General features: G+C 65.0%; 53 protein-coding genes, 2 tRNA genes and 1 pseudogene (1 of these 56 only partly in view). 29 read left to right on the forward strand and 27 right to left on the reverse strand.

The features are described 5' to 3' along the window. Positions 1 to 187: 187 nt before the first annotated feature. Positions 188 to 634, reverse strand: coding sequence for a hypothetical protein (locus tag AC54T3_RS10305; protein ID WP_496624461.1), 447 nt, complete (start codon positions 632 to 634; stop codon positions 188 to 190). Positions 635 to 654: 20 nt separating this feature from the next. Then, positions 655 to 1,071 carry a hypothetical protein gene (locus tag AC54T3_RS10310; RefSeq protein ID WP_496624463.1) on the reverse strand — a complete coding sequence of 139 codons (417 nt, stop codon included), beginning with the start codon at positions 1,069 to 1,071 and terminating at the stop codon, positions 655 to 657. A gap of 203 nt (positions 1,072 to 1,274) precedes the next feature. Here AC54T3_RS10310 and AC54T3_RS10315 point away from each other — a divergent pair. The 14 genes and pseudogenes from AC54T3_RS10315 to AC54T3_RS10380 all read left to right on the forward strand — a co-directional run bounded on the left by AC54T3_RS10315 (position 1,275) and on the right by AC54T3_RS10380 (position 12,732). Then, positions 1,275 to 2,300, forward strand: a pseudogene (locus AC54T3_RS10315) (IS5 family transposase). A 613-nt stretch (positions 2,301 to 2,913) separates the two neighbouring features. Next, complete coding sequence (locus tag AC54T3_RS10320; protein WP_496624465.1) at positions 2,914 to 3,168, forward strand: hypothetical protein; 255 nt, start codon at positions 2,914 to 2,916, stop codon at positions 3,166 to 3,168. Between the two features lie 95 nt (positions 3,169 to 3,263). Continuing rightward, complete coding sequence (locus tag AC54T3_RS10325; RefSeq protein WP_496624466.1) at positions 3,264 to 4,601, forward strand: tyrosine-type recombinase/integrase; 1,338 nt, start codon at positions 3,264 to 3,266, stop codon at positions 4,599 to 4,601. Further along, complete coding sequence (locus AC54T3_RS10330) at positions 4,601 to 5,434, forward strand: hypothetical protein (RefSeq protein ID WP_496624468.1); 834 nt, start codon at positions 4,601 to 4,603, stop codon at positions 5,432 to 5,434. Before AC54T3_RS10325 ends, AC54T3_RS10330 begins: the two co-directional genes overlap by 1 nt. Before the next feature lie 161 nt (positions 5,435 to 5,595). Then, the gene (locus AC54T3_RS10335; RefSeq protein ID WP_496624470.1) at positions 5,596 to 5,832 is read left to right on the forward strand and encodes a helix-turn-helix transcriptional regulator; all 237 of its coding nucleotides are present in this window, start codon (positions 5,596 to 5,598) and stop codon (positions 5,830 to 5,832) included. Continuing rightward, positions 5,829 to 6,173, forward strand: a complete 345-nt coding sequence (locus tag AC54T3_RS10340) for a hypothetical protein (RefSeq protein ID WP_496624472.1) — start codon at positions 5,829 to 5,831, stop codon at positions 6,171 to 6,173. The genes AC54T3_RS10335 and AC54T3_RS10340 overlap by 4 nt, the downstream gene beginning before the upstream one ends. Continuing rightward, positions 6,170 to 7,000: a PD-(D/E)XK nuclease-like domain-containing protein gene (locus tag AC54T3_RS10345; protein WP_496624474.1), complete on the forward strand. Its 831-nt coding sequence runs from the start codon at positions 6,170 to 6,172 to the stop codon at positions 6,998 to 7,000. The genes AC54T3_RS10340 and AC54T3_RS10345 overlap by 4 nt, the downstream gene beginning before the upstream one ends. A gap of 3 nt (positions 7,001 to 7,003) precedes the next feature. Continuing rightward, positions 7,004 to 7,714 (forward strand): phage replication initiation protein, NGO0469 family, encoded by a 711-nt coding sequence (locus tag AC54T3_RS10350; protein WP_496624475.1) that lies wholly within the window; start codon positions 7,004 to 7,006, stop codon positions 7,712 to 7,714. 8 nt (positions 7,715 to 7,722) lie between these two features. After that, the gene (locus tag AC54T3_RS10355) at positions 7,723 to 10,338 is read left to right on the forward strand and encodes a DUF3987 domain-containing protein (protein ID WP_496624477.1); all 2,616 of its coding nucleotides are present in this window, start codon (positions 7,723 to 7,725) and stop codon (positions 10,336 to 10,338) included. Beyond that, a complete protein-coding gene (locus AC54T3_RS10360) occupies positions 10,335 to 10,892 on the forward strand; it encodes a hypothetical protein (protein WP_496624479.1) in 558 nt (185 codons plus the stop codon). The genes AC54T3_RS10355 and AC54T3_RS10360 overlap by 4 nt, the downstream gene beginning before the upstream one ends. Then, a complete protein-coding gene (locus tag AC54T3_RS10365) occupies positions 10,880 to 11,101 on the forward strand; it encodes a hypothetical protein (RefSeq protein ID WP_496624481.1) in 222 nt (73 codons plus the stop codon). The genes AC54T3_RS10360 and AC54T3_RS10365 overlap by 13 nt, the downstream gene beginning before the upstream one ends. Next, entirely contained in the window at positions 11,094 to 11,486 is a 393-nt protein-coding gene (locus AC54T3_RS10370; RefSeq protein WP_496624483.1) for a putative PDDEXK endonuclease, read from the forward strand. Before AC54T3_RS10365 ends, AC54T3_RS10370 begins: the two co-directional genes overlap by 8 nt. A 195-nt stretch (positions 11,487 to 11,681) precedes the next feature. Then, positions 11,682 to 12,269 carry a hypothetical protein gene (locus AC54T3_RS10375; RefSeq protein WP_496624485.1) on the forward strand — a complete coding sequence of 196 codons (588 nt, stop codon included), beginning with the start codon at positions 11,682 to 11,684 and terminating at the stop codon, positions 12,267 to 12,269. 79 nt (positions 12,270 to 12,348) lie between these two features. Further along, positions 12,349 to 12,732 carry a hypothetical protein gene (locus AC54T3_RS10380; RefSeq protein ID WP_496624486.1) on the forward strand — a complete coding sequence of 128 codons (384 nt, stop codon included), beginning with the start codon at positions 12,349 to 12,351 and terminating at the stop codon, positions 12,730 to 12,732. A 111-nt stretch (positions 12,733 to 12,843) separates the two neighbouring features. Here AC54T3_RS10380 and AC54T3_RS10385 read toward each other — a convergent pair. Beyond that, positions 12,844 to 12,920 (reverse strand) — tRNA-Arg (locus AC54T3_RS10385). A 205-nt stretch (positions 12,921 to 13,125) separates the two neighbouring features. Here AC54T3_RS10385 and AC54T3_RS10390 point away from each other — a divergent pair. The 5 genes from AC54T3_RS10390 to AC54T3_RS10410 all read left to right on the forward strand — a co-directional run bounded on the left by AC54T3_RS10390 (position 13,126) and on the right by AC54T3_RS10410 (position 17,249). Beyond that, the gene (locus AC54T3_RS10390) at positions 13,126 to 13,482 is read left to right on the forward strand and encodes a hypothetical protein (protein ID WP_496624488.1); all 357 of its coding nucleotides are present in this window, start codon (positions 13,126 to 13,128) and stop codon (positions 13,480 to 13,482) included. 89 nt (positions 13,483 to 13,571) lie between these two features. After that, the gene (mazG, locus tag AC54T3_RS10395) at positions 13,572 to 14,399 is read left to right on the forward strand and encodes a nucleoside triphosphate pyrophosphohydrolase (RefSeq protein WP_496624490.1); all 828 of its coding nucleotides are present in this window, start codon (positions 13,572 to 13,574) and stop codon (positions 14,397 to 14,399) included. Positions 14,400 to 14,402: 3 nt separating this feature from the next. Next, complete coding sequence (locus AC54T3_RS10400; RefSeq protein ID WP_496624492.1) at positions 14,403 to 15,257, forward strand: DUF4743 domain-containing protein; 855 nt, start codon at positions 14,403 to 14,405, stop codon at positions 15,255 to 15,257. Positions 15,258 to 15,377: 120 nt separating this feature from the next. Further along, positions 15,378 to 16,607, forward strand: a complete 1,230-nt coding sequence (gene ispG / locus AC54T3_RS10405) for a flavodoxin-dependent (E)-4-hydroxy-3-methylbut-2-enyl-diphosphate synthase (RefSeq protein WP_496624493.1) — start codon at positions 15,378 to 15,380, stop codon at positions 16,605 to 16,607. Between the two features lie 132 nt (positions 16,608 to 16,739). Beyond that, on the forward strand, positions 16,740 to 17,249 hold the full coding sequence (locus tag AC54T3_RS10410; RefSeq protein WP_496624495.1) for a GlcG/HbpS family heme-binding protein: 510 nt from the start codon (positions 16,740 to 16,742) through the stop codon (positions 17,247 to 17,249). Positions 17,250 to 17,323: 74 nt separating this feature from the next. Here AC54T3_RS10410 and AC54T3_RS10415 read toward each other — a convergent pair whose 3' ends face one another. The 3 genes from AC54T3_RS10415 to AC54T3_RS10425 form a co-directional block, all read right to left on the reverse strand. After that, entirely contained in the window at positions 17,324 to 17,845 is a 522-nt protein-coding gene (locus AC54T3_RS10415) for a DUF302 domain-containing protein (protein WP_496624497.1), read from the reverse strand. 52 nt (positions 17,846 to 17,897) lie between these two features. Then, positions 17,898 to 18,623 carry a c-type cytochrome gene (locus AC54T3_RS10420; protein WP_496624499.1) on the reverse strand — a complete coding sequence of 242 codons (726 nt, stop codon included), beginning with the start codon at positions 18,621 to 18,623 and terminating at the stop codon, positions 17,898 to 17,900. 68 nt (positions 18,624 to 18,691) lie between these two features. Further along, the gene (locus AC54T3_RS10425; RefSeq protein ID WP_496624501.1) at positions 18,692 to 19,435 is read right to left on the reverse strand and encodes a ferredoxin--NADP reductase; all 744 of its coding nucleotides are present in this window, start codon (positions 19,433 to 19,435) and stop codon (positions 18,692 to 18,694) included. A gap of 300 nt (positions 19,436 to 19,735) precedes the next feature. On the opposite strand from AC54T3_RS10425, the gene AC54T3_RS10430 reads away from it, so the two are divergent. Next, positions 19,736 to 20,236 carry a glutathione peroxidase gene (locus AC54T3_RS10430; RefSeq protein WP_496624503.1) on the forward strand — a complete coding sequence of 167 codons (501 nt, stop codon included), beginning with the start codon at positions 19,736 to 19,738 and terminating at the stop codon, positions 20,234 to 20,236. Between the two features lie 159 nt (positions 20,237 to 20,395). Here the strand turns inward: AC54T3_RS10430 and AC54T3_RS10435 are convergent. Beyond that, positions 20,396 to 20,482: transfer RNA gene (locus AC54T3_RS10435), tRNA-Leu, on the reverse strand. Between the two features lie 111 nt (positions 20,483 to 20,593). Here AC54T3_RS10435 and rnr point away from each other — a divergent pair. Genes rnr through AC54T3_RS10450 form a run of 3 tightly spaced genes read left to right on the forward strand, consistent with a single transcriptional unit; the run spans position 20,594 to position 24,521 of the window. Further along, positions 20,594 to 22,843 carry a ribonuclease R gene (gene rnr, locus AC54T3_RS10440; RefSeq protein ID WP_496624505.1) on the forward strand — a complete coding sequence of 750 codons (2,250 nt, stop codon included), beginning with the start codon at positions 20,594 to 20,596 and terminating at the stop codon, positions 22,841 to 22,843. A 43-nt stretch (positions 22,844 to 22,886) separates the two neighbouring features. Further along, positions 22,887 to 23,675 carry a 23S rRNA (guanosine(2251)-2'-O)-methyltransferase RlmB gene (gene rlmB / locus AC54T3_RS10445; RefSeq protein ID WP_496624507.1) on the forward strand — a complete coding sequence of 263 codons (789 nt, stop codon included), beginning with the start codon at positions 22,887 to 22,889 and terminating at the stop codon, positions 23,673 to 23,675. A 6-nt stretch (positions 23,676 to 23,681) separates the two neighbouring features. Further along, positions 23,682 to 24,521 (forward strand): PD-(D/E)XK nuclease family protein, encoded by an 840-nt coding sequence (locus tag AC54T3_RS10450; protein WP_496624509.1) that lies wholly within the window; start codon positions 23,682 to 23,684, stop codon positions 24,519 to 24,521. A gap of 100 nt (positions 24,522 to 24,621) precedes the next feature. On the opposite strand, the gene AC54T3_RS10455 is transcribed toward AC54T3_RS10450, so the two are convergent. From AC54T3_RS10455 to AC54T3_RS10500, 10 genes are read right to left on the reverse strand one after another with little or no spacing between them, the layout of a single operon-like run. Next, on the reverse strand, positions 24,622 to 26,376 hold the full coding sequence (locus tag AC54T3_RS10455) for a proton-conducting transporter transmembrane domain-containing protein (RefSeq protein ID WP_496624511.1): 1,755 nt from the start codon (positions 26,374 to 26,376) through the stop codon (positions 24,622 to 24,624). Next, positions 26,373 to 28,169, reverse strand: a complete 1,797-nt coding sequence (locus AC54T3_RS10460; RefSeq protein WP_496624513.1) for a complex I subunit 5 family protein — start codon at positions 28,167 to 28,169, stop codon at positions 26,373 to 26,375. Before AC54T3_RS10460 ends, AC54T3_RS10455 begins: the two co-directional genes overlap by 4 nt. 9 nt (positions 28,170 to 28,178) lie before the next feature. Next, the gene (locus AC54T3_RS10465; protein ID WP_496624515.1) at positions 28,179 to 29,690 is read right to left on the reverse strand and encodes a proton-conducting transporter transmembrane domain-containing protein; all 1,512 of its coding nucleotides are present in this window, start codon (positions 29,688 to 29,690) and stop codon (positions 28,179 to 28,181) included. Next, a complete protein-coding gene (locus AC54T3_RS10470) occupies positions 29,687 to 31,138 on the reverse strand; it encodes a complex I subunit 5 family protein (protein ID WP_496624517.1) in 1,452 nt (483 codons plus the stop codon). Before AC54T3_RS10470 ends, AC54T3_RS10465 begins: the two co-directional genes overlap by 4 nt. Beyond that, the gene (locus AC54T3_RS10475) at positions 31,135 to 31,497 is read right to left on the reverse strand and encodes a cation:proton antiporter subunit C (RefSeq protein ID WP_496624519.1); all 363 of its coding nucleotides are present in this window, start codon (positions 31,495 to 31,497) and stop codon (positions 31,135 to 31,137) included. The genes AC54T3_RS10470 and AC54T3_RS10475 overlap by 4 nt, the downstream gene beginning before the upstream one ends. Continuing rightward, a complete protein-coding gene (locus tag AC54T3_RS10480) occupies positions 31,494 to 32,234 on the reverse strand; it encodes an MnhB domain-containing protein (RefSeq protein ID WP_496624521.1) in 741 nt (246 codons plus the stop codon). The genes AC54T3_RS10475 and AC54T3_RS10480 overlap by 4 nt, the downstream gene beginning before the upstream one ends. Continuing rightward, complete coding sequence (locus tag AC54T3_RS10485; protein WP_496624522.1) at positions 32,231 to 32,545, reverse strand: Na(+)/H(+) antiporter subunit B; 315 nt, start codon at positions 32,543 to 32,545, stop codon at positions 32,231 to 32,233. The genes AC54T3_RS10480 and AC54T3_RS10485 overlap by 4 nt, the downstream gene beginning before the upstream one ends. A 2-nt stretch (positions 32,546 to 32,547) precedes the next feature. Continuing rightward, entirely contained in the window at positions 32,548 to 32,859 is a 312-nt protein-coding gene (locus AC54T3_RS10490; RefSeq protein ID WP_496624524.1) for a monovalent cation/H(+) antiporter subunit G, read from the reverse strand. Positions 32,860 to 32,871: 12 nt separating this feature from the next. Beyond that, complete coding sequence (locus AC54T3_RS10495) at positions 32,872 to 33,135, reverse strand: MrpF/PhaF family protein (RefSeq protein WP_496624526.1); 264 nt, start codon at positions 33,133 to 33,135, stop codon at positions 32,872 to 32,874. After that, positions 33,132 to 33,653 (reverse strand): Na+/H+ antiporter subunit E, encoded by a 522-nt coding sequence (locus AC54T3_RS10500; protein WP_496624527.1) that lies wholly within the window; start codon positions 33,651 to 33,653, stop codon positions 33,132 to 33,134. Before AC54T3_RS10500 ends, AC54T3_RS10495 begins: the two co-directional genes overlap by 4 nt. Before the next feature lie 292 nt (positions 33,654 to 33,945). Here AC54T3_RS10500 and AC54T3_RS10505 point away from each other — a divergent pair, with 292 nt between their 5' ends. Then, positions 33,946 to 35,010, forward strand: coding sequence for a DUF2333 family protein (locus AC54T3_RS10505; RefSeq protein ID WP_496624529.1), 1,065 nt, complete (start codon positions 33,946 to 33,948; stop codon positions 35,008 to 35,010). 83 nt (positions 35,011 to 35,093) lie between these two features. On the opposite strand, the gene AC54T3_RS10510 is transcribed toward AC54T3_RS10505, so the two are convergent. The 5 genes from AC54T3_RS10510 to AC54T3_RS10530 all read right to left on the reverse strand — a co-directional run bounded on the left by AC54T3_RS10510 (position 35,094) and on the right by AC54T3_RS10530 (position 39,258). Continuing rightward, positions 35,094 to 36,389 (reverse strand): FCSD flavin-binding domain-containing protein, encoded by a 1,296-nt coding sequence (locus tag AC54T3_RS10510; protein ID WP_496624531.1) that lies wholly within the window; start codon positions 36,387 to 36,389, stop codon positions 35,094 to 35,096. A gap of 6 nt (positions 36,390 to 36,395) precedes the next feature. Next, on the reverse strand, positions 36,396 to 37,016 hold the full coding sequence (locus tag AC54T3_RS10515; protein WP_496624532.1) for a c-type cytochrome: 621 nt from the start codon (positions 37,014 to 37,016) through the stop codon (positions 36,396 to 36,398). Positions 37,017 to 37,138: 122 nt separating this feature from the next. Further along, the gene (locus tag AC54T3_RS10520) at positions 37,139 to 38,083 is read right to left on the reverse strand and encodes an ankyrin repeat domain-containing protein (protein WP_496624534.1); all 945 of its coding nucleotides are present in this window, start codon (positions 38,081 to 38,083) and stop codon (positions 37,139 to 37,141) included. 50 nt (positions 38,084 to 38,133) lie between these two features. Continuing rightward, positions 38,134 to 38,706, reverse strand: a complete 573-nt coding sequence (locus AC54T3_RS10525) for a NapC/NirT family cytochrome c (RefSeq protein WP_496624536.1) — start codon at positions 38,704 to 38,706, stop codon at positions 38,134 to 38,136. 153 nt (positions 38,707 to 38,859) lie between these two features. Continuing rightward, entirely contained in the window at positions 38,860 to 39,258 is a 399-nt protein-coding gene (locus AC54T3_RS10530) for a DUF2934 domain-containing protein (RefSeq protein WP_496624538.1), read from the reverse strand. A 31-nt stretch (positions 39,259 to 39,289) separates the two neighbouring features. Here AC54T3_RS10530 and AC54T3_RS10535 point away from each other — a divergent pair, with 31 nt between their 5' ends. Next, a complete protein-coding gene (locus AC54T3_RS10535) occupies positions 39,290 to 40,030 on the forward strand; it encodes a DUF2760 domain-containing protein (protein WP_496624540.1) in 741 nt (246 codons plus the stop codon). After that, entirely contained in the window at positions 40,027 to 41,880 is a 1,854-nt protein-coding gene (locus AC54T3_RS10540) for an Hsp70 family protein (RefSeq protein ID WP_496624542.1), read from the forward strand. The genes AC54T3_RS10535 and AC54T3_RS10540 overlap by 4 nt, the downstream gene beginning before the upstream one ends. Here AC54T3_RS10540 and AC54T3_RS10545 read toward each other — a convergent pair. Continuing rightward, positions 41,872 to 42,516 (reverse strand): LysE family transporter, encoded by a 645-nt coding sequence (locus tag AC54T3_RS10545; RefSeq protein ID WP_496624543.1) that lies wholly within the window; start codon positions 42,514 to 42,516, stop codon positions 41,872 to 41,874. The two genes, AC54T3_RS10540 and AC54T3_RS10545, sit on opposite strands and share 9 nt — an antisense overlap. Positions 42,517 to 42,566: 50 nt before the next feature. Here AC54T3_RS10545 and AC54T3_RS10550 point away from each other — a divergent pair, with 50 nt between their 5' ends. Next, positions 42,567 to 44,360: a SufS family cysteine desulfurase gene (locus AC54T3_RS10550; protein WP_496624544.1), complete on the forward strand. Its 1,794-nt coding sequence runs from the start codon at positions 42,567 to 42,569 to the stop codon at positions 44,358 to 44,360. A gap of 72 nt (positions 44,361 to 44,432) precedes the next feature. Then, a complete protein-coding gene (locus AC54T3_RS10555) occupies positions 44,433 to 46,262 on the forward strand; it encodes a diguanylate cyclase domain-containing protein (RefSeq protein WP_496624546.1) in 1,830 nt (609 codons plus the stop codon). 158 nt (positions 46,263 to 46,420) lie between these two features. Here AC54T3_RS10555 and AC54T3_RS10560 read toward each other — a convergent pair whose 3' ends face one another. Both AC54T3_RS10560 and AC54T3_RS10565 read right to left on the reverse strand, forming a co-directional pair. Then, positions 46,421 to 46,771 (reverse strand): 50S ribosome-binding protein YggL, encoded by a 351-nt coding sequence (locus AC54T3_RS10560; protein ID WP_496624548.1) that lies wholly within the window; start codon positions 46,769 to 46,771, stop codon positions 46,421 to 46,423. 84 nt (positions 46,772 to 46,855) lie between these two features. Continuing rightward, a complete protein-coding gene (locus AC54T3_RS10565; RefSeq protein WP_496624550.1) occupies positions 46,856 to 50,710 on the reverse strand; it encodes a hydantoinase B/oxoprolinase family protein in 3,855 nt (1,284 codons plus the stop codon). A gap of 99 nt (positions 50,711 to 50,809) precedes the next feature. Between AC54T3_RS10565 and AC54T3_RS10570 the strand changes: the two genes are divergently transcribed. Next, positions 50,810 to 51,229, forward strand: a complete 420-nt coding sequence (locus AC54T3_RS10570) for a DUF2384 domain-containing protein (protein ID WP_496624552.1) — start codon at positions 50,810 to 50,812, stop codon at positions 51,227 to 51,229. Here the strand turns inward: AC54T3_RS10570 and AC54T3_RS10575 are convergent. Then, the gene (locus tag AC54T3_RS10575) at positions 51,226 to 53,076 is read right to left on the reverse strand and encodes a hypothetical protein (RefSeq protein WP_496624554.1); all 1,851 of its coding nucleotides are present in this window, start codon (positions 53,074 to 53,076) and stop codon (positions 51,226 to 51,228) included. The genes AC54T3_RS10570 and AC54T3_RS10575 overlap by 4 nt on opposite strands. Beyond that, positions 53,070 to 55,371: the 3' portion of a vWA domain-containing protein gene (locus AC54T3_RS10580; RefSeq protein ID WP_496624555.1), read on the reverse strand. 215 nt of this gene lie beyond the right edge of the window; only the last 2,302 of its 2,517 coding nucleotides appear in the window; its start codon lies beyond the right edge, outside the window — the gene reads right to left on this strand; it ends in the stop codon at positions 53,070 to 53,072. Before AC54T3_RS10580 ends, AC54T3_RS10575 begins: the two co-directional genes overlap by 7 nt.

Below are 55,371 nucleotides of genomic sequence, written 5' to 3' on the forward strand. Positions count from 1 at the left end.
CGAGCGATTCGTGCCGCATGTCTTAGACTATAAGGAATTTTGCGGATGACTATAACAATCCGCAGGTGCTTTATCCCCACTTCAGAAATTTGCGTCCGCTGCCCCTTGCAAGTCTAGGGGGATGGCGTACGACTGTATAGCAAAGATAGCTGCCTCGCTTGCCGACGGCGACGATCGGGGGTTTTTTCTATGGCGGCAAATCGAGCTTGAGCAGGCGCTCCTCAAGCGCAGCCAGGTAGGTCTCGGGATGCTGGCGGAAGTGCCGCTGCAGCAGGCGTGCATCGCGTAGCTTGCCAAGTTGGCGCCGCTCTTCGTGCCAGGCCACCAGATCGACCTCGCTGAGTTGTTGCGGTGTGAGCAGGTTCGCCCAGGTCATCACGGCAGCGAGGACACGCACGGCGCCGCGCACGACCAAGCTGGGACTGGCGGCCTTGTGCCCCGTGATGCGCCGCTCTTGGTGCCGCAGAGAGCCGAACAAATGCTCCAGGTCGTTATTAGTGCGTGGCAGCCCATCGACGTCATCAGTATGGAAAAGCCCCGGCCAATCACTGCAGGTGATCTTGACGAAATGTTCGCCCCAGTGGCGGATCGTTTCTCCGACCGGCGTCTTGAGCCGCTTGGCAAACTCATGCACCCAGCACGCATAGCGCGCCTTCACCCGCACACTGACAGCGCCACCAACTCGTCATAGCGCTCCAGCAGATACTGCACGTTGCGCTGACTGATGCGCACCGCGCGCTGCTCAAGCGCCGCATGGATCTGCTTCGCCGTCGCTTGTTCGCGATAGCGCCGCTGACCAATGAAGGCCAGCACATCCAGCCCATATTCATAGTGGGGCAGTACAAGATGGCCTTCTTCCAAGGGGTGTGTCGATCGGTGATAGCGCGCGCAGGCCCGACTCTCGCAGCGCCCGATCGAGACTTTGAGACGCAGCATCCCCTCGAGTGTGGCGACCTTGCGCCAGGTCGTGTACTGCAGGCGCAGATGTTGACCGCACTCTGCACAGTGCCGCTCTTCGGGGCGCAGTCGCTGTTCCTCTGTCGCCTCCGCTCGACGTGTCTTGCCGCTCATCGGCTGTCCTCCTCCTGGGTCGCCAGGATCCGCTTTCCTACTGGGTTAGACAGCGCTCAAGTGCCATTTTGCTTCTATAGTTTTTTCTAAGGCTGGGCATCTCGTTAGAAGCCCTTTAGGAAACGCTGATTTATTCCAGCAACCGATAGGGCCAGAGTGATAGTCTACGCATAGCCCAGTCCACCTGCTTTGGAGGCCCCGCGATGCACCAACAGCTGATCTTCTCCCAGGTTGAGTATGCCAACAAGCGCAAGCTCACGCGGCGGGATCGTTTCCTCGCCGAGATGGAGCAGGCGGTGCCCTGGGAGGACCTGCTGGACGTGGTCCGCCCGCACTATGACCAAGAACAGGGGCGCGGGCGAGGCCGTCCGCCGGTGCCGCTCGAGCGCATGCTGCGGCTGTACTTCCTGCAGCAATGGTTCGCGCTGGCCGACGAAGCGCTCGAGGATGCCGTCTACGACAGCCAGGCCTGTCGTGGCTTTCTCGGCATCGACCTGCTGCAGGTCTCGGTCCCCGATGCGACCACCCTGCCCAAGTTCCGCCGCCTGCTTGAGGCCAACGATCTCGGGCAACGGCTGCTTGAGCGGGTCAACGCCGGGCTCAAAGCGCGCGGACTGTTGCTCAACCGAGGCACCCTGGTCGATGCCACCCTCGTCGCCGCCCCGCCCTCGAGCAAGAACGCCAAAAAACAGCGCGACCCCGAGATGCATCAGACCCGCAAGGGCAACCAATGGTCCTTCGGCATGAAGGCGCCTATCGGGGCCGACCGGGACAGCGGCGCCGTGCACAGCGTGCACTGCACGGCGGCCAACGTGGCCGATATCAATGCCACCGAGCACCTGTTGCATGGTGAAGAGACGCAGGGTCTTTGCCGATGCCGGCTACCTTGGCGCGGAGAAGCGCGAAGCCCTCAACGCGCGCGAGATCGACGGGTTCATCGCCGCCAAGCGCAGCCAGGTCAAGGCGCTGCCGGAGGGGGAGTTGAAGGACCTCACGCGCGCCTTCGAGCGGCGCAAGGCCCAGATTCGCTCGCGCGTGGAACATCCCTTCCACGTGGTCAAGAACCTCTTCGGCCACAAGAAGGTCCGCTACAAGGGGCTGAAGAAGAACAGCGTGCACTGGCAAGTGCTGTTTGCACTGGCCAATCTCTACCTGCTGCGCAGACCGTTGCTGGCCTGATCGCAGGTGAGGTGCGCCCACCCGTTCGGCGCAGGGCAACAATGAGGTGAAACTGACTCAAACCAGTCACTTTTATCGAGAATAACTCGCATGCGTGCGAAACATCGGCTTCGCTAGCCAGCCTGGCGCTGATTCGGCAAATAGATCATCGTTTCCTTTAGTGCAAGCCCGGCATCCTCTACCTACTTACAACAAGTTACACATAAAAGGATCTGATTCTGCGAAACGAGAAGTGGATCCCGGAGGCCGCGATCAATGAGTTCTGGGAGTGGGGGTAAAAGTGGGGGGTAAATTTGGCTCTACAGTGGAAAATGAAAAAGGCTTAGCATCTAGATGATGCTAAGCCTTTGTTCTGTATGGCGCGCCAGGAAGGATTCGAACCTCCGACCACCTGGTTCGTAGTTAGTTTTTTCGCTGTTTCGCCCCGTCCCGTCTCGTCCCACCTTTGACGATTTATCACTAGCAGAATCAGCGTATTAGGTTTAGTATCTGTCTTGCCCTGTCCTGTCCTGTATCGCCCGTTATCGCTGCGGGTGGAGGGGCAAAAGGAGGGGCAAAATGGACGGGTGCCGCGAGTACCTGACCACCCCTGAACGACAGGCCCGGAGCGGCTGGCACCCCCCGAGGCCCTGACCACAATCCAACCGAGTACGAGGTTCGGCTATGACTGATCGAGACACTGCTTACACACTGGACCTGGACGATTCGCAGACCATCCGCGAGGCCCTACTGATCGGGCTTGCGTCCTATGGCGAGATCATGCGGCTGCGAAACCAGCAAGACATCGAGGAGCTGCGGGGGCGCCCGGTTTCCCGCGAGCTGCGAGCCCTTCACCCAACTGGCTCGGCTGACACGGTTTCCGTGTTCGCTGAAGCCCTGCAACTGATCGACCTGCACGCCTGGAAGCGCCGCGAGTAACACGGGAGCGCAACGGCACAAAAAGACAGGCCCCGGAGCGGCTGGCACCCGCCCCGAGGCCCTGACCACAACCCAACCTAGTACGAGGTTCGGCCATGGCTACCGCCCATCTTACCCGAGGGGACAACCGACTTACCGACACGGGCCTAAAGCGCCTCAAGCTGCCCGAGACCCGCAAGGCCATCGCTCAAGACGGCGGGGGCCTGTTCCTGGAAGTGACCGAGGCCGGGGGCCGCCGGATCGCCCGCGCCAGCTACCGCTATCGCTTCGAAGGCAAGCGCCCCGAGATGCGCCTGGGCACCTGGCCCGACAAGAGCCTGGCCGAGCTGCGCGCCCTGCGCGACAAGGCCCGCGCCCTGGTCAAGCAAGGCACCGACCCCCGGGAGGCCGCCCGCACCGAGAAGGCCGCCGCGGAGGCCGAGCGGGCCAAGGTCGCCGCCCGCTTGACCCTGCGGGACGTGTTCGAGAAGTGGGACAAGCTACACCTGCGCCGAGCCTTCAAGGACGGCGGGGAGGAGGTCCGCCGCTACTTCGACAAGGACGTATTGCCCGCCGTAGGCGCCCTGCCCATCGAGGAGCTGAGCCGCGCCCGGGTGGCCGCCCTGGTGGACGGAGCCCTGGAGCGCGGGGCGCCGCGATCCACGCAAATGCTGCTCGGCTACCTGCGCCAGTTCTGCCGCTGGAGCCTGGCCCGGGGCTACCTGGACACCGACCCGAGCGCCGTCCTGAGCAAGGCCAGCATCAAGACGAACGGCCCGCGGGAGCGCGTCCTTTCCGAGGCCGAGATTCGGGAGCTGGTCCGCCTGCTACCCCTGGCCGAGCTACCACCCTGGGCACCCCCGGCCGTCTGGTTGCTGCTCGCCACGGCCGCCCGGGTGGGGGAGCTGCTATCCGCCCGCTGGTCCGACTTCGACCGAGAGCGCCGAGAGTGGCATATCCCGGACACCAAGAACGGCCGCCCGCATACCGTGGACCTGTCCGAGTTCGCCCTGGCTCGGCTGGCCGAGCTGGAGGCCCTGCGCTGCTCGCCCTGGCTGGTGGCTGGACGGGCGCCAGCAACGGACGGCACCGAAGCCAGGCCAACCGGGAGCAAGGTCCTGCCCAAGCTGCTGAAGGACCGCCAACGCCCCGAGGGCTACGCGCCCCTGAAGAACCGCAAGGCCACGGCCCTGCGCGCCCTGGTCCTGCCCGGTGGCTCCTGGACCCCGCACGACCTGAGAAGAACGGCCGCAACCCTGATGCAATCGCTCGGGGTGGCCCCGCCCGTGATCGAGAAGTGTCTAAACCACGCCGAGCCGCGCCGCCTGGTGGCCGTCTATCAACGTCACGACTACCGCGCCGAGCGCCGGGACGCCTTTAACCGGCTGGGGGACCACCTGGACAGGCTAGCCGCGGGGGAGGGCGCCCGGGTGGTGGCCCTCAAGCGCGCCTGATGGCCGCCCCAAGCTGGCCGGATCGCCGCCCCGAGTATCTGCCCTCGGCCGTGTGGGAGTTCGCCCAAGAGCTGCGAGACAGGCCAACCGAGAGCCCGCCCGAGCGTGCCGCCCTGGTCCGGCTGATCGGTCCGGACATGGCCCGCACCTGGCAAAGCCTGGCCAAGCGCGGGATCACCGACCCCACGAGCTGGCGCCTGCTCCTGGACCTGTTCACAACCTCAGCACCTGGGGCCGGGTTCGATCACGAGCTGCGCGCCGTCCTGGCTGAGGTCAACGGGACGCCCGAGAAGCCGGACGGGACGCAAGGCAAGCCCGGCCTGCTTGGCCTGATCTCGGGGCACGCCGCCGCGCTGGCCGAACTGGTGGAGGAGCTGATCGAGCTTCGAGACCGGCACGGGCTGAGGTTACCCCTAGAGCTGAGCTATACCCTGGCCCTGCTGGAGGGGGCCGGCTATCGAGACCCCCCGAGCCCGATAGGCCCCTTGCAATCTGAAGCTGAGAAGGCTATCGACGCCGTGCCTTTGCCCCATCTGCTGGGCATCCTGGCCGATACCGCCGCAACCTGCCAGGCCGCCCCCGACTGGCCCCACGAAGCCCACGCCACCACCCGCAAGGGTGGCCAGATCACGGAATGGGTCCGATCAATCGACGCCCGCTTTCGAGTCTATTACGCCTGCCAGATTGAGCCCAAAGGCTGGACGTTCACCGATACCGAATTGGCCCGGATTGGCTCCGCCGTGCTCAAGCTGGACGTAACCCGGGAAAGCGTCAAGGTCGCACGGAAAAGAGCACCCGATGATCTTGATTCCGATTCTGTGATCTTCTTCTGAAAGGGCTAGCCCGTGCTGACTAAAATGGAACTATTCACCCCGAATTGAACGCGCAATAGTTCCGGAACTATTGACTCGGGGCCGCACCACGCAATAGCCCCGCGCATTATTCCCCGCCCTCCTGCACTGTCTTATCTCGTTCAATGCAACGGGATAAGACAATGACCCACCTAGAACGCCGTGTACTTCGTGTACCGGAAACCGAAGCCGCAACCGGCTACAAACGCGCCAGCCTTTACCGACTCGAATCCGAGGGCCGCTTTCCGCGCCGAGTGAAGCTAGGTCAAGGCCAAGGGGGCGCCGTGGGCTGGCGCGCCGAGGAGGTGAAAGCCTGGCTGGACGCCCGCGCCGCTGGGCGAGACTGGACCCCGACCACGGACGGGAGGTCGGCAGCATGAACCAACTGCAAGCGGATCACCTGTATAGCCTTGCCCTGGCCATCAGGCACAACGGCGAGCTGCTGGCTGAGCTGCTGGGGGACGTGGACGGCCCGGGCGCTGGGCTGGCACATACCGCGGAGCTACTAAACAACCAACTGCTCGAACTGGCAACCAACCACCGCAAAGCAACCGGCCCACGCCGGTTCTCGGTTTTCCTGGATGAAGCCGAGAACGCGGCCCTCAAGCGGGCGGCTGCGGCTGCCGGGCTGGCTCCGAGCGAGCTGGCGGAGAAACTGCTACAGCAACAACTCCGCAAACTGGCCGATCAGATTAAGCCCGACCTTGAGGGGGAAGCATGACCCCCGGCCTACACCACGACCTAGACTTTGCCACCTACCGCGCCGTTGAGGCCCTGAGCCCATCGGGCGCCGCCAAGCTGCTGCGAAGCCCGGCCCATTATCGGGAGTACCTGACCACCCCGAGCGATAGCGCCGCCTTCCGGATCGGGAGCGCGGTTCACGCCTTGGCCCTGGAGGGCCGCCCCGCCTTCGCTGAACGCTTCGCCGTCGCGCCAGAGTGTGACCGCCGCACCAAGGCCGGAAAGGAAACCTTCGCCGCCTTCCAAGCCGAGGCCGAGGGCCGAACCGTGCTCACGGCCGCCGAAGCTGCCCCCGTGGAGGCCATGGCCGCCAGCCTGGCCGCCCATCCGCTGATCCCGGCCCTGCTGCAAGCTGGCGAGGCCGAGCTGTCCCTGCGCTGGGACGATCCCGAGACCGGGGCACCCTGCAAGGGCCGGCCGGACTTCGCCCGGTTCGAGGATGGCGCCATCCTGGATCTGAAAACCACGCTGGACGCGAGCCCGTCCGCCTTCGCCCGTTCGGCCCTGGCCTATGGCTACGGGACGCAAGCCGCCGCGTACACCGCGGGCGCCGCCGCCCTGGGCTACGAGGTCCGGGACTATCTGCTGGTGGTGGTAGAGAAGGCCGCCCCCTTCGCCTGCGCCGTCTATCGGCTCTCCGATGCCGCCCTGGAGCTAGGCCGCCGCCGCTGGGCCGAGGCCGTCCGCGCCTATGCCGAGTGCCTGGAGCGCGACACCTGGCCCGCCTATCCGGCCGAGATCACCGAGCTACCTGTTCCGAGCTGGGCTATGTCCGAGCTCTACGACACCGCACCCGAGGAGGGCTGAACCATGGGACGCGCATTTAGCAAGAGTGAAGGCGAGGGGGATTTCATCCTGGCCCCCGAGGGTTCGAGCTTCGCCGTGTTGACTGGCCTGGCCTATCTCGGCAAGCACGAGAGCACCTGGCAAGGCCAGACCCGCACCCGGGAGCTGGTGGGCCTGAGCTGGGAGCTGGCCGAACGGGCCGAGGAGGATGGTCGCGCCCTGGGAGTGACCGAGGTCCTGACCGCCAGCCTGCACGAGAAGGCCAAGTTTTTCGGCCGTGTGCTCGCCTTGTGCGGAGGCCGCGAGCCGCCGCCCGGGTTCGACCTAGAGGGCCTGCTAGGCCGAGGGGCCATCGTCACCATCGTGCACGAGGTCCGGGACGGCAAGACGTGGGCCAACGTGTCCCAAGTGGGACCGCTACCCCGTGGCATGACCCCACCCGAGCCGACTATCACGCCGATCTATTACGACATCGAGGCCCCCGCGCCCGGCCTGTTCGAGATGCTGCCGAGCCGGTTCCGCAAGCTGATCGAGACCGCTGGCAATGCAAGCCAGGCCCCGGCCCGGGCTGCCCCTGCGCCAAACCCGAACCGAGCGCCAGCGCCAGCTAGCCAGGCCGCCCGACAGGCCAGCTATCAGGCCCAACACCCGGCCCCGCCGCCTGCCGCGCCTACGCCGCAACCACCCCCGCCACCCGCGCCGCCGGTGGACTTCGATGACGATATTCCCTGGTGAGCACAACCATGAGCACAACCGCCGCCGCAAGAACCTGGCCCGCCCGGATCGGGCCACCCCCGGCCGCCACGCCCGGGGAACTGTCCGACCTGCAAGCCCGACTGACCCGCCGCACCACGCCCCCCGAGGAGGGGGCACCCCGCGCCGAGTGGGCCAGCTACTACCGGGGCCTTGGCCTGGCCCTGTGCCCGATCCCGCCCGGGAAGAAAGGCCCAAGCGCGCCCGGCTGGCCCACCCGCAACGAGGAGCCGGCCTATTGGGCCAAGCATCCTGAGGAGGGCCTGGGGGCCGTGCTAGGCGCCTCCCGCTGTGTCTCCCTGGACCTGGACGCCCTGCCCGAGGCCCGCGCCCTGCTGGACGCCTTGGGGCTGGACCTGGACGCCCTGACCGCTGGCGCCTGTCTGATCCGGGGCAACCCGGCCCGGCTGCGCGCCCTGTACCGTGCCCCGCCCGGGCTGGACCTGGCTAAGCACGTTCTCGCCTGGCCCCCTCGGGAGCCGGGGGGCAAGCCGCTAACCGTGTTCGAGCTGCGCGCCGGGCCGGTTCAAGACGTGCTACCGCCCACCCTGCACCCGGAGACCGGCCGCCCTTATGAGTGGGTCCGCCCGCCCTGGGAACTGACCGCACCCCTGGCCGAACTGCCTGCCGAGCTGGTGGAGCTGTGGACCGGCTGGGACGCCTGGAAGCCGGCCCTTGTCGCCCTGTGCCCATGGGCCAAGCCCGAGGAGCCCAAGCCGCGAGCCCGGGCCGGTACCGAGGGCCTGTCCGTGGTCGCCGCGTTCAATGCCGCCCACGACTCGGGCGCCATGCTAGAGGCCCACGGCTACACCCCCAAGGGCCGGGGCCGCTGGCTGGCGCCGAGTTCCGAGAGCCGCCTGCCGGGAGTGGTCCGCCTGCCCGAGTCTGGCCGTGTCTACTCCCACCACGGCGGGAACCCCTTGGCGACGGGCCACGCCCTGGACGCCTTCGAGGTCTATACCCTCCTGGATCACGGCGGGGACCAACGCGCCGCCGTGAAGGCCGCCGCCGAGGTTTTAGGGATTGCCCACGCGAAAAGGGCCGGGGTACCTACCGGCAAAACCGGCGAAAGCCCCCTTTTGCCGGTTTTGCCGGTACCCCCGGGGGGCATTCCAGAATATATCGAGGGCGCCGAGTGGCCCGACCCCGAGCCCCTGCCGGGCCTGCCGGCCGTACCCGAGTTCGCCCCCGAGCTGCTGCCGGTTGCCTTCCGCCCCTGGCTGCTGGACGTGGCCGAGCGGATCCAATGCCCGCCCGACTTTCCCGCCGTGGGGGCCATGGTGGCCTTGGCTGCTGTGGTCGGGCGCCAGATCACCATCCGACCCAAGCGCCGCGATGATTGGACCGTGACCCCGAACCTGTGGGGTGGGGCTGTGGGCCGCCCTGGTGTGATGAAAACCCCGGCCCTGACCGAGCCCCTGCGCCCGCTGCAACGCCTGGAGCAACGAGCCAGGCTAGAGCACGAGGAGGCCCTGCGCGCCCACGAGGCCGCCGTGATGGTGGCCGAACAACGCAAGGCCGTGGGCAAGGAGACGATCCGCAAGGCCATCAAGCAAGGCCGCGATCCGGGAGAGCTGGCGCGGGAGGCCCTGGACGGGCCGGACGATCCGCCGCCGCGGATACGCTACAAGACCAATGACCCGAGCATCGAGAAGCTGGGGGAGCTGCTGCGCGACAACCCCCGCGGGGTTTTGGTCTACCGGGACGAGCTGACCGGACTCCTGCGAAGCCTAGACCGCGAGGGCCACGAGACCGCCCGCGCCTTCTACCTGGAAGCCTGGAATGGAAACGGGGCCTTCACCTTTGACCGGATCGGCCGCGGTACCGTCGAGATCGAGGCCGCCTGTGTCTCGATCCTGGGAGGGATTCAGCCCGGCCCCCTCGGGGAGTATCTGCGCGCCGCCGTGGCCGGGGGTGGCGGCGATGATGGCCTGCTGCAACGGTTCCAGTTACTTGTCTGGCCGGATACCGGGGCCGAATGGCGGGACGTGGACCGCTGGCCCGATAGCCAGGCCCGAGAGCGCGCCTGGTCCGTGTTCGAGCGCCTGGACGCCCTGAGCCCCGAGGCCCTGGGGGCCGAACGGGACGGGGAGGGTCCGCCGTTCCTACGCTTCGACCCGGCCGCCCAAGAGCTGTTCACGGAATGGCGCGGGGAGCTAGAGCGCCGCCTGCGATCCGGGGAGGAGGCCCCGGCCTTCGAGGCCCATCTGAGCAAGTACCGAAGCCTAACCCCGAGCCTGGCCCTGCTGCTGCACCTGTGCGACCACGAAGCCGGGCCAGTGGGAGAGCCGGCCTTGCTCGCCGCCTGCGCCTGGTGTGAGTACCTGGAAGGCCACGCCCGCCGCCTGTATGCCCCCGCCGTGGGGACCGACACAAGCGCCGCCCGCGAGCTGGTCCGCCACCTGAAGGCCGGGGACCTGGGAGCATCCTTCACCGCCCGGGAGCTGGTTAAGAAAGGCTGGAGGGGGCTAGATAGCCTGACCGCCCCGGCTGTTCTGGAGAGCATGGCCGAGCTTGGCTGGTTACGCCCCGAGACCCTGGCCACGGGTGGCCGCCCGTCTGTGGTGTGGCACGTCAACCCCAAAGCCGAGGGGGCCAACCCATGAGCTACCTAGACCGACTCCGCACCCGTGCGGAGACCCTGGACCCTACCGGCAAAACCGGCAAAAGCCCCAACCGCCCAAGCGAAAACGGAGGGGAGACCTACCAGCAAAACCGGCAAAAGGCCCCCGCCCACGAGAAAACGGAGGGGAGCCCTACCAGCAAAACCGGCAAAAGGCCCCTTCTGCCGGTTTTGCCGGTACCCCTCGGGGCCATTCCAGAAAATCACACCCCCACCACCGGCCCGGAGCTGGAGCCCGGCCAGGGTGGCGACACACCCCCCGCCGGGGGACCGACCCCGGACCCCTGGCCCGAGCTTTACCGCCGATGGTTCGAGGGCATGACCGAGCCCCGCGCCCTGATCACGCTGGACCCAAGCCAGGCCCGCGAGGCCGTGGCCACGGGCGCCGTTCCCGCCGAGCTGGCGCGGACCTGTGTCCTGCTCGCCTACCGTTCACCCCTCGGGGTGGCCGCGGTCCTGCCCATACCCCGGGCCGCCTTCGACCGTGACCCCTTCGCTCTGATCCGAATCATCGAGGAGGCCCCATGCCTGCACTGAGCCCCGAGGCCGCCCCGTTCCAACCCGGGGACATTGTGGAGGTCCTGCACCGTGGCCACCCGACCGGACACCTGGCCATCGTCCGCGCCTGCTGCCCGCAGTTCTGCACGGCCGATGACTGGCCACAAGACACCACCACCCGCGAGCCCCGGCCCCTGTTCGATGACGCGGATCAGTTCCGCCTGATCCGGAGGGCACCGCATGATTAACGGGAGAACCAAGGGCGCCGCCGGAGAGCGGGAGCTGGCGCGCCTGCTGATGGACGAGCTCGGGGGCACCGTGACCCGCAACCTGACCCAAGCCCGGGGAGGGGGCCACGACCTGGACGGAGTGCCCGGCTGGGCTGTCGAGGTCAAGCGCGCCCGCAAGGTCACCCGCGCCGATCTGCGCCCATGGTGGACGCAAGCCGAAAGCCAGGCCGAGCGCGCCGCCCTGCGCCCCGCCTTGGCCTTCCGGGAGGATAGAGGCCCCTGGCTGGTGGCTGTGCGCCTGTCTGACCTGCGCCCCGGCCTTGGCCCCTGGCCTGGCCTGGAGTGGGCCGCCGTGCTGAGCTTGGCCGCCTGGTGCGCCCTAGTGCGGGAGGGCTGCGAGTGAATACGGGCGCCGTTCGGCCGAGACAACGGCGGACGATAGGCACGGTCTATGGGCATGGTCTCTGCATGTTAAACACTAAGCCTTTGATGTGCAGAGCGCGCATATTTCATGCCCGATAGGCGCTGGCGATGATGGCGCCTTGAGCCGCCGGGCTTGACAACGAATAACGGCCGTATTGATACCGGAGGACTGCGAGTGAATGCTATCACCCGAGCCGAGATGAGCCAGGCCACCCGGGACGCCCTGACCCGGGACGCCGCCGATTTGCTGAGCCAGGCCATCCACGCCCAAGGCCCCGCCGCCTTGACCTGCACCCGCGAGCACGCCGCCCGCCACGAGGCCGGCCACGCCTGCGCCTACCTGGCCGAGGGCCGCCGCCTAAGATCGGTCGAGGTCTACCGCGATGGGGAGCACTGGCTAGGCTGGACCCGAGCGGCTGGCCTTGGATTTAAGGTCACCCCGGACACCGACCCCCGCGCCGATCTGGCCGAGGCCCGTATCCTTCTGGCCGGCCCCTTGGCCGAGCTGACCACGAGCCAGCGCCCGGCCTTGGGGGCTGGCCTAGATGAGGTGGCACTGGCGCGAGCGATCACGGCCGGAGCGGCTGGCAAGATCGGCCGCGATCCCGAGGAGCTGCTGGCCGAGCTGATCGCCGCCACGCTGGCCATGCTGCACGAGCGCCGCCCGACCCTGGACGTACTGAGCGCCGCCCTGCTGCGCCGCCGCAAGCTGAAGGGCTGCAACCTGGCCCGGCTGCTGCGCTTGGGTCCTTCTAGGGGCTGATGCGTGCGGGTGTTTCGGGCCGCGCTCTTTTGCTAGATACTGAACTTTTAGGGGGGGTAAGGCTTGAGGATGCTTGCGAATGACTGACGGCAACGCCGCGCCTGTCCGGATCGAGGACGGGCTGACCGATCAACAACGCCGAGGAGCCGAGCTCGCCGCTGCCGGCTGGGCTGGTGTGGATATTGCCGAGGAGCTAAGCATTAGGCCCGAGACCGTTTCACGCTGGCGCAAGCTGCCCGGCTGGCAAGCCGCCCGGCAAGCCATCGTAGACGAGCAGCGCGGAGCCCTGACCGCAACACTGGACGAGCTAGCCGAAGAGGCTCTAGCGGAGCTGCGCCGGCTGGTGCGGTTCCCGTTCGATGCCGGAATCCGACTCCGCGCCGCCGCGGAGGTGGTGAGACAGGCCGGGATCGGCAAGGGGCCGGCCCGAACTGCGGTACGAGACACGAGAGAGCGCGAGTAGCCCGAATCTGCCCCGCGTTACCCGTGTCGGTGGAGGGGCAAAAAGGAGGGGCAAAACGAGAAAGGGGCCAAACGGCCCCTTCTGATTTTGCTCCTAAGAGCCTGATTTTATTGGCGCGCCAGGAAGGATTCGAACCTCCGACCACCTGGTTCGTAGCCAGGTACTCTATCCAGCTGAGCTACTGGCGCGTCGAGCAAGTAATTATCGGCCGATGGGCAGATGCTGTCAAGTGCTTGCGCGCTTTCTATGCTGAATCCACGACCGGGCACGCGCGTGCGGCAGGGCGGGGCCGCATCCTGTATCCTTCGCCAGCATCGGGGCGCCGTTTGCAGGCGCGGGTCTCAAGGTACACGCGAGCCGTCTGGCTCGTATGTTGGCGGGAGGTTGACAGAGATGCGCCTAGTCTTGATCGCGCTCGCCGGGCTGTGGGCAGTGGGCGCGTTGATCGCCTTCCTGCGCACGCGTGAGAAGCCGCTCGATGCCAAGCTGAGTGCTGCCTATCTGGTGATCTGGCCGGCGTTGCTCGTGCTGATGTATATCAATCAGCCGGTGCCACTCTGGGTCTCGGTCCCGATCTTCTTTGGCTTCATCCCCTGGTTCTTGGCCGGCCCCCACCTATGGGCCATCCTTAAGGATCCGAGCCGGATCAACCCCGGCGAAGTGGTCGGTATCCCGCGCGGCTACTGGACTTGGGGTGGCCTGGCGGCCGTGCTCTTGGGGGGATTGTTCCAGGTCTTTTTGCGTCCCTGAGATGATCAAGACCTGGGATGATCAAGAGGCGCCTCATGCGTTGCCGCCGTTCATCTTGCCACCGTTCAGCTGAGTGACATCCGCGTTCCATGACTGACTCGCCGAGCAACCAGCCCCCAGAGGATCTGCGCCGCATCGAGGCGCTGCTCTGGATCGTCGCGCGCCTGCGCGATCCACAGCAAGGCTGTCCCTGGGATCTGAAGCAGACCATGCGCAGCATCCTGCCGTTCACTCTCGAGGAGGCCTACGAGGTCGCCGAGGCGATCGAGAACGACGACATGCCCGAGTTGCGCGAGGAACTCGGCGACCTGCTGTTCCAGGTCGCGATCTACGCGCGCATGGCCGAGGAGCGGGATGCCTTCAGCTTCGAGGACGTGATCGAGGCGATCTGCGACAAGATGATCCGTCGCCATCCGCATGTGTTCGGCGATGTGCGGGTCGAGTCCGAGGCCGAGGTGCGCGCGAATTGGGAGCGCATGAAAGCCGACGAGCGCGAGGCCAAGCATGAGCGCCCGCATATCAGCGTGCTGGATGGCGTCGCCGAGGCTTTGCCAGCGTTGGTGCGGGCCGAGAAGCTGCAGAAGCGTGCCGCCAATGTCGGTTTCGACCTCGACGACCTGAACCATGCCGTCGAGAAGATCCATGAAGAACTGCGCGAGTGCGAGGAGACCTTCGCCGCGCATGCTGATCCCACCGAGCGCGTACACGAGTTGGGCGATCTGCTGTTCTCCTGCGTCAACCTGGCGCGACATCTCGGGGTCGATGCCGAGCAGGCACTGCGCGCGGCCAATCACCGTTTCGAGCGCCGCTTCCAGCGCATTGAGGTCTGCCTGCGCGCCGCCGGGCAGGTGCCGGCGCGCTCCCAACGCGCCGAGATGGATCGGCTGTGGGAGATCGTCAAGCAAGAGCAGCACTAACCGATGAGCTTCCTTGAGCGCATCGACGAGTGCAATCGCTGGGCCACTGGGGATTTCACGCCTTTCATCGTCGCCGACGAACGACTCGGGATGGTGCGCCGGGAGTTTGCCGACGCCCTGTGCGGGCTGTTGGGCACAAGCTTCGCGCGCGCCGACGAGGGCTTGCATTGGACGAGCGCGCCGAGCGGATTCGCGTTGCGCACCGAGGCTATGGCACAGCTGTGCGATACGCTGATCGCGCGCGGACTCATCCGCTACCGCCACGGCGAGGACTACCCGGTGACGAGCGGCCGGCGCGAGGATGCACGTTTCCTGATCGATCGCGCCTGCGCGCCTTACTTTGGAATACGCGCCTTCGGCCAGCACATCAATGGGTTCGTGCGCGCTGATGATGGCCTGCGCATGTGGATCGCGCGCCGCGCGGCGGATCGACGTGTGTATCCGAACCGGCTCGATAACATGGTCGCAGGTGGCTTACCCTGGGGCCTCAGCTTGCGCGAGAACATCCGCAAGGAGTGCGCGGAAGAGGCGGGCATGCCGGCGACGCTGGCCGATCGCGCGGTCTCGGTCGGCGCCATCAGCTATTGTCGCGCGTCCAAGCGCGGGCTGAAGCCGGATGTGATGTACTGCTACGACCTGGAGCTGCCGGCGGATTTCGAGCCGCAGTGTCAGGATGGCGAGGTCGCCGGCTTCGAGCTGATGCCGATCGAGCAGGTCGCCGAACTCGTGCGCGAGACGAATGCATTCAAGCTCAACTGTAACCTGGTGATCATCGACTTCCTGGTCAGGCATGGCGTGCTCACCCCCGACCATCCCGATTATCTGGAGATCGTCCAGCGCCTGCGCTCGCTCGCCTGATCCGCGCCCGATATCCGTGCCTGGCATCCACGCCCGACACCCAAGTCGGGTGGCTATCCACGCAGGATCCGAACGGCGGGCATGATTCGGTCTCTCCGGCACCACTCTATCGAGGACAACATGAGCAATCAGTTTGGTATTCAACGGCGTCAATCGGCCCAGGTCATGATCGGCGGGCTGCCGGTCGGCGGCGATGCGCCAGTGCGCGTGCAATCGATGACTAACACCGATACCGCCGATATCGACTCGACCGTCACCCAATGCGCCGAGCTGGCCCGTGCCGGTTCTGAGTTCGTGCGCCTCACGGTCAATAATGAGACCGCTGCGGCCGCCGTGCCGCGCATTCGCGAGCGTCTCGAGGCGATGGATGCGGTGGTGCCGCTGATCGGTGACTTCCACTTCAATGGCCATCGCTTGCTCAGCGACTATCCCGCCTGCGCCGAGGCCCTGGCCAAGTATCGGATCAATCCCGGCAATGTCGGCCGTGGCGAGAAGCGCGACAGCCAGTTCGCGACCATGATCGAGATCGCCTGCCGCTACGATCGCCCGGTGCGCATTGGCGTCAACTGGGGCAGCCTCGACCCAGAGTTGGTAGTGCGCATGATGGACGAGAACGCCCGCTCGGCCAGCCCTAAGCCGGCCGATGAGATCATGCGCGAGGCGATGGTCGAATCGGCGCTCGGCAGTGCGCTGCGTGCCGAAGAGCTGGGGCTCGGGCGCGATCACATCATTCTCTCCTGCAAGATGAGCGGGGTGCAGGATTTGATCGCGGTCTATCGACTGCTCGCCGCGCGCAGCGATCACGCGCTGCACCTGGGCTTGACCGAGGCCGGCATGGGCTCGAAGGGCATCGTCGCCTCGACCGCCGCGCTCTCGGTGTTGCTGCAAGAGGGCATCGGCGACACCATCCGCGTCTCGCTAACGCCGGCGCCGGGTGAATCGCGCACTCGTGAGGTGATCGTCGCCCAAGAGATCCTGCAGACCATGGGAATGCGCTCCTTTGCCCCCATGGTCACCGCCTGTCCGGGCTGTGGTCGCACCACCAGCACCGTCTTCCAGGAACTGGCCGAGGATATCCAGGGCTATCTGCGCGATCAGATGCCGGTCTGGCGCGAGACCTATCCGGGGGTCGAGACGCTGCAGGTGGCCGTGATGGGCTGTGTCGTCAACGGCCCGGGCGAGAGCAAACACGCCAACATCGGCATCAGCCTGCCCGGCACCGGCGAGCAGCCGTCGGCCCCGGTCTATATCGACGGCGAGAAGGTGACCACCCTGAAAGGCCCGGAGATCGCCGCGCGCTTCAAGACGATGGTCGATGAGTACATCGTTGAGCATTTCGGCGGTCGCTGAGCATTGGCGACCACTGCTCTGATGGCCAATCCTGGGTGATGCGCCCAGATGCCGATCCCAGGTGCCGACCCTGACCCGCACGCTGTTCGCCGATGGCCTGTCACCACCCACCCAACTGCGGAGAACGCACGCATGACAACAAAGACACTCGTCTCCTCAAGCCTCGCGCTGGCGCTCGTCGGCACCTTATCGGCCGGTGCCGCGAGCACGGCCGAAGGGCCGATGATGGTCTCGATGAAGCGCTTATCCTTGGAGACCGCGCAGCGCATCGCTCAGGCCACTATCGACGCCTGCCGCGAGGAGGGGATTCAGATCGGCGTCACCGTCGTCGACCGTGACGGCGTCGTCCAGACCCAGTTGCGTGACACCATTGCCGCCCCGATCACGATCCCGATCAGCGCCAAGAAGGCCTATACCGCCGCGAACTTCAACGCGGCGACCTCTGCGCTGGAGCCGCGCGCGGATACCGCCGTCGGTCGACAGGACTTCCTGGTGATGTCAGCCGGTGGTCTGCCGATCCAGGTCGGTGGTGCCTTGGTCGGTGGCGTGGGTGTCAGTGGCGCCCCGGCGGGCGAGACCGATGAGGCCTGTGCTCAAGCCGGCATCGACGCCGTCCAGGACGACCTCGATATGGCCATGTAGGCATCGGGAGATCGGCGCATCGACTGGGAAAACCCGTCCAGAGGTGAGGCCCGCTCGATGCGCCGCAGTGTGAGTTAGAAGTTGCCGGTCGCGCCCGCAGTAATGATGGAGAGCATCTCACCATTGATGGTGATGGCGGTCGCCTGCAGCTCCGGTGGCAGCTCGTAGGCATTGATGATCATGTCCAGATTGAGCATCTCGAGCCAGAAGCGACCGTCATTGTCTTCGACCAACGCGATCGCGCAGGGCATGTAAGCGGCATAGATGGTGTTGAAACGCACCATCTTGATGGCATCTTCCGGTCGGCAGAATTGAAAGATCTCGAGCCTGGGCGACTCGAGCCCGCGCGCCTCAAGCTCGGCACTGACGTTTTGGTGGCCGACCAGCTTCATGTTCAGCTCGACCGCCTTGGAATTCATGGCATCGATCGCGTCGTCGGGGCTGACGCCCTCGATGAGACCGATCTTGAGCACCGTCTGACCGATCTCGTACATCGTGACATCGGGCGCGTTCGCGCTGTCGATGGCCGAAGCGATCGGTACCGACACTGGCAACAGGCACAGCAATGCGGCGGTTGCAAGGGTGCGTTTGAGCATGGGCGGAACTCCTTGGGTGGGCGGGCATCGGCAAGCGCTTTAGCCGCTCGCGTCAATCGTCGTCATCGTCGTCTTCATCATCGTCGTCTTCATCATCATCGTCTTCGTCATCATCGCTGAGATCGTCATCGAGCGACGCGACAAAGGCAAGGATGTCGAGGAGTTCTTCATCATCATAGGTGTCGAAGGTCTCGTCCTCGGGATCATCGCCGTGGATGCGCTCATCGTTCTTGAACAGCACGATTTGCCGCATCAGGTACTCGTGATATTGGCCGCGCAGCGGCGGCGAGTCCTTGCGCGATTTGCCTTGCGCTTGACGACCGTGGCAGGTCTTGCAATCGTATTTATAGAGCCGCCGGCCCGAGCGCGCGCTGCCGTCCTCCGGCGCCGGAACATCCAGGTCGATGTCGAGGCTGGAGATATAGCCGGCCAAGTCCATCAGATCGCGGTCATCGTAGGTTTTGAGGCCGCCGACAACCAGCATGGCATCGTAGCCACGCGCGCCGCTTTGGTAATCGCGCAGCGCGTTCATCAGATAGTACTCGGGCAGCCCGGCAATACGCGGATATTTGCCGCCAAGGATGCCTTGACCGCGTTGGCCGTGGCAGAGCGCGCACTGGCGAAACATCACCTCGCCCTCGGCGAGGTTTGGCTGGTAATCATCCAGCGCCTCGTTGCGGGCCTCGTAATCATCCCTGGCCGAGGCCGACGGAATCGTCGTGATCAAGCCGAGTGAAACCGCAACCAGCGCGGCGAGCAGCGAACGCATCAGCGACATCGAAACTTACTCCGTAGGTGCGTGCCGGCATCAGCGGCGCCGGCGTCGTTCAGCAACGGTTGCTGACCTCAATGGTATTGCTCGGTGGTGTAATGGCCGGGCTCATGCCGCTTGTGCCGATGCAACCCATGCGCCTCGAGCCAATCGCGCACGTCCTTGATCATCTCCGAGTTGCCACAGAGCATCAGGTGGCTGTCATCGGCGTTGATCTTGGCGCCTGCGGTATCCTCGAGCACGCCGTTCTCGAGCAGGTTGGTGATGCGGCCTTGCAGGGCGGTCTCGCTGGAATCACGCGTTAGCGCGGTGATGAAGGTCAAGGCCTCCTCATGCTGGGCCTGCAGCGCGGCGATGGTCTCGCCATAGGCCAGTTCGCCGGTATTGCGCGCCCCATGCACGAGAATGATCCGCTCGAAGCGCTCCCAAGGCTCGGCCGTCTTCAGGATCGAGAGGAAGACGCCGAGCGCGGTGCCCGTCGCCAACATCCAGAGGTGCCGGCGCGAGACCACATTGTCCATGGTGAACACGCCACTGGCCTTGGCCGAGATCCAGATACGGTCGCCGATCTCGAGATCGGAGAGCTTTGGCGTCAGCGGGCCTTCCGGGATCTCGTTGAAATAGATCTCGAGCGGTTGCTCCCGTGGCGCGTTCACCAGCGAGTAGGGACGCCCGACGCGCTCACCGTCTAGATCGAGCGCGACCTTGATGTACTGCCCAGCCTGGAAGGACTCCAGCGGCGCATCAATTTGCAGGCTGTAGAGTGCTTGCGACCAGTGCCGCTTACCCGTGACGCGACCTTCAATCCAATCAACCATCGATAACGACCTCATTGCTCCCGTTGTAAACTAGCCTTTAGGTGGTCCCGGAACGACCTTTTCAAACCTTGTACAGCGAATGTTCATCATGCCGCTTCCCAGGACTTCATCCTGGGCTGAGCGATCCATGGCATCGACGAATACCAAAACATCGAAATTCAGAGGCTTGCAAAACGACATCAGCCCGGTTGTGTTTGTGTTCTGGTATCCCATCTTGAACTTGTCGATACTTTGTACAACCAAAGATGAGGCTCGCCGATGCGGCTCCTAACCCTGATCATGCTCCTTGGAGGATTGACGATGACCACTCAGGCTGCCGCTCACTGCGGCCCCGCGCTTGATTTCGAGCTGCGCCGTCTCGCGGGCGACGAAACCGTCAAGCTCTGCGATGCCTATCAGGGCCAGGTGGTGCTGATGGTCAACACCGCCAGCAAGTGCGGGTTTACCGGCCAGTATGAAGGTCTCGAGGCGCTGTACGACAAGTACAAGGATCGCGGCCTCGTCGTGCTGGGTTTCCCGTCGAACGACTTCGCTAACCAGGAGCCGGGCAGCGAAGAGCAGATCCAGCAGTTCTGCCGGCTGACCTACTCGGTGGAGTTCCCGATGTTCGAGAAGATGCACGTCAAGAAAGGCAAGGCTGACCCGCTTTATCAGTATCTTGCGGCGCAAACCGGTGTCTATCCGAAATGGAATTTCTACAAGTATCTGATCGACCGTGAAGGCAAGGTCGTCGACTACTTCTCCAGTATCACTTCACCGGACAGCAAGAAGCTGGTGAACGCGATCGAAAAACTCCTTTGACTCGAGAGGAGACTTCCACCGGGACGACCAGTCACTATTGAGTGCTGAACTCGAGGAGAATTTAGAAGGAAGGAAGTGTTGTGGACAACGGTGGTCGGGGACTCACCAAACCTCGCAGCCACTAGAGTCGAAAACTGATCTAGAACCGACTCTTAGAGATGGTGCCGAGGAGAGGACTTGAACCTCCACCTGGTTTCCCAGACATGGACCTGAACCATGCGCGTCTACCAATTCCGCCACCTCGGCAGGGGTGCGGCGTCGACGGTTGCAACCGCGACAAGTCGACAAGCTTAGTGAGACAACGAGGGCTTGTCAACGGTAGACTAGCGGAATCTTTGGACACACTCAGAGTACAGCGTGGCACGACGAAAAAAGGCTCAATCCGCTCGGGACCTGGATCCGCATCGGCAACGGGAAGCGAAGAAATACGACAACCCGATTCCCAGTCGGGAGTTCATCCTCGAAACACTCACCGAGCACGCCGCCCCTGCGGGCTTCGATGAGATCGTCTCGTTGCTCGGGCTCACCAATGAAGAAGATCGGGTCGCACTGGAGCGACGCCTGGGCGCGATGGTCCGCGACGGCCAGCTCCTGCGCAATCGCCGCGAGGCATTCTGCCTGGTCAACAAGCGCGATCTGGTCGCGGGCCGGGTCATCGGTCATCCGGACGGCTTCGGTTTCGTGAAACCGGACGACGGCGGTGACGACCTCTATCTCTATCCGAAGGAGATGCGCGCGCTGTTCCACGGCGACCGCATCGTTGCCCGGGTGACGGGCAAGGACCGGCGTGGTCGACTCGAGGGCGCGGTGGTCGAGATTCTGGAACGCAGTACTACGAGCGTGGTCGGCCGGCTCTATTCAGAGAGCGGGGTCGGCTTCGTGGTGCCGGACAATAAGCGCCTAACGCACGATGTGATCATCCCGAGCGACCGTCTCGGTGGCGCCGAGCAGGGACAGATCGTGGTCGCCGAGATCACCGATCAGCCGACTAAGCGCACCCAGCCGATCGGGCGTGTCGCCGAGGTGCTCGGCGAGCACATGGCCGCCGGCATGGAGACCGATATCTCGATTCGTGCGCACGATCTGCCCGTGCATTGGCCGCCAGAGGTCGAGCAGGCGATCAGCGCCTTTGGCGAAGAGGTCCCGGAGGCCGCGAAGGCCGGTCGCACCGATCTGCGCGCGCTGCCGCTGGTCACGATCGACGGTGCCGACGCGCGCGATTTCGATGACGCGGTTTACTGCGAGCGCAAGCCCAAGGGCTGGAAGCTGCTGGTCTGCATCGCCGATGTCTCGGCCTATGTGACGCCAGACAGCGCCTTGGATAAGGAGGGCTTCGAGCGCGGTAACTCGGTCTACTTCCCGGACCGGGTCATTCCGATGCTGCCGGAGGTGCTCTCCAACGGCCTCTGCTCGCTGAATCCGAAGGTCGACCGGCTCTGCATGGCCTGCGAACTCTATGTGAGCCGCGAGGGCAAGGTCACGCGCACGCGCTTCTTCGAGGCGGTGATGCGCTCGCACGCACGCCTGACCTACGAGCAGGTCGCGACGCTGCTCGACGATAGCGATGGCGCGCTCAGTGAGCAATACGCCGAGGTGTTGCCGCATCTGCACGAGCTGTACGCAATGTATCAGGCGCTGCTCGAGGCCCGCGCCGCGCGTGGCGCGATCGACTTCGATACCGTCGAGACTAAGTTCGTGATCGATGAGGGTGGTCGTATCGCGAGCATCGAGCCGACGGTGCGCAACGATGCCCACCGCATCATTGAGGAATGCATGTTGGCCGCGAACGTCGCCGCCGCACGGCTGTTCCAGCGCAAGAAGATGCCGGCGCTGTATCGCATCCACGAGACGCCCAAGGAGGAGAAGCTCTCCGACCTGCGCGAGTTCCTCGCCGAGCTGGGCCTGAACCTGCCGGGCGGCAACAAGCCCACGGCCAAGGATTACGGCACCCTGTTAGATGCGGTGCGCGGACGACCAGACTTCCACCTGATCCAGACCGTGCTGCTGCGCTCGATGCAGCAGGCGATGTACAGCTCCGACAACGTCGGACACTTTGGGCTGGCCTACGATGCCTACACGCACTTCACCTCGCCGATCCGCCGCTATCCGGATCTCATCGTCCATCGCGTCATCAAGCACCTCCTCGCTGGCGGCACGGCGGCTGATCTCGACTACTCGAAGCCGGAGCTGCAGCAGGTCGGCGAGCACTGCTCGGGCACCGAGCGGCGTGCTGACGAGGCGACGCGCGATGTCGAGCATTGGCTCAAGTGCGAGTTCATGCGCGATAAGCTGGGCGAGGAGTTCGACGGCACCATCACCAGCGTGCAGGGCTTTGGGCTCTTCGTCGAACTGGATGGGGTCTATGTCGACGGGCTGGTGCACATCACCGCGCTTGATAACGACTATTACCACTTCGATCCGGTCGGGCATCGACTCACCGGTGAGCGCACGGGTCAGATCTACCGGCTCGGTGACCGCTTGCGGGTCAAGGTCGCGGCGGTGAATCTCGAGGATCGCAAGATCGACTTTGTGCTGGCCAAGCCGATTGTCGCCGAGGCGCCGAAGCGGCGCTCGCGCTCAAGGCGTCGCAAGAAGCCGACTGCTTGAGAGAGTGTCCATCACCTTTTCCCAGGCTTGATCGGCGCTGACGATGAGCCAACGCACGCACACCGCCGCCACGGTCGGCATCAACAGTGTCCGCAGCGCGCTGAGGTTTGGTTCCGAGGGCGTCATGGAGCTTTGGCTTGACCGAGCACGGCGCGATCGGCGCCTAGCCGAGCTGGCCGCCGTGGCGCGTCAGGCTGGCGTTGCCGTTCGTCAAGTCGGACGCGACGAACTCGACCAAGCCGCCGAGGGTTGCAATCATCAGGGTGCATTGGCCTGGGTCAGGATGCCGGCGGCATTGACCGAACAAAACCTCGATCTCTTGCTCGAGACGACCGAGCAGCCGCTGCTGTTGGTGCTCGATGGTGTGACTGATCCGCATAATCTCGGCGCCTGTCTGCGCAGTGCCGATGGCGCGGGTGCAACGGCTGTGATCGCACCCAAGGACAAGGCGGTTGGCTTGACGCCGGTGGTGGTGAAGGTGGCGAGTGGGGCTGCCGAATCGGTGCCCTTTGTTCAGGTCACTAATCTGGCGCGCACCTTGGATACCCTGAAAGCGCGCGGGGTCTGGCTGATCGGGCTCGCTGATCAGGCTCCGGCAACCCTGTTCGAGACCGATCTCTCAGCGCCAACAGCGTTGGTGCTCGGCAGCGAGGGCACCGGTCTGCGCCGCTTGACCCAAGCGCGCTGTGATCTGCTCGCGTCCTTGCCGATGCGCGGTCGCGTCGAGAGTCTCAATGTTTCGGTCGCGGCCGGCATCTGCCTGTATGAGGCTGTCAGACAACGGCGGTCATCCAACGGACGTACTCATGAACGGGCCAATGGACCGAGATAGACGACCATGAGCACTGACGAAACGTTAAAGCAAGACATCAAGCGCGAGCTACCCGAACTCTTACGCTCGGATCCGGAGTTTCGCGCCTGGATTCTGTCCGTGACCAGCGACACCTACGCCGGGCGGCAACAGACCGAAAGTCGCTTCGACGAGGTGCTCGCCGAACTGCGCCGCGATCGCGAGGAGCAATCACGCAAGTGGGCCGAAGAAAAGATCACAAACGATCGCAAGTGGGCAGAGCAAACTCGCAAATGGGAAGAACAGGATCGCAAGTGGGCGGAGCAGAAGGCCGAAGATGAGCGCAAGTGGGCCGAGCAGGATCGCAAGTGGGCCGAGCAGAAAGCCGAGCGGGAGCGCGATAGGGAAGAGCAGAACCGGAAGTGGGAGGAGAACAATGTCCACTTCGATCGCGTCCATGAAGAGATTATGGCCAATGCGAGAAAGGTCGATCGCAGCATCGGCGCACTTGGCGCGCGCTGGGGCATTCAGTCAGAGCGTGCCTTCCGCGATGCGTTAGCTGGGATCCTGGAGGAGAACTTTGGCGTCGAAGTCCTCCACATCGATGATTACGACGACAGCGGACAGGTGTTCGGGCGCCCGGAGCAAGTCGAGCTGGATATCATCATCCAAAATGGTCAACTACTGATCTGTGAGCTGAAATCCTCGATCGACAAGGCGGGCTTGTACATCTTTGAGCGCAAGGCGCGCTTCTATGAGCAACGCCATGGGCGTAAGGCAACGCGTTTGATCGTGATCTCGCCGATGATCGACCATCGCGCAAAAAAGGTCGCCGAGAAGCTCGGCATCAATACCTACGGCGATTCAATCGACGTCGAAACGCTGTGATGTCGTTGTAGCGTCTTGCGGCAGGTTCTGCTCGCTACCGTGTCGAATTGGCAGCGTTGCCTGCCGGTGCCGCACCAATCACACTCCGCAGCCGGGGGCTTTACCCGAGTAGCGCAAGCAACAGCGTCGCGATGATGCCGAGCCAGACTGCGCCAGCGACCGGCCAGCGTCGCAGACCGTGTTCCGTCTCCGTTTCAGCGCCTGCGAAGACGGCTTTGAAGCCTCGGATGGCGGCGTTGGTGACTCGCAAGCGAGCGGCGTCGATCGGCTGCCAAAGCGACTGCCCTCCAGCAACCGCAAGCCGCCTAATGGGCCGGGCCAGCACGATCAGATCACCCGGCGGGATCAGTCCAATCACGGGGCGCAGCCAATCTGGATTGCGCCAGGCGCCGAGCGCGACGAGTCCGGCAAAGACAAGACCGAGCAAGACCGGCAGCCAGCCGCTGAGCCAACTCGCCGGCGCTCCCAGCACGAACGGGAACAACAGCACGAGCGCGATCAGGAGCGCCCAGGCTAACCCCGGCCACGGATAACCCGGTTGCGGATGCGGCTGTGTGCGCACGCACACCCAGATAAAGCGGGCCATCAGGAGACTGGTGCCGACGCTTGCGATGACCGCCGCAGCCGGCACCCAGGGCCATTCGGCACCATACAATACCGGCTTCAGCGCATCTTTCGCCATCGCGCCGCTGGTCAGGGGCGCCCCGGCAAGGGCGAGCGCGAGCAGAATCAATCCGCCCAAAATCCATGGCTGCACGATGGCGGGCGCCGCCTGTTTGCGCAGACCAACGCCAAGGAATAAACCGCCTTTGACCAATCCGTGTTGCGCCGCGTACAGGCTGATGGCGGCGACACCGGCAGGCGCGAGCGCGGGCTCCATCAGCACCAACCCTAGGCACAGCATCAGCAGCCCCATCTTGCTGATGCTGGAGTAGGCCAGGATCACCTTCGGGTCCGATTGCACAAGCCCGATGGGTAGCACATAGAACAGCGTCAGCAGACCAGCCGCCGCGAGCAGTCCGCCCCAGCCCGGAAGCGCGATCGCTCCCACCGGTAGGAAGCGCAGCCAGCCCAGCATGGCGACCTTGATCATGGCGCCGCTGAGCAGTGCGCTTGCGGGTATGGGCGCCGCTGGATGCGCGAGCGGCAGCCATAGGTGCAGGGGCATCAAGCCGGCCTTGACGCCAAGCCCGAGCAAGAGCAGTGCGATTGGCAGTCCGCTGAGCTGGGTCAGATCCTCGGGCGTGGGCTGCGTTGTCCCGGTCTGCTGGGCGATGATCACCAGCGCCACGAAGAGGCTCATCTCGCCAAACAGGGCCATGATCAGGTAGACCTTGCCCGCGCGCAGCGCCGCCGGGCTGCCATCGTGGATCACCAGCCCATAAGCGGCGAGACCCATGATCGCGAAACCAGCATAGAAGCTGAACAGGTCTTGGCCGACGATGAGCCAGAGATTGCCGGCCATGGCGAGCAGAAAGATCGCGCGAAAACGCCCGGCATGCGCGGTACCGCGAAACGCAAAAGCCGTATAGATGCCGGCGGCGAGCCACAGGATGGTGGTGAACAGCAGATAGATCCGGGCCGTTGCATCGAGTCCGAGCGCGGTTCCGAGGAACAGCCAGGGTAGATCGAGCCGACGTTCAACAGGCACGGTCAGCGCCGCGAACAGCGCCGGCAAAGGCCCCAGTATCGGCAATGCCCAGCGCAGCCCGCCCGGCCCGCCCGGCGGCTTCCCTTGTCGCGCGCCCGAGTGGTTGCCGGCTGGCGATGAATGCCAAGGGCTATTGAGCATTGCCGCAGGCCAGGCGAGCAGCAATGGCCAAACCCAAGCCAGTAGCAGCAGCCAGGGGGTCACTCGACGCCCTTCGGGCTAACAGGGCCCAGGTGATCGAGACCCGCGAGCATCGCCAGCAGGAGCACGGCGATGATGCCGATCCAGAGCGCCCCAGCGACCGGCCAGTTGCGCAGTTGGCGTTCGGAATCGGTTTCGGGTGCGTCAAAGAGGCGGCTGAAGTGCCCTTGCAGTTGGTCGCTGAACCGCTGGCTCACACTGAGCACCGGTGCGAGCAGGCGCTTGCCGACGCGCGCGGCGAACTCGCGTGCCGGCCTCGCGAGCATCAAGAGATCCCCGGCCGGCACGAGGCCGATCAAGGGCCGCAGCCAAGTCGGATTGGCCCAAGCCGCAACGGCGACCACAGCAGCCGCGATCAGACCGATCGAGACCGGGATGGCATTGGTGGTCCAACTCGACGCTGGCCCGAGCGCGAATGGGAAGAGCAGCACCAACCCCACGAGGACCCCCCAGGCCAACGCCGACCAACGCCATTGAGGCGGCGGCTGATGTGCCGGCTGATGCCCTGGCCGCAGGCCAACCGCGATCCAGAAGAAGCGCGCCATGAGCAAGGTGGTGGCGACCGCCGCGACCACCATCGCCGCCGGCAGCCAGGGCCAGGGCGATGCGTTCAGCAGCGGTTTCATCAGGTACTTGCTGAGTGCGCCACTGGTGAAGGGCGCGCTCGCGAGCGCCAGCGCGAGGAGCCCGAGTCCGGTCATGACGCCGGCCGTGAGCCAGCCCCGCCGCTCGGCGCTCAGACGCAGGCCGAGGCCGAGAAAGAGCCCGCCCTTGACCAGCGCATGATAGGCGGCAAACAGGGTCAAGGCCGCGATTCCGGCGGGCGCGAGCGAAGGCTGCATCAGGATCAGTCCGAGCAGCAGCACCGCGAGCCCCATCTTGCTGATACTCGAATAGCCCAGCAGCGCCTTGGCGTCGGACTGGACGAGCCCAATCGGCAGCGCATAGAACAACGAGATCAATCCCAGCACCGCGATCACCGCGCCGAGTTCGGGCAGCGTTGCCGTACCAAGCGGCAGGAAGCGCAGCCAGCCGAGCAGCGCGACCTTGATCATCGCGCTGCCCAGGACCGCGCTCGCCGGGGTCGGTGCCTCGGCATAGGCGGTCGGCAGCCAGAGGTGCAGTGGCACCAAGCCGGCCTTGACGCCGAGGCCGATCAGCGTCAGGGACACCGCAAGCGCGTCGATCGTCGCTAGGTCCGCCGCTGTCGGTGTCACGGTTCCGGTTTGCTGCGCGATCAGCACCAAGGCCGCGAACAGGCAGACCTCACCGAGCAGGGTCATCACCAGATAGACGCGGCCGGCGATAAGCGCCGTGGCTCGGTCGTCATGGATGATCAGCCCATAGCTGGCAAGCCCCATGAGCGCGAATCCAGCATAGAAGCTGAACAGATCCTGCCCAAGGATGAGCCAGAGATTGCCGACCATAGCCAGCAGATAGAGGGCGTTAAATCGCCGAGCACGCTCAGCGCGGCGAAGATGCTGTGCCGCGTAAACACCAGCCGCGAGCCAGAGGATGGCGGAGAACAGCAGGAAGACGCGGCTGGTCTCATCCAAGCCAAGCTCGGTGCCCAAGAACAGCCACGGCAGACTCAACCTGGAGTCGACGGGCACCAGCCAGGCAGCCATCAGCGCGGGCAGGGCGCCGACCACCACCAAACTCGCGCGCCAAGCCGGCAAGGCCTCGGGCGCGCGTGGTTGCTCCCAGCGCTGACCGGTGCCGCTGATGACGCTTGGCAGGTAGGTCGATGCCAGCAGCAGGGGCCAGATCCAAGCGAGCAGTAGCCAGTCGGTCATGACTCGGCCTCAGAGTCCATACTCGCGCCGGGCGATCAGTGTCGCCCATTCCAGCGGGCTGAAGGGCGCCGAGGCGAGCAATCCGGCGATGAGGCAAAGCGCTGCGGTGATCACCGGCGGCCAGAGCAAGGCGCCCATGGTCTCGAAGCGACTGTCGAAGATATGCTCTTTGGGCCAGGCCTCAGGTGGCGGTCGGAACCAGGCCTTATACAGAATCGGCATGAAGTAGCCGGCGTTCAGCAGCGTGCTCGCGGCCAGGACCAACAGCACCCAGTGCTGGCCGGCCTCGACCGCGCCCAGCCCCAGATACCACTTGCTGACAAAACCGGCGATGGGCGGGATGCCGATCATGCCGAGCGCGCCGACGGTGAAGGCGAGCGTGGTCCAGGGCATGCGCCGGCCGACGCCGTCCATCTCGCTGACCTTGTGCACGCCGAGGGTCTCGGCATAGTTGCCAGCGCAGAAAAACAGCGTGATCTTCATGATGCCCTGATGCACCAGATGGACCAGGCCGCCGATGGTGGCGATCGGGCCCAGGATCGAGGCGCCGAGGGCAATGTAGGAGACCTGACTCACGGTCGAATAGGCGAGACGCTTCTTTAAGCCATCCTGAGTGAGCGCCATCATCGACCCGTAGATGATGGTGATCGAGGCGGCGACACCAAGGATCGTCAACAAGCCGAGCTGGGAGGCGAATTCGACGCCATAGACGTCGTAGACCACGCGCACGATGCCAAAGGCGCCGGCCTTGACCACGGCAACCGCGTGCAACAGGGCGCTCACCGGCGCCGGCGCCACCATCGATTGCGGCAGCCAGCCATGCAGGGGCACGAGCGCGGCCTTGACCCCGAGCCCGAGCAGCAGGAAGAGGAAGATGCCGATCAGTTGCGGATGCAGCGAGGCCGGCAGGCCGGCGAGCACGCCGCCCTCGACGAAATCCACCGGACCGGTCAGCGAGCGCAGCCAGACCGCGCCGATCAGCAACGCGACTCCACCGCCCATGGTGTAGGCCAGGTAGATCTTGGCGCCGCAGGTGGCATCGGGTGTGCCGCGATGTGCGACCAGCGGATAGGTCGCCAGCGTCAGGATCTCGTAGAAGATGACGAAGGTCAGCAGGTTACCGGCCAGCGCGATACCCACGGTGGCCGAGACGCAGAGGCTGAAGAAGCCGAAGAAGCGACTGCGGTTCGGTGAGTGTTCGAGATAGCCGATGGCGTAGATCGTCGTCACCAGCCAGAGCACGGTGGACAGGGTGACGAACAGCACCGAGAGCGCATCGGCGTGCAGCACCAGATCCAGCCCTGGCGCGATGGTGACGCGGGTCTCAAAGATCCCGCCGAGGAACACCCCCCAGATGAGCACGGCCACCAAGACCAGCTTGACGATGGCGCCGGTCATATTGAGCACGCCGCGCAGGATGTGACTCTCTTCCTTGACCAGGAAGATCAAGGCGCCAGGGATCAGCGAACTGAGCAAAATGGCGCTCGGCAGCAAACTCGTCCAGGTCAGCGGCTGGCTCATGCCTGCACTCCTTCAAAGCCGAGCAGTGACCAAATCGGGCCGGCGGCGAGCCCGAGCAGCGCCACCGAGGCGAGCGCCAACAGCAGCGCCGGGATCTCGGCGCGGGCGTCGGTGACGAAACACTGCGGCGTCGGCTCGAGCCCGAAGGCGCGGCTCAGCACGCGGAAGATGTAGGCCGCCGCCAGCAAGGTACCGGCGCTGATGATGATCAGCCACCACCACTGGCCGGTCTCGAAGGCGCCGCGCATCATCACCCACTTGGCGATGAAGCTGCCACTCGGCGGCAGACCGATCAACGCGGATCCCGCGAGCGCGATGCTGAAGGTGGTCGCGGGCATGCTTTGCGCGGCGCCGCCCAACTCGTCGATGCGGTCGTGTCCGGCCTTCTTCTGCACCAGACCAGCGGCGAGGAAGAACCCAGCCTTGGCGAAGCTGTGCGTCATCGCCATCAACACGCAGGCGGCGATGAGATTATCCCGCGCCGCTCCTGGTGGCGTGGCCTGGAGTAAGGGGAAGAACAGGAACAGGTAGCCGATCTGGGCGACGGTGGAGTAAGCGGCGAGCAACTTCAGGCGCTCGGCGCGCAGCGCCCGCCAAGAGCCCCAGAGCACGGCGCCGGCGCCGAGGGCGCCGAGCACGAAGGCGGCTGCGGCATTGGTCAGCGCGGGTGGAAAAAGGTCCAGCCAAAGCCGCAGGATCAGGTAGAAGGCGGTCTTGACCACCAGCGCCGAGAGGGCGGCGCTGACGGGGGCCGGGGCATTGGCATGGGCCGGTGGCAACCAGAAGTGCATCGGGAACAGCGCCGCCTTCAGCACCAGCCCGGCGACCATCAAGACCAAGGCGGTGGCGGCCAGGGGCGTGGGCTGAATGCGCTCGCTGAGCAGCCCGATATCGAGCGTGCCGTAGCCAGTGTAGAGCAGTGCGACCCCAAGCAGGTAGGTGATGGAGCCGAGCAGGCCCACCAAGAGGTAACGCAGGTTGGCGGCGAGCGCTTCGCGAGTGCCGGTGAGCGCGCCGAGCGCTGCCGCGCTGAGCCCGAGCAGCTCCAGCATCACATAAAGGTTAAACAGATCGGCGGCTAGGAAGACCCCGTTCAACGAGGCCCAGAGCAGGAACCACAGCGGCCAGAAATGGGTGCACCGCTCACTGCCGGCGAAATAGCCGATGGCATAGACGCTGGTGCCGAGTCCCACCAGACTGCTCATCGCCAGCAGTGCGGCCGAGAGTCCATCGGCCGCCAGCCCGATCCCGAGTGGCAGCCCCCAGCCGCCGAGCACGATAACGAGATCGCCGTGCAGCCAGGTCTGTGTGGTCACCCAGAGTCCGCTGCCGCTCGTCGCCAGGGCCGCGAGCGCGCCCAGGATCGGCATCTTGCGTGGCAGCGCGGTGACCAGCAGGGCGCCCAGCAGGGGCAGCGCGACCGGCAGAAACAGGCTCGTGCTTGTCATTGGCCCGGCCAGCGGAGGTGATTGGCGGTGCTCGGCGAGCGTTCGGGCGCGCCGCGACTCGTCGCCTCGGCGGAGGACGCCTTCGCCTTGGCCGCCTCGAGGCGGCTGTTCAGCGCCAACGCCAGCGCGGTCGCGCTGACCGCGACGACGATGCCGGTCAGCACCAGCGCATGTGGCACCGGATCGGGGGGAGCGCCATCACCATTGTGCGCGACGGCGATGAAGAGATGGAACACGCCGCTGCCCATAATGTTGAAGCCGATCAGCTTGCGCAGCAAAGGCTCGTGCACCAGGAACGACCAGAGGCCGAGTGCGAAGAGCAGGATACCGGCGGAACCATAGAGAAATGCCGCATTCATGAGCGCGCGTGCCCGGAAGAGAGGTTCCCAGAAGACGGAGGCTCGGAAGACGGGAGTTCGGAAGGCGGACACGGCGGCGTGATGTCCGGGGGACGACCGCCGACATAGGCCGCCGCGAGGGTCGCGCCAATGGCCAGGGTCGCCGCTGTCTCGATCAACAGGATCAGCCACTTGGCGACGGCCTTAGGGTAAGTCAGGAAGCCCTCGCCGAAGGCGGCCAAGAGCAGCCCCACCATCAGGAAGACAGCAACCCCGGCCACCACCAGCCAGCGCTGGGCTGCTTCGGCCGGTAAGCCAGCGCGCTCATGGCCGGCGAGTCGCAGGAGCACGCCCGCCGAGCCCAGCAATGCCCCGGCTTGAAAGGCCCCGCCGGGGGCATGGCCGCCGACCCAGAGCAGATAGCCGCTGGTCAGGATCGCCAAGGGCACGATCCAGTTGGCCAACACGGTGAGCGCTGGCCCCGCCGGTTGGAAGCCCGACGGGGCTGGACCGAGCGACCAGATGCCGAGCAGGGCGACCAACAGCACGGCGAGTTCAAGCAAGGTGTCATAGGCGCGATAGTTCAGCAGCACCGCAGTGACGGGGTGACTGACACCGCTCGCGGGCAACTGCTCGAGGGCCAGCGGCCCGAGCCTGGGAACGGGATCGCCGACCAGCGTCGCGTAGAAGATCCAGAGCAAGAGGGCGGCAAACAACGAGACCAGGATGCCGATGAGCAGGGAGAGATCGCGGTTCATTGCGCCTCCTCGTCAGGATTGCTGCCGGGGCTGGCGCTCAGATTGGCGCTGGAATCACCGCCGGAATCGCGCCGCGCCTTCCGACGCGCCGCCGAGAGCATCAGCGCGCCGCCAATACCGGCGCCGATGGCGGCCTCGGCGAGGGCCACATCGGGCGCCCCCAGGCGCGCCCAGACCAAGGACAGCCAGAGGCCAAAGGCGATGAACAGCATCACCGCGCTGCGCGGCTCCGCGCTCAACACCGCCGCGATCGCGAGACCGACCAAGGTGGTCAGCAGGATGGTGTCAAACAGGAGCAGCAGCAGCGGCATGATCACCGGTCCTTGCCGTTGGCACGCACGGCACACTGAGCGATGAGATGAGCCCCGGTCGCGCCCGCGAGCAGCACCAGCCACCAGAGCAGCAAGAGCTTGATGCCGTACAACAGCGTCGGCGCATGCGGCAGCAGCGCGAGCAGGATCAGACCGAGCCCCAGATTATCGGCCTTGGTCAATGCGTGCAGGCGGGTGAAGATATCCGGCAGGCGCAGGACGCCGACCGTGCCGGCGATGAAGAAAAAGGCCCCAGCGAGACCGAGCAGGATCGAATAGAGGTTGAGGGCGAAGTCGAGGGTGTTGGTATCCATGGCGGCTCGAGGCTAATCCTGGTCGATCCGCCGTCGCGTGAAGGCGGTGACCGAGACCGCCGCCAACAGCGCGAAGATGAGCCCCACATCGATCAACGCTGGCATCTCCAGCGCTGAAGCCAGCAGCACCAGCACGCCGATGCCGGAGGTGCCGAGCAGCTGCGCGGCCATCATGCGATCAGCCGGACTGGGGCCGATCACGATCCGCAGCAGCCCGGCCGTCATGGTGACGAGCAGCAGGAGCGCGAGGGCGAGGAAGATCGCCGGCATACTCATGAGCGTGCGGCGTGCGGCTGCTCGCCGAAGAGGGCCGCCACTAGGCGCTCGAGACGCTGCAGGCTAGGCGCGAGATCCTTGCTGGTATCGAGGGCGTGCACCTTAATCCGGTTATCCATGATATCCGCGCTGAGGGTTCCGGGAAGCAGGCTGATACTGTCGAGGAAGACGACGCGTGCGATGGGATCGACGAGTCGCGATTCATAGTATTGGAAACCGGGGTCGATATGAAGGCGCGGACGCATGACTCGGGCGGCGACGTCGATACCGCCACGCACTGACTCGATCGCGAAGAAGGGCGCGAAGCGCAGCAGCCCGAGCAGCCTGATGCCGCGTCGATGGGCGGGCAGGAAGCCGCGCGTTAGCGTGATAATGGCCCAGGTCGCGAACACGAGCGTCGGCAGCCCGATGATCCAGCTACTCGGCTCCAAACCGGCAATGACCAGCCAGATGGCGGCGAGCGCGACGAAAATCCGCAGCGGGCGCAGGCGCTGGCGCCATCCGAGGTTCCCAATCATCTTGGTTTCTTCCCACTCCTCGATGGTACCCTATTCACTGTGCTTGCTACGATGGGAAACCGGCAACGGTTTTTCAAGATCATCGCGGCGGGGAACAGTAAGCATTTCCGTGCTCGTTTTCAATCGGGCCTTCGGCAAGACAGCCTCCAACGAGGCGCCGGGGCCGTTGACAGTGACTTGAGCAAGCGCATCGAGTCTTCGAGCGAAGGCTCGATAACATGAACAAACCCCGTTTCCTTTCACATTCTTCAGGTCTAGGTACCGCTCTATGAACAGCAAGAAGACTTCCGACATGCCTGATTCGGCGCCGCCGCCGGCGGCGTCAGCGTCGAAAAAAACGCGCAGTGCGGGGCAAGCCCTGCTCGGCGGTGTCATCCTGATCGTACTTGTCATCACCGGGCTCGGGATGTACTGGTCGATCCAGCCGAAACCCTTCGACGTGATTGCCAACGTTGAGGATCGTGCGGGTTCCGATGCCATCACCGGCACCGGCCGCGAAGCCCACGCCACCGTCTCGGGAGACGTCTATGTGTCGACCGCGATCAGGGTGGCCGAGACCCTGCTGTACAAGCCCGGCGGCTTCACCAAGAACGATATGCTGCCCCCGGGCATCCTGATGGACAACATGCCGAACTGGGAGTACGGCGTGCTGACCGAGCTGCGCGACACGGTGCGCTCGTTGCGCAACGAATTCAGCCGCTCGCAGAGCCAGTCGATCGAGAGCGATTTCCTCAAGCAGGCGGATTCGGACTTCGCCTTCCGCTCCGATGCCTGGTTCCTGCCCTCTGCCGAGGAGATGTACAAGGATGGCGTCAAGCAGCTGGAGGGCTATCTCGCCGCCCTGATGAAAAAGGAGAGTAACGCGGGGTTCTTCGAGCGCTCCGACAACCTAATCGCTCACCTGCAGGTGGTCGAGAAACGGCTCGGCAGCTATGGTCAACGGCTGGCTGCGAGCGTCGGCGATCCCGCGCTGGCCGCAACGCTCAAGGAAAAGGCGGCGGCCGAAGCCAAGGAGATATCCTCGGGCACCACGGCACCCGTCGTGCTCGAGCGTACACCTTGGACCGAGATCGACGATGTCTTCTATCAGGCGCGCGGTTACAGTTGGGCCTCGCTCCACATGATGCGGGCCATCGAGATCGAGTTCCGCGACGTGTTGAGGCAGAAGAATGCCGAGGTCTCGATGCAGCAGGTCATCCGCGAACTCGAGAACGCGGTCGTGCGTAAGTACAGCCCGATGGTGCTGAACGGCCACGGCTTTGGCGTGCTCGCCAACCATTCCCTGGTGCTGGCGTCCTATATGGGGCGTGCCAACGCGGCGGTGATCAATCTGCGCGAGCTGTTAAGGACCGGTTGATCCATGGTGCAAGGCCATCCGGTGTTGGATGGTATGAAAAAACAAGGGGGCCTCGGCCCCCTTGATTGCATCGTCGCCAGGATTTAGCCGCCGAAGGTATCGGCGACGATGTTGTTGTACCAACTGTAGGCGTACTGGACCTCGCGCTTGAGCGCGAACTCCGGGGCGTCGGAGGGCGTCAAGCCGCCCGAGCCTTCAACCCCGGCGATGGTCGAGCCATCCTCGCTCAAGCGATAGACGGCGGCGACCGAGATGCCGTAGTCCTTGCCGATGATCGAGTAGCAGGTGTTGACGTAGGCCGGAATGCCGGGTTCCTTGTCATTGAGCATGGCGATCACCGCAGCGGCGGCCACCTTGCCCTGGCTGTTGGCCGAGTAGGCCGATTTCGGCATCGCCGTCGCGATGCAGGCATCGCCGATCACATGAATGCCATTGTGCAAGGTCGACTCGAAGGTCTTCTTGTCCACCGGGCACCAACCGCTGTCGTCGGCGAGCCCCGCATCGAGCGCGATCTGGCCCGCAGCCTGTGGCGGGATGATGTTGATCACGGCGCCTTCAACTTCGTCACCAAAGCTGGTTTCGACCGTCATCGCCTCGGGGTCGACCGAGACCACAGCTGAATCCGGCCCTGGCAACCACTCAATCATGGCGTTCTCGGTGCCAAATCCGTAGAGCCGTTCCCAGCCCTGAGTGAACAGACCCTGCTTCGAGAAGGCCGACTTATTGTCGAAGATCATCACCTTCGACTTTGGTTTGGCCTCTTTGAGATACATCGCGATCTGACTCGCACGCTCGTAAGGACCGGGCGGGCAGCGGAACGGATTCGCGGGCGCGGCAATCACGACCACGCCACCATCGTCCATGGCCTCGAGCTGGCTGCGCAGGATCTTGGTTTGCTCGCCGGCCTTCCAGGCATGCGGCATCTTCTCGGCAGCTTCCTTGCTATAGCCCTCGATCTTGTCATAGAGGAGCGAGATGCCGGGCGCGACCACGGCGCGATCATACGCCAGCTCCTGCCCACCCTCGGTCTTGACCACCTTTTTCTCGGGATCGATGGACGTCGCTTTCTCGAACACGAGGTTGATGCCCAGCGACTTCAAGCCGTCGTAGCCGTGGCGGATCGACTCGAGCTTGCGCTCGCCGCTCAACACCTCGTTGCTCATGTAGCAGGTGTAATACTCCTTGCTCGGCTCGACGATGGTCACGTCGATGCTCTCGTCGGCCATCTTGATGTACTTGGCCGCAGTGGCGCCGCCGGTGCCGCCACCGACAACGACCACCTTCTTGCCCTGGGCGCGGGCGATGTGCGGGAACCCGAATGCACCAACCGCCGCAACGGCTCCGGTGGTCTTGACGAAATCACGTCGATTCATGGTCATCTGCACTCACTCCTGTTTGTAGTCTTGCTGGCTGGCGTAGTAGGCGTAGAGGGCATCGAGTGACTCCTCGCCATGGTCTTCGAGCATCTGGTCGAGCTTGCGGGCCATCTTCTTTGGCGTCATCCGGCGATCCTCGAGGAAGTCTTCCATGGCGTACTTGAGGTACGGGGTCCACTGGCCGGCGAGGATGATGTAATCCTCGACATCGACGAGCGCCTTGCCGCCTTCTTCGTGGCAGTTGGAGCAGAATTTCTCGTGGTAGGCATCGCCGTCGGCGACCAGTGCCTCGTCATAGTTCTGCTCGACGGGTTCGAAGGGCTGTTCCTTGAGGTATTCGCCCATCTGCTCGATCTCGTCCTCGTTATAGCCGCGAGCAATACGGCCCATGATGGTCGAGTAGGTGTCGTCCTCTTGGAAGGCGACCATCATGTCGGAGAACACCAGTGGGTCCATGCCGGCAATACTCGGCGAGGCCGGGCCAACGCTGTTGCCATGGGTGCCGTGGCAGCCAGCGCAGGTATCGACCAGCATCTTGCCACTGGCGATCTCTTCGGTATGGGCACCGGATGACAGGCCGAGGGCAAGCGCCCCGCCTGCAAGAGCCAGTTTCAATGCGTGTTTGGCCATGCTTCCTCCTATGGGGTTTTATGCGAGCGTGGGCGCGGAGGGGGTCTCCGTCCCGATCTGCGCAGACCGGGCTCCTCGTCGCCCGGTTCGCGCATCTTGGTCGAGGCGAGCGCTTGCGCGAGCTAGGGCTGCCTCATGAAGTCGATTGCTTCGGTGTTGTCGGTGGCGCGCGCGAGGTCGGCGGCGGTGTGCCCTTGGGTGTCGGTGAGCGCCGGATCGGCCTGATGCTCGAGCAGTGGGGTAATCATCTCGTTATGGTGGCTGCTGACGGCCTCCATCAGCGCCGACATCCCGTCGTTATCCTGCAGGTTTGGATCAGCGCCCTGTTGCAGCAACATTGTTGCGATCTCGCCAAAGCCGTGATTGACCGCCCACAGCAACGCCGTGGTGCCGGCCTCATCGCGGGCGTTGATCTCCGCATCCAGCGCGAGCAGCGTCTCGACGACCTCGGCATGACCGTGGTCGGCGGCGATGATCAGGGCGGTCGCGCCCTCGTTATCACGCCCGTTGACGTCGGCGCCATGGCGAGCGAGCAGTGAGACGGCCCCTGGATGGCCCTTTTCGGCCGCCTGCATCAGCGCGGTGCGTCCATCCTTGTCGGCGGCCTTGGGGTCGGCGCCACGATAGAGCAGCTGCTCGACGATGTCGTTCAGGCCGTAGCGGGCACTGATCATCAGCGCATCCCAGCCGGCGCGGGTGCGGTCGTGCACATGGGCGCCGCGCTCGATGAGCAGCGCGCTGATGCCGGAATGGCCGTTCTCGGCGGCGAAGGTTAGGGCGGTGCAGCCGGCGGCGGTGCGCGCATTGACGTCCGCGCCGCGCGACAGGAGGAGGGCGACGGTCTCCAGATTGTCACCCTCGACCGCCGTCATCAACGCGGTCTTGCCAAAGGTGCTACTGGCGTTCAGGTCGGCGCCCTGATCGAGCAGATCGGAGACCGCCTCGGTATCGCCGATCATCGCCGCTAGCCGTAGCTCGCGATCGAGGTCGTCGTTGCCGGCGACGGCGGGTGCGGCGACGAACAGGGCGGCGGTGATGACAAATGCGTAAGCGAGCCTAGTCAACATGGTGGGATCCCCTTGCTGGAGCGCGGCGGCGGGCGCCAGCCCCGACAGCTTCAGTCATCACGTGGTTTGAGCGGTTCGTAATGCACGATGCCCTTGTGGCACTCGATGCAGGTCTGGCCGCGCTCCTCGGCACTGGCATGACGCCGGCGCGCCGTGCGGCCTTGCTCGGAGAGATCCATGTTCTTGAACTCGTGGCAGGCGCGGCACTCGCGCGAGTCGCTGCGCTCCATCTTCGCCCAGACCCGCGAGGCCATGTCCCAGCGGTGAGCATCGAACTTCTCCTCGGTGTCGATGGTGCCGAGGATCTCGTGGTAGACATCCTTGGCGGCGATGACCTTGGTGACGAGCTTGGGGATGAACGGTTTTGGCACATGACAATCCGAGCAGGTCGCCTGGATCCCGGACTGATTGCGGAAGTGCAGGCTCTCCTGGTACTCCTCGTAGACTGTTTGCATCGTGTGGCAGGAGACGCAGAACTCCATCTCGTTGGTGTAGGCGATGCCGGTCTCGAAGAGTGCCGTGAAGCCGATGCCGGCGAGAAACAGGGCGCTGACGAGCAGGATCCCCATGCGCCGTCCGCGCTGATGGGGCTTCGCCTCGTCGTGCCGTTTTGGGGTAGGCATGTGAACCCTCGCGAGCTAGTGGTAATCGGTCGCTTGTGGACGCGAGCGGTTGACGCAGTGACCGCCCCGGTCTCGGCTTGGAGAGCTGGTCTCGCGTGGAGGCAGCTCCGTTATCGTTGTTGTCTAGGCACGAATACTACGGTATCGCCATGATTATTGCCAAGTCGCCGAGTCCCAGAGCCGCAGCGCATTGCGCAACCCGGCGCGCTCGAACTGCAGGCGCGAGATACCCTGGCGTCGAATGGCCGCAAGCATGCGCTCGATCTGCTGCTCGGCCTCGAGCCAGTCCTCGACGGCATGGCCCGCCGTGAAGCTGCGGCGCTCGGCCAGATAGTAGGCGGCCACGGCGATCATCTCGCCGCGCTCCTCGGCGCTCGCCACCATGGGTTGATGCTTGTCTCTGTCTTCGGTCATATCGCCCTTGCGTTGCCAAAAAACGGCGAAGAGATCGGCTGGATCGTCCAGATTATGCCAGCCCAATGGCGTTGTCCCGAGCCATTGTGGATGATGAGCATCAAGCCGGCGCGGTACTATGTCGCGCTGATCACGCATGACCACAACGCTCGAGAAGAGGACCGTGCAGATGACTGATGAGAAGCCGTCGCTGTGGCAGCGGCTACAGCCGTTGTTGCAGGCAGTCAAGCGACTCTCCGCCGCTGGCTGGAAACTGGCACTTTATTGGCTGAGTATCGCCGCGCGCGAACTCAAGCGACTCTCCGCCGCTGGTTGGAAGCTGGCGCGTTACTGGCTCGGTATCGCCGTGCGTGAGGCCTGGATTGTGCTGAAGCGGCTACCGATCGCCTCCTACAGCTTCGCTCGGGCCATGGTCAGTGCCGACTATGCGCAACGCCTGACGGATGTCTACATCGACGGCGCATCCCATGCTCCGCCGGTGCGCGCGGAGGCGCCGCCGGCTCCAGCCCCGGCTGCAGTGCTGCAGGAATCCGGACCGGACTCGGCACTGGTGCTGCTGTCGTTATTGCAAAAGGAAGGACGGTTCCTCGATTTCCTCCAAGAGGAGGTGTCCAGCTACTCGGACCCGGAGGTGGGCGCGGCGGCGCGGGTCGTTCACGACGGCTGTCAGCGCGTGCTCAAGGATCACCTCAGTATCGCGCCCGTGCGCGAAGAGCCCGAGGGCAGTCAGGTGACCCTGAACAAGGGCTTCGATCCCGCCGCCGAGCGCCCCACCGGCCAGGTCATCGGCGAGCCGCCGTTCACCGGCGCACTGGTTCACCGTGGTTGGCGTGCGCTCGAGGTACATCTGCCACAGGTGGCGAGCAGTCGTGATGTCCGAATCCTAGCACCGGCGGAGGTGGAGCTGTGAATGCCGCGCGTTATGCCATTGGCATCGATCTGGGAACCACGCACTCGGCGCTCTCCTATGTGGAGACGGCAAAATGCGAGGGCGAGGAAGTCGAACAACGCATCCTGAAGATCCCGCAGCTGACGGCGGCGGGCTCGGTCGAGGAGCGTCCATTGCTGCCGTCGTTTCTCTACCTGCCACACCCGGACGAGCACAAACAGGGTGATCTGACCCTGCCCTGGGGCGGCGATCCGACGCGCGTCATCGGCGAGCATGCGCGTCGGCAAGGGCTGACCACGCCGATCCGGCTGGTGGCGAGCGCCAAGAGCTGGCTCTGTCACCCGGATGTCGATCGCAAGGCCGCGATCCTGCCGCCCGAGGTTCCAGCCGATGTGCCGCAGATCTCGCCGTTCGAGGCCAGCATGCTCTATCTCACGCATCTGCGCGAGGCTTGGAATGGGGCCCATCCCTATGATCCGCTCGAGGAGCAGGAGGTCACCGTCACCGTCCCGGCCTCGTTCGATCCGGCCGCGCGCGAACTGACCGCCGAGGCCGCGAAGGCCGTCGGCATCGAGCACCTGGTGCTGCTCGAGGAGCCACAGGCCGCGCTCTACAGTTGGGTCAACGATAGCCTCGGGCGCTGGCGGCATGATGTGAAGGTCGGTGACATCATCCTCGTGGTCGATGTCGGCGGCGGCACCTCGGACTTCTCGCTCATCGCGGTCACCGAGCAGGCCGGCGCGCTGGAACTGACCCGGGTTGCGGTTGGTGAGCACATCCTGCTCGGCGGCGACAACATGGACCTGACCCTGGCCCATGTGGTGAAGCAAAAGCTGAAGAAGAACGGGGTCGAGCTGGATCGTTGGCAGCTGCAGGCGCTGACCCACGGCTGCCGTCAGGCCAAGGAGGCGCTGCTGGCCGATGCCGATCTGGAGTCCTACCCGATCGTGGTGCCGAGCCGGGGTGCCAAGCTGATCGGCGGCTCGATTCGCACCGAGCTGACCCACGACGAGGTCAGCACCACGCTGATCAATGGCTTCTTCCCCGAGGTCTCGGTCGACGAGCGCCCGGCCCAGCGCGCGCGGGGGGCGCTGACCAAGGTTGGCCTGCCGTTCGCCCAGGATCCAGCGGTGACGCGGCATCTGGCGGCCTTCCTTGGCAAGCAGGCGGGCGCGACCGAAGACCTTGAAGGCTTTGTCGAGCACGCCCATTGGGCGAGCTTCCTGCATCCCACTGCGGTGCTCTTCAACGGCGGCGTCTTCAATGCCCAGGTCTTGCGCGATCGGGTGCTGCATGTGCTCAATCAATGGCTCGCTGGCGAGGATGCGCCACCCGCCCGGTTGCTCGCGGCCCATGACATGGATCTGGCCGTGGCGCGCGGCGCGGCCTTCTATGCCTACGCGCGCACGCATGGCGGCGTGCGGATCCGTGGTGGCACCTCGCACTCGTACTATGTCGGCATCGAGCGCAGCATGCCGGCGATCCCCGGCATGGAGCCCGAGCTACACGCGCTCTGCGTGGTGCCGTTCGGCCTCGAGGAAGGCAGCGAGCCGGTGGTGCCGCCGCAGGAGTTCGGGCTGGTGGTCGGTGAGCCGGTGCGCTTCCGCTTCTTCGGCTCCAGCGTTCGACGCGAGGATCAGGTCGGCGATCTGCTCGAAGAGTGGTCGGAGGATGAACTCGAGGAATTGGAAGAGATCCAAACCAGTCTGCCCGCCGACAAGCTCAAGCGCAGCGAGGTCGTCCCGGTGCGGTTGCAGGCCGAGGTGTCCGAGGTCGGCACCTTGGAGCTGACTGCGATCCCGACCAACGTCAAAGCCGACGGCGAGGCGTCGGATTGGAAGGTGTCGTTCAATACGCGCGGTTCACACTAAGCCGTCAATGGCCTGGTTCGCGACGAACACGGCGAGCGCCAAGAGCAGGATGGCGAACAGCCGGTCGATGCGCGCGGCATGGCGCTCCAGCGCCGGCAGCAGGCCGGCGCGCACGACCACGAGCACGACCGCAGCATACCAGAACGCGTCGATGCCACCGATGGTCAGCACCATCACGGCCTTGGCGGTGAGATCCTGACTGGCGTTGGTGAAGGGCGCGAACAACGCCAGCATGAACACCGCGAGTTTCGGGTTCAGGAAGGCGATCATGAACCCATCGCGCGCGCTCGATCCTCGACTCGGGCGCGGGCTCGAGCGCACCGGCGCGTTGCCCTCGGGCGTGGGTAGGCGGGCGCGAGGGTGCAGGGCGCCCGTGGCGAGAAACACCAAATACCCGGCTGCAGCCAGTTGCAGCAGGGCGAACAACAGTGGCGAAGAGGCCACCACCGCCGCCAGGCCGGCGACGGTGAGCAAGGCGTAGAGCCCGACGGCGAGCCCATGGGCGAGGGCCGCCGCGAGCCCGGCACCGCGACCACCGCGCAACAGGCTGCCGAGGACGACCGCGAGGCTCGGCCCCGGCGTCATCGCGCCGAGTAGGCAGAGCAGGGCGAGAGAAAGCCAGGCTTCGAGCGTCATGTTAGTGATGAATCCATGAATATCAGACAACCCGCAGGCCGAGGCCGCCGATGCCGATTGATCCCCACGCCATTCGTGCGCACTTTCCGATCCTGAGCCAAACGTTCGGGGCGCATCCGCTGGTGTTTCTCGACAGTGCCGCCAGCACCCAGCAGCCAACGGCGGTTATCGACGCGGTCGCCGACTATCATCGCTGCCGGCATGCCAATATCCATCGCGCGGTCTACCGGCTCTCCCAGGGCGCGACCCGAGACTACGAGGAGGCGCGCGCGACGGTGGCCCGGTTCATCAACGCCGCCGAGCCGGCTGAATGCCTGTTCACCCGTGGCACCACCGAGTCGATCAACCTGGTCGCCGCAACCTGGGGACGCGCCAATCTGCAGCCCGGCGACGAGATCATCCTCTCGACGCTCGAGCACCATTCCAACATCGTGCCCTGGCAGCTTGCGGCGCAGGCCACCGGGGCGCGGATCAAGGTCATCCCGATCAACGAGGCCGGTGAGCTGGATCTGGACGCCTATCGCCGTCTGCTCTCATCGCGCACGCGGATGGTCGCGGTCAACCACATCTCGAACGCGCTCGGCACCATCAATCCAGTGCGCGAGATCATCGCCGAGGCCCATGCCGCCGGCGCGCTGACCCTGATCGACGGCGCCCAAAGGGTCGCTCACGGCCACACCGATGTGCAGGCACTGGATGCCGATTTCTACGCCTTCTCCGGCCATAAGCTCTACGGCCCGACCGGGATCGGCGTGCTCTACGGAAAGCGTCATCTGCTCGAGGCCATGCCGCCCTATCAGGGTGGCGGCGACATGATCGAGCAAGTGCGCTTCGAGGGCAGCACCTATGCCGGGTTGCCGAACCGCTTCGAAGCTGGCACGCCGAACATCTCCGGTGCGGTTGGGCTGGGGGCGGCGATTCGCTGGATCGAGGCGATCGGGCTCGCGCGGATCGGTCCCTATGAGCAAGGTTTGCTCACCTACGCGACCGAGCGGCTGCGCGCGATCCCAGGGCTGGTGCTCAAGGGCACGGCGGCGAGGAAGAGCGCCGTGCTCTCGTTCGTGCTCACCGATCCACCGGTCTCCACGCTCGATGTGGGCACCCAGCTCGACCTGCGCGGGATCTGCATCCGCACCGGCCATCATTGCTGTCAGCCGTTGATGGAACGCCTCGGCCTGGCCGGGACCGCGCGCGCCTCGCTGGCGCTCTATAACGATCGAGACGATATCGACCGGCTGGCCGATGCGCTCGGCGCGATCATCGAGCGCGCGCAGGTTGCCGCATCAGCGGCTGCTGAGTCCACCTCCAGAGCGGCTGGCGCACGGTTGAGCAGCGGGCCAGGACAGGAGTCTAGGCAGCAGTCAGGGCAGGAACCAGGGACAGGCGCGGCTGTTCAGCCCTATCCGCCCGCAACCGCCGACTCCCCCGAGGCGGCGGCTGATGTGCTCGCTGCGGATTTCGAGCTGCTGCCAGATTGGCCGACCCGTCATGAGTATCTGATCGAACTCGGCGATCGGTTGCCGCCGATGCCGGCGGCGATGAAGACCGATACGACCCGCGTTGAGGGTTGCCAGAGCACCGTCTACCTGGCGGCTCGCGTGAGGCCGGGCAGCGTGGATGTGATCGAGTTCCTGGCTGATAGCGACGCCAATATCGTGCGCGGGCTGATCGCGCTGCTCGAGCAACTCTGCTCGGGTCAGCGCGCGGCGGCCATCCTCGCGTTCGATCTGGACGCCTTTTTCAGCCGCATCGGGCTAGATGCCCATCTGAGCCTGTCGCGACGCAACGGCTTGGCGGCGATGGTGCAGCGTCTGCGGTCGCTGGCGCGCCGATATGCTCATTAAATTGGCATTGTTTCTAACGCGCACTTCCGTCAACCTTGCGGCTTGACTGGTGACCTCTTTGTTGATCGCTCTGTGCAACGATTCGCCCTGTGTTTGCTGCTATTGGCCCTCTTGGCCCTAGCCGCGCTGCCGCTGATGGGCGCAAGCGCCGCGCCGGACGCTGAACGCCCGGTGCGGCTCTGTGTCGATCCGGCCTGGGCACCCTTCGAGTACCTCGACAAGCAAGGCTGGCACCAAGGGATGGCGGCCGACTACTGGCAGCGCATGACCGAGCGTGTCTGGCTGCGTACCGAGATCGTGCCGACTGAGTCTTGGGAGGAATCTCTCGACAAGGCCAAGCAGCGCGAGTGCGATGTGCTCACCCTGGCCATGAAGACCCCGGACCGCAGCGCATATTGGCTGTTCACCGAGCCTTACGTCAGCTATCCATTCGTCTTGGCCACGCGCAGCGAGGCGCCCTCGGTCAGCCGCCTGGAAGAGGTTGCGGATAAGACACTGGCGGCGGTGAAGGGCTACGCCTACACCGAGCTGGTTCGCGAGCGCTATCCACGGATTCGATTTATCGAGGTCGAGAATATCACCGAAGGCCTGGAGCGAGTCCGGCGCGGTGAGGCCTACGGGCTGATCGACTCACTGGCCACCGTGGCCTTCGCGATTCAGCAGGTCCAGCTCCACGAGCTGAAGGTGGCCGGCCGGTTTGCCGATCGCTGGGACTTGGCGATCGCTGTGCGTAACGATCGTCCAGAGTGGCTGCCGTTCTTCGATGCCATGGCGCAAACACTGACCGCAGAAGACCGTCGCGAGGTCGAGAATCGTTGGCTGGCGGCCTGGATAGAATCGCCACCCGATTTTCGCTGGCTGTGGGCCTCATTGGTGATCCTGGCATTGTCGGCGCTGCTGGCCGGCTTTTTCATCTGGCGGCACCGGCAGTCGAGCCAGGAAACAGCGCTGCTCGAGCAACTGAATGCGGCGCTGACGGAGGCGCGCGACCGCGCCGAGCACTCCGAGGCGCGCTACGCGGAGCTGGCGAAACAGAGCCGGAGCTATGCCTGGGACGCCGACGACAACGGCTATTACACCGATGTCTCGGATTCGGTCGAGACGGTGCTGGGGTATCAGCCCGAGGATCTCATTGGGCGCCCGTTTTGGGACATCATGCCGGCCGAAGAGCGCGACCACATGCGCGACCTGGGACTCGCCATGATCCGCGAAGGCCGTTGCCTCGCCGGGTTCGAGAATCAGGTCGTCGACTGCAACGGTCGACGACTTTGGGTTTCTACCAGCGGCATGCCGATCCACGACTCGTCTGGTCAGATCATCGGTTTTCGCGGCATCGATATCGATGTCGACGAACGCCGCCAGCAGCGGGATCTGCTGCAGCATTACGCCTTCTACGACGGGCTCACCGAGATCGCAAACCGGCGCCTGTTCCTCGAACGCCTAGACGCGGCGATTGCGCACTTTGGCCGCCACGGACTGAGCGTTGCGGTGCTGGCGTTCGATCTCGATCACTTCAAGTCCGTGAACGACACCTATGGTCATGCGGCCGGCGACGCGTTGCTGTGCCAGTTTACGACGCTGGCGCAAAGCTGTTTGCGACGCGGTGATCTCCTTGCGCGACTCGGCGGCGAGGAATTCGCCGCGCTCTTGTTCGAGACCGGTCCCGAGGGCGCTATGCAAACCGCAGAGCGTATCCGTGCCGTCGTTGCCGCAGAGCCAAGGATCTTTGAATCTCATCGGATCGCACTCACCGTCAGTATTGGTGTCACCTGCATCAGGGAGAACGATAGCCCCGAGTCACTCTTGGCGCGCGCCGACGCCTCACTCTACGCAGCGAAGCAGGCCGGGCGGAATCGCGTCGTCATCCACGACAGCGATCAGCCGGCCGCCGAACTCGCCTGAGCCGCGCCCGAGCTGCTTGTCCATCACGCCAGCCTCATGGCCGAGGAGCATTGGGTAGGGCCGCTTGCGTATCTGCGGCATGCCGTCGATATCGGCGACGTAGACGATGCCGGCTGCGTCCAGAGTGCTGGATTCATCTGGCTGAGGAATCTTGGTCATCAGGTTGGGGGTTTGCTTCGTTCTTCGATGTCTTCGACGTCCTCATGCCACAGGTCGAAGAGTGGACCTGCCTCCCAACCTTGGACATCTGGGCGGCCATCAAGCCAGTCAGTGACCTTGGCGAATCGTTCTTCAGGGTTGTCGGAGGATCTGCCGAGTTCGACGATGACGTTGATTTGGTCTTCCGACATGCCTCCGCCGCAGTAGCACCCATTGCCTTCGATCGCCTCAAGGATGAACGCATCCTGAAACGCGTCGGCGTTTGCCTTAGTGTTGCGAGTGGCAATGAGCTGTCGTCCCCACTCAGTGAACTCAGCAAGGTGTTTCTTCTTACGCAGTCTGCGCTTCATGCTCTCAAGTCGGCATCTGCATGATTGGGTCTATATCGTACACTAGGCGGCTATTCTGGCTTGACCATGCGCGTGATAAGGATGTCATGCCTCGCCAAAACCACCGCCGCCCGGCGTTTGCAGCACGAAGACATCGTTTGGCGCGACGGAGTGCGTATCGGCGCTCTCGAGCGGCTCGATGCTCCCGTCCACGCGCTCGATCCAGTGGCGACCGCAGGCGCCCGGCTCGCCGCCGGCGAGGCCGAAGGGCGGAACCCGTCGGCGATTGGCGAGGATGCCGACGTCCATCGGCTCCAGGAAGCGGATACGCCGCTCGACGCCATCGCCGCCACAGTGGCGACCATGGCCGCCCGAGCCGCTGCGGATGGCGAAGGATTCCAGCCGCACCGGAAAACGCCACTCCAGCACCTCGGGGTCGGTCAGGCGCGAGTTGGTCATGTGCGTCTGCACGGCAGCGGTGCCGTCGAAGTCGGGGCCGGCACCGGAACCGCCGCAGACGGTCTCGTAGTATTGAACGCGCGCGTTGCCAAAGGTGGTGTTGTTCATGGTGCCTTGGGCTGCGGCGAGCACGCCGAGGGCGCCATAGAGGGCATCGGTGATGGCCTGGCTGGTCTCGACGTTACCGGCGACCACTGCGGCCGGATAGCGCGGGTTGAGCAGCGAGCCCTCGGGGATGATCAGCTCGATCGGCTTGAGGCAGCCTTCGTTCAGCGGGATCGCGTTCGCGACCAGGGTGCGGAAGACATAGAGCACGGCGGCGTGACAGATGGCGGCCGGGGCATTGAAGTTGTTGGGTTGTTGTGGGCTGGTACCGGTGAAGTCGACGCGCGCCTGGCGCCGCTGCCGATCGATCGAGATCGCCACCGCGATCACCGCGCCGTCGTCCATCTCAACGCTGAAACGCCCCGGCTTCAGTGCGTCGATGACGCGACGCACCGATTCTTCCGCATTGGATTGGACATGGCCCATGTAGGCCTGCACGGTGGCGAGGCCAAAGTGCTCGACCATCTTCAGCAGCTCCTCGACACCCTTGGCGTTGGCTGCGATCTGCGCCTGCAGGTCGGCGAGGTTTTGCTCGGGGTTGCGCACCGGGTAGGGGCCCGCGTTGAGCAGCGCCATCACCGCCTCGCGCTGGAAGATGCCGCGCTTGACCAGCCTGAGGTTGTCGATCAGCACGCCTTCCTCGTCGACGCTCCGCGAGCGCGCCGGCATCGAGCCGGGGCTGATGCCGCCGATATCAGCATGATGGCCGCGACTGCCGACATAGAACAGGATCTGCTCGCCAGCGGCATCGAACACCGGCGTGATGACGGTGACATCGGGCAGATGGGTACCGCCGTTGTAGGGTGCGTTCAGCGCATAGACATCGCCCGGCGCCATGCGGCCAGCATTCTGCCGGATCACCGCGCGCACACTTTCACCCATGGAGCCGAGGTGCACCGGGATATGCGGGGCATTGGCGACTAGGGCGCCATCGGGGTCGAACAGGGCGCAGGAGAAATCGAGCCGCTCCTTGATGTTGACCGAGAAGGCGGTGTTCTGCAGCCGGTAGCCCATCTGCTCGGCGATCGACATGAAGAGATTGTTGAAGACCTCGAGCATCACCGGATCGCAGTCGGTGCCGATCGCTCGGGCTCCGGTGCGGGCCTCGACCCGTTGCAGCAGCAGATGGCCGAGTTCGGTCACGTCGGCCTGCCAGCCCGGCTCGACCACTGTGGTGCCGGTCTGCTCGACGATGATCGCGGGGCCGGCGATGCGGTTGCCCGAGTGCAAGGCAGTGCGCTCGAATAGCGGGGTTGGATGCCAGCCGCCGCCGCTGAAGACCGAGACGGTCGCGCTCGGTGGCGGAACGGGCCCCTTTGATGCCTTCGGCACTGAGGTGGAGCCTTCGGCCTTGCCGATGGCTTCGACGGCGACGTTCGCCGCAATCAGCGGTGTGCCGGGCATCAGGAAGCCGAAGCGCGCGCGATAAGTGGCCTCGAAGGTGCGCGTGATCTCTGCGGCGAGTCCTGCCGAGCTTGCTTCGTTTCCGTTGCTGCTACCGATAGCGGTGTTGTGGTTGCCATCGCTGCCGATACTGCCGCTCTTGCCAATATCCTTCCGGCTTTTACTGACGCTCGCGTAGCTGCTGCTTTCATTGCCGTGACGACCAAGGTCCACCTCAAGCGCGGTGTCCGATCCTTGATAACGCAGATGCAGCCGGCAGCGCAGCTCGATGCGCTCGGGCGGGATCGATTGGGCGTGCAGCTCCTGCTCGGCCTCGGCTGCGATCGCATTGAGCGCCGCCGCCAGCTCGCCGCTGTCGAGCGCCTCGTCCAGCGGCTGCTCGAGCGAGCGCTCGCGCAGCGCGCGCACCTCGGCGAGCCCCATGCCGTAGGCCGAGAGCACGCCGGCGAGCGGATGCAGCAACACGCGCGGCATGCCAAGCGCGTCGGCCACCGCGCAGGCATGCTGGCCGCCGGCGCCGCCGAAGCTGACCAGGGTGTAGTCGCTCACGTCATAGCCGCGCTGCACCGAGATGGTCTTGATCGCATTGGCCATGTTCTCGACCGCGATGCGCAGGAAGCCCTCGGCGACCTGCTCTGGGCTGGTCCAATCGCCGGTTGCCCTGGCAACCTCATCGGCCAGTGCGCTGAACGCGGTCTGCACCGCATCTAGATCGAGCGGCTGATCCTGCGTCGGCCCGAACACCGCCGGAAAGAAGCCCGGCTGCAGCTTGCCGAGCATCAGGTTGCAGTCGGTCACCGCGAGCGGTCCTCCGTGCCGGTAACAGGTCGGCCCCGGATCGGCGCCGGCACTCTCCGGTCCGACCCGATAGCGTGCGCCGTCGAACTGGCACAGCGAGCCGCCGCCAGCGGCGACGGTGTGGATCTGCATCATCGGCGCGCGCAGGCGCACGCCGGCGACCGGGGTCTCGAGGCTGCGCTCGAGGCTGCCGGCGTAGTGGGCGACATCGGTGGAGGTGCCGCCCATATCAAAGGTGATCAGGCGATCGAAACCGGCCTGGAGTGAGGTCTCGACCGCGCCGACGATGCCGCCAGCTGGGCCGGAGAGGATCGCGTCCTTTCCTTGGAACAGGTGCGCATCGGTCAGTCCGCCATGCGATTGCATGAACTGCAAACGCACCTTGTCAGCGCCCTGGCCAAGTTGCGATTCGACCTGATCGACATAGCGTCGCAGCAACGGCGAGAGATAGGCGTCGACCACGGTGGTGTCGCCGCGACCGATGAGCTTGATCAGCGGGCTGGTCTCATGGCTCGTGGATATCTGGGTAAAACCGATCTCCTTGGCGAGCGTCTTGATCCGTTGCTCGTGCTCGGGGTAACGGTAGCCGTGCAGACAGAGGATGGCGATGGCGCGGATGCCGTCGCGGTGGGCCTGTTCCAAGCGCGGGCGTAGCGCATCGAGATCGAGCGGAATGACCAGGCGGCCATCGGCGCCGACGCGTTCGGTGACCTCTTCGACGCGCTCGTAGAGCATCTGCGGCAGTCGAATCTGACGCTCGAACAGCTGCGGGCGAGCCTGATCGCCGATGCGCAGCGCGTCGCGGAAACCGCGCGTGACCAGCAGCAACACGCGATCGCCCTTGCGCTCGAGGAGGGCGTTGGTCGCGACTGTGGTACCCATCTTCACCGCCTTAATGGCCGCGCTCGGCAGTGGCTCCTCCGGTGCCAACGCGAGCAGCCGCCGAATGCCTTGGATGGCTGCATCGGTGTAGGCTTCGGCGTTCTCGGAGAGCAGTTTTTGCGTCACCAGTTGACCATCCGGGCGGCGGCCGACGATGTCGGTGAAGGTGCCGCCGCGGTCGACCCAGAATTGCCAGCCTGTTTCCTGCCGCGTCTGCTGCTCCTGCTGCACCTGCTTCTGCTGCGCTTGCTTCTGCGGCGGCTGCTCCTGCTGCGACGGCGGATAGCGCGGGGTTGAATCGGCTGGGCTCATCGTCTTTTCCCGGGTTGTATACTGGGTTTTGGCCGTCACTGTCTGAGCGATGCGATTTTATCCATGCCATTTGCCCGATAATTCAGGTGGTTCTCACCCATGTCTGATCTCACTCCCGATGAACGTCTGACCCTGACCCAGCGCACCATGAGTTTGCTCGAAAGCTGGAACCTATCCGCGTCGGACATAATGGTCCTGCTACAGCTGCCCGAGAGCGTGAAGGCTCGTCATATCGCGCGTTTTCGCGAGGAAGAGCCATTCCCCGATACTGTCGAAGTCAACCGCCGGGTGACCTATCTGCTGCGCATCGAAGAGGCCTTGCAGACCTATTTTCCACGTAATCCAGAGATGCGTGACTTGTGGGTGAAGCGCGGCAACAAACAGTTCGGCAAGCGCGCGCCGGTGGCGGTGATGGTGGAGGACGGCGAGAGCGGTCTGATCTCGGTGCTGTCGCATCTCGACTGTACCTTCGCCTGGGATCTGACCGGCTCCAAGACGGAATACGAGGTGGCCGGTTAAGCGCCGCTCGAACGCGGGTTGAGCGCTGGCAGCCGAGCGCGTTGCAGCCGGTTGCCGAGGAGACCGCGCAAAGCCCCCCAGCCTGGCCGCAGCGCGCGGCGCAGTTCGCGCTTCCAGCGTTTCAGATCCAGCTCGCCGCCATTGTAGAGCGCCTGGTCGAGCTGTTGGATCAAGGCGCGCAAACGCTCCCCATCGGCCCCCGGTCGTAAGCGCAGGAGGCGATCGGCCATGCGCGGCAGAGACTCGCGTGTCGGCGTGAGCAGGTTCCGAGAGGCGCTGCGTTGGAAGCGCAGCGCCCATTCGCTGGCGCTGTCCGCGTCCTCGGCATCGAGCGCGCAACGATAGACACGCATGCTCGCGGGCATGAGCGCCGCAAGCCGCACGCGCGAGTGACGCCAGAGGGCGGTGGTTGGCGGGCGTGGGTCGAGCCGGCGCAGTCCTTGCCGCAGTGCTTGGCCGAGTCGCGCACCGATGCGCGGAGCGACCTGCGTAAGACGCGCCCGCGCACGGGTTTCTGACCAGCGCGCCTGCGCCTCGGCCCGCGTCTCGCGCCGCATCTCGCCCTGGGCGCCAGGCCCCCGCAACCGATACCAGACGCCGGCCCAGTAACCGATCAGCAGCAGCAGGATGCCGCCTACCGGGAGCCAGAACCAGGTCCACCCCTCGCTGTCGCCGCTGATGGCAGCCGAGCCGCGTCCAAAGCCGAAGGGCCCGGCCTCTCCGGCGACCGAGAGGGTTCGGATCGGCACCCCCGAACGCTCGTGCCGGTCGTGCTCGACGTTCCACCAGTTGACCCGCATTTCGGGGAGCTGGAGACGGCCACCGGAGTAGGGCACCAGGGTGTAGACCTCGGTTCGGGTGCCCTCGAGCGTGCGTCCGTCGTCGCTGAGCCGTGTCTCGACGCGGGTCTGCTCGGGATAGGCGCGGAAATCGCTGGAGGCGAGCATCGACGCCAGGCTCGGCAGCTGGTTGCCCAAGCCGCCGGTGGCCTGCAGGCGCAAGGTCAGTGTGGTTGGCCGGCCTTCGGTGAGGGGCGCCGTATCATCCAGCTTGCGGGTCAGCCGTAAGACCCGCAATGGCAGCCAGGGCTGCACCGTAGCGACCACTGGGCGGACCTCGAGCCGGCTGGGTGCGGCGGCAACCGCCGAGAATGGTACGCCGCCGGCGAGGGTGCCCGAGACCTTGAAGGGGCCGATCTCGAGCATGCCGGCACGCAGCGGCGTCAGTGCGAGCAGATAGCTGTTGACGATCTGTCGCGCTCGGCCGCTGCCGCGCACACTGGTCGTTGGTCCCTCGATCTCCTCGAGCAGAATCGCGTCGAAGCCAGAGAGTTCTGGCGAGGCCGTGGCCAGATTGCCGGAACTCAGAACGTCGAGCCGCACCAAGATCGGCTGCTGGACATAGGCCCTGTGCTCCAGCAGCGCGACCTCCAAGGACGGGCGCTCAACGGAGCGACTGCGCTGTCCATAGGGGTCGTAGCCGCCGGAGGTGCTCGGATAGGGGCCTGGGTACGCGCCTGGATAGCCGCCTGGCGGGGTGGCGCCGGGATAGGGCCTGGGGACGGATGGCCAGTATCCGCCCTGTGGATAGCCCGCTGACGATCGTTGTTCCGAGGTTGACGCGGGTGGGGTGCCGCGCTCATTGGTCGGCGGCCTAGGGCGGAAGGTCCACGGATTGACCGGTTGTTGCGGGTAAGCCTGAGCTAATCGGGGCTGGTTCGGATCGAGACTTGGCAGACCCTGCGCTGCTGCGCCGGCACTCCAGCCGAGCAGCAGCGCCATTGCCAGCACGATGAACAAACGCCTCTGGCAGGGGCCCTGATGGGGACGATGGGCCGCAGCTACCATGGTCGAGGCTCCTGCAAGCGACCACCACTCTCGCGCAGATGTCGCGCTTCTTCGAGCCGGAATTGATTGCGCATCAAGCGGGTAGGATCGCCCTCGACCTGCTGCAGGCGTTGTTCCATGACGGCACTGCCGGCACCGATCGCGGCTTCGCCATCGAGGCTGGGTTGGTCGCTCAAGCCCTTCTCGGGGTCCAATGTCTGCCAGGGCTGGGCACCCCGCTGATCGAAGCGATCGATAGTTTTGGCGGCTTGGTCCGCAGCGCCGAGGTCGGGGTTGGCTGCGTCGCCGGCGGCGCCGGCGGCGCCGGTGTCACCGAGGTCCTCGGTATCTCCGGGAGCGTTGTCGGCAGCGCGCTCCTCGTCATCACCTCCGGCACTGGACTGCTCGGGCTCCTCCTGTGACTCGGTCGCGTCTGCCTGCTCATCGGTTGAGTCGCGTTCCCCAGCCTGATCTTGCGACTCCTGTCCTTGTTCCGATGGGCCTGATTGGCGGCTATCGCCGGTTTCACCGGCCTTGCGATCCTCACTGTCCTCGCCGCTCTCGCCGTCGGCGTTCTTATCGCTGTCTCGTCCATCGTCGCCGGTGCCATCTGCGCCGCTGCTTTCGGCGGTCTCGGCGTGCTCGTCGCCTTCGGCATCCTCTTGCGGATCGCGTGGCTCGTCACCGTTGCGCTCACCGTCCGATCGTGACCCGGCCTCGGATGCGGCGTCCTCGGTCTGATTCTGATCTTGGGCCTCGCCTTGTTGCTCGCCCGCGTCCGATGACTGCTGACCCTGTTGCTGACCTTGCTGCTGCTCGTCCTGCTGTTCATCGCCTTGCTCCTGTGGCGATTGCTCATCCTGTTGCTGTTCTTCTTGCTGTCCTTCCTGCTGTTCGCCAGACTGCTCTTGCGATGATTCCGCAGATTGCTCCTGCTCGCTGGCCTCTTGCGGCTGGGATTGCTCGGACGACGCATCGCTCGCTTCAGTTTCATCCTGTGCATCGGAGGCAGCTTCTTGCTCCGAAGCATCCTCCGAGGCCAGCTCAGTCTCTGACGTATCCTCCGGCACATCCTCTGGCTCGGGCTGCTGTTCCTCGGCGAAGGCCTCTTGCTCAAGACGTGCCAGGTGCGCGCGTGCGAGCGCTAAATTGTGCAATGCATCGTCGTGCGTCGGCTCGGCGCTCAGCACCCGCTCGTAGGCGCTCACCGCGCCGGCGTAGTCGCCCTGGACAAAGCGCGCGTTGCCCAGGTTGTAGTGTGCCGTGGTGCGCACTGCGGCCCGCTGCGGCTCGGCGAAGGCGGCCTCGGCCTCGGCGTAACGACCGGTGCGATAGAGCGCGGTCCCGCGTCGGAATGGATCACTGAAGGCTGCGGCGGCCGTTGCATAGGCGCCATCCTCATAGGCCGCGATTGCCTCTTGTTCGGCATTGCTGAACCAGCCGGCCTGCGCCGGGTTCGTGGCGGCGAGCAGGGGTATTGCGAGCAGGAAGAGCGCGGCGAGCGGGACGACTCCAGATCCGCGCTTGGGGCCGAGCCAGTCCCGGAATCGGGGGAGCAACAAGAGCAACAGCAGCACGACTGGGAGATAGAAGCGCTCATGCCAGACGCGGGTGCGATCGGTGCTCGCCGCCGCTGGCAGCCGCCCCTGAGCGGCCACCTCTAGGATCGCTTGGGTATCGGCATCTCGATAATCGGCGCGCTGGTAGAGACCCCGACCGACGGCGGCCAAGGCTTGGAGCTGGGCTTCGTTGAGCCGGGTACGAACCGGGACGCCGTTCGGATCAACGAGCGCTCCGCGCTCACCCGGCACCTCGGCGCCTGCCGGTGTGCCGACGCCGAGCACATGCAGTGGCATGCCTCGTTCGGCCAGTGCGCGGACCTGCTCTTCGAGTCCGGCTTCATCGAAGTCGCCATCCGAGATCAGCACCATCGCCTTGGCGCTGTCCGCCGGTAGGGCGTCCAGCAGTTGCTCGGCGCGCTCGAGCGCGGTCTGGAGTCGACTGCCCTGGAGTTGCGCAAGCCCGCTCGACAGCGCTGGCAACGCCAGCAGCAGCGCGCGGCTGTCCTCGGTCACCGGGGAGATGACATGCGGCACCGAGGCGAAGGCGATCAGCCCAAGGCGCAGCCTGCGATTCTGGATGATCAGATCCTGGATCTCCTGGCGCGCTCGGCCAAGCCGGCTCGGGGCCGTATCGGTGGCGTCCATCGAGCGTGAAATATCCAAGAGGATCAGTAGATTGTCGCCGGGATGAAAGAGTTGCACCGAGGCGTAGTCCCAGCGCGGCCCGGCCATCGCCGTCAGCAACAGCAGCCAG

This window comes from Halochromatium sp. NSM3, from assembly GCF_059621085.1.

Bases quoted from the DNA above. Each gene is read 5' to 3' on its own strand.
- AC54T3_RS10310 (WP_496624463.1), bottom strand. From the start codon at position 1,071: ATGAGCGGCAAGACACGTCGAGCGGAGGCGACAGAGGAACAGCGACTG.
- AC54T3_RS10320 (WP_496624465.1), top strand. From the start codon at position 2,914: ATGACTGATCGAGACACTGCTTACACACTGGACCTGGACGATTCGCAG.
- AC54T3_RS10325 (WP_496624466.1), top strand. From the start codon at position 3,264: ATGGCTACCGCCCATCTTACCCGAGGGGACAACCGACTTACCGACACG.
- AC54T3_RS10330 (WP_496624468.1), top strand. From the start codon at position 4,601: ATGGCCGCCCCAAGCTGGCCGGATCGCCGCCCCGAGTATCTGCCCTCG.
- AC54T3_RS10335 (WP_496624470.1), top strand. From the start codon at position 5,596: ATGACCCACCTAGAACGCCGTGTACTTCGTGTACCGGAAACCGAAGCC.
- AC54T3_RS10340 (WP_496624472.1), top strand. From the start codon at position 5,829: ATGAACCAACTGCAAGCGGATCACCTGTATAGCCTTGCCCTGGCCATC.
- AC54T3_RS10345 (WP_496624474.1), top strand. From the start codon at position 6,170: ATGACCCCCGGCCTACACCACGACCTAGACTTTGCCACCTACCGCGCC.
- AC54T3_RS10350 (WP_496624475.1), top strand. From the start codon at position 7,004: ATGGGACGCGCATTTAGCAAGAGTGAAGGCGAGGGGGATTTCATCCTG.
- AC54T3_RS10355 (WP_496624477.1), top strand. From the start codon at position 7,723: ATGAGCACAACCGCCGCCGCAAGAACCTGGCCCGCCCGGATCGGGCCA.
- AC54T3_RS10360 (WP_496624479.1), top strand. From the start codon at position 10,335: ATGAGCTACCTAGACCGACTCCGCACCCGTGCGGAGACCCTGGACCCT.
- AC54T3_RS10365 (WP_496624481.1), top strand. From the start codon at position 10,880: ATGCCTGCACTGAGCCCCGAGGCCGCCCCGTTCCAACCCGGGGACATT.
- AC54T3_RS10370 (WP_496624483.1), top strand. From the start codon at position 11,094: ATGATTAACGGGAGAACCAAGGGCGCCGCCGGAGAGCGGGAGCTGGCG.
- AC54T3_RS10380 (WP_496624486.1), top strand. From the start codon at position 12,349: ATGACTGACGGCAACGCCGCGCCTGTCCGGATCGAGGACGGGCTGACC.
- AC54T3_RS10390 (WP_496624488.1), top strand. From the start codon at position 13,126: ATGCGCCTAGTCTTGATCGCGCTCGCCGGGCTGTGGGCAGTGGGCGCG.
- mazG (WP_496624490.1), top strand. From the start codon at position 13,572: ATGACTGACTCGCCGAGCAACCAGCCCCCAGAGGATCTGCGCCGCATC.
- AC54T3_RS10400 (WP_496624492.1), top strand. From the start codon at position 14,403: ATGAGCTTCCTTGAGCGCATCGACGAGTGCAATCGCTGGGCCACTGGG.
- ispG (WP_496624493.1), top strand. From the start codon at position 15,378: ATGAGCAATCAGTTTGGTATTCAACGGCGTCAATCGGCCCAGGTCATG.
- AC54T3_RS10410 (WP_496624495.1), top strand. From the start codon at position 16,740: ATGACAACAAAGACACTCGTCTCCTCAAGCCTCGCGCTGGCGCTCGTC.
- AC54T3_RS10415 (WP_496624497.1), bottom strand. From the start codon at position 17,845: ATGCTCAAACGCACCCTTGCAACCGCCGCATTGCTGTGCCTGTTGCCA.
- AC54T3_RS10420 (WP_496624499.1), bottom strand. From the start codon at position 18,623: ATGTCGCTGATGCGTTCGCTGCTCGCCGCGCTGGTTGCGGTTTCACTC.
- AC54T3_RS10425 (WP_496624501.1), bottom strand. From the start codon at position 19,435: ATGGTTGATTGGATTGAAGGTCGCGTCACGGGTAAGCGGCACTGGTCG.
- AC54T3_RS10430 (WP_496624503.1), top strand. From the start codon at position 19,736: ATGACCACTCAGGCTGCCGCTCACTGCGGCCCCGCGCTTGATTTCGAG.
- rlmB (WP_496624507.1), top strand. From the start codon at position 22,887: ATGAGCCAACGCACGCACACCGCCGCCACGGTCGGCATCAACAGTGTC.
- AC54T3_RS10450 (WP_496624509.1), top strand. From the start codon at position 23,682: ATGAGCACTGACGAAACGTTAAAGCAAGACATCAAGCGCGAGCTACCC.
- AC54T3_RS10460 (WP_496624513.1), bottom strand. From the start codon at position 28,169: ATGACCGACTGGCTACTGCTCGCTTGGATCTGGCCCCTGCTGCTGGCA.
- AC54T3_RS10465 (WP_496624515.1), bottom strand. From the start codon at position 29,690: ATGAGCCAGCCGCTGACCTGGACGAGTTTGCTGCCGAGCGCCATTTTG.
- AC54T3_RS10470 (WP_496624517.1), bottom strand. From the start codon at position 31,138: ATGACAAGCACGAGCCTGTTTCTGCCGGTCGCGCTGCCCCTGCTGGGC.
- AC54T3_RS10475 (WP_496624519.1), bottom strand. From the start codon at position 31,497: ATGAATGCGGCATTTCTCTATGGTTCCGCCGGTATCCTGCTCTTCGCA.
- AC54T3_RS10480 (WP_496624521.1), bottom strand. From the start codon at position 32,234: ATGAACCGCGATCTCTCCCTGCTCATCGGCATCCTGGTCTCGTTGTTT.
- AC54T3_RS10485 (WP_496624522.1), bottom strand. From the start codon at position 32,545: ATGCCGCTGCTGCTGCTCCTGTTTGACACCATCCTGCTGACCACCTTG.
- AC54T3_RS10490 (WP_496624524.1), bottom strand. From the start codon at position 32,859: ATGGATACCAACACCCTCGACTTCGCCCTCAACCTCTATTCGATCCTG.
- AC54T3_RS10495 (WP_496624526.1), bottom strand. From the start codon at position 33,135: ATGAGTATGCCGGCGATCTTCCTCGCCCTCGCGCTCCTGCTGCTCGTC.
- AC54T3_RS10500 (WP_496624527.1), bottom strand. From the start codon at position 33,653: ATGATTGGGAACCTCGGATGGCGCCAGCGCCTGCGCCCGCTGCGGATT.
- AC54T3_RS10505 (WP_496624529.1), top strand. From the start codon at position 33,946: ATGCCTGATTCGGCGCCGCCGCCGGCGGCGTCAGCGTCGAAAAAAACG.
- AC54T3_RS10510 (WP_496624531.1), bottom strand. From the start codon at position 36,389: ATGACCATGAATCGACGTGATTTCGTCAAGACCACCGGAGCCGTTGCG.
- AC54T3_RS10515 (WP_496624532.1), bottom strand. From the start codon at position 37,016: ATGGCCAAACACGCATTGAAACTGGCTCTTGCAGGCGGGGCGCTTGCC.
- AC54T3_RS10520 (WP_496624534.1), bottom strand. From the start codon at position 38,083: ATGTTGACTAGGCTCGCTTACGCATTTGTCATCACCGCCGCCCTGTTC.
- AC54T3_RS10525 (WP_496624536.1), bottom strand. From the start codon at position 38,706: ATGCCTACCCCAAAACGGCACGACGAGGCGAAGCCCCATCAGCGCGGA.
- AC54T3_RS10530 (WP_496624538.1), bottom strand. From the start codon at position 39,258: ATGCGTGATCAGCGCGACATAGTACCGCGCCGGCTTGATGCTCATCAT.
- AC54T3_RS10535 (WP_496624540.1), top strand. From the start codon at position 39,290: ATGACTGATGAGAAGCCGTCGCTGTGGCAGCGGCTACAGCCGTTGTTG.
- AC54T3_RS10545 (WP_496624543.1), bottom strand. From the start codon at position 42,516: ATGACGCTCGAAGCCTGGCTTTCTCTCGCCCTGCTCTGCCTACTCGGC.
- AC54T3_RS10550 (WP_496624544.1), top strand. From the start codon at position 42,567: ATGCCGATTGATCCCCACGCCATTCGTGCGCACTTTCCGATCCTGAGC.
- AC54T3_RS10560 (WP_496624548.1), bottom strand. From the start codon at position 46,771: ATGAAGCGCAGACTGCGTAAGAAGAAACACCTTGCTGAGTTCACTGAG.
- AC54T3_RS10565 (WP_496624550.1), bottom strand. From the start codon at position 50,710: ATGAGCCCAGCCGATTCAACCCCGCGCTATCCGCCGTCGCAGCAGGAG.
- AC54T3_RS10570 (WP_496624552.1), top strand. From the start codon at position 50,810: ATGTCTGATCTCACTCCCGATGAACGTCTGACCCTGACCCAGCGCACC.
- AC54T3_RS10575 (WP_496624554.1), bottom strand. From the start codon at position 53,076: ATGGTAGCTGCGGCCCATCGTCCCCATCAGGGCCCCTGCCAGAGGCGT.